Source organism: Stenotrophomonas sp. GL_111 (assembly GCF_057835245.1).
On record NZ_CM174421.1, the window covers coordinates 3885395 to 3942580 of the forward strand.

A 57186-nucleotide genomic window follows, 5' to 3' on the forward strand; every position below is an offset into this window, starting at 1 on the left:
CGCGGTATCGACGCACGGCTGCAGCGCGACTGCGGCAACTGAGCGGCGCGACGTTCTACACTGCGGCGATGAAACCGTGGCTGCTGCTGTTGATTCTTGCCTCCCCGCCGGTGCTCGCCGACGAGGCCGTGTTCTTTCGTTGCACGGCCGCCGATGGCGCGTTGACCATCCAGAGCGTGGCCTGCCCGCCGGGCAGCGAGCAACGCATCCAGCGCATTGCCACGCCCACCGCCAAGAGCGTCGCGATCACGCCCGAGCCGAATGCTGGCGCGCCCGCGGTGCCCCCCATCAACGACGCCTCGGCATTGCAGCCGATGACGCGCCCCGTATTGCAGGCCGGCACCGTCGATGACGAACCGACCTACCAGATCCTCGACAGCCAGGTGCTGCGCCGCGAGGCACAGGAGAAGGCGGCAACCGAGGGCCCGGCCAAACCGCCGCTGCCGGCGATCTACCAGTGTCAGTCCGCCGATGGCAGCCGCTTCCTGCACGAGCTGGAACCGGCGCCGCCACATTGCGTGCTGCTGCAGGTGTCCGGCCTGGGTGGCAACACCCCGCTCAATGCCGCCAGTTGTGAAGTGATCCGCGACGACTGTGCGCCGATTGCCGACGCGCAGCGCTGCGCCAGCTGGCAGCAGCGTTTCCGCGATGCGCGCGGACGCGAGCGCTTTGCCACGCCGGACAACCAGGCCGCTGCCGTGGCCGAGCGCGAACGCCTGCAGGCGCTGCTGGCCGGCAGTGACTGCGCGGTGCCGGAATGACCCCCCCGCGGCGCGCCGCGTGGCGTGCCGCTCAGAACCCGTAGCGCAGGAAACCGCCGTCCACCGCGATGCACTCGCCGGTGACGTAGCTGGACGCGGGCAGGCACAGGAAGCCCACCGCCGCGGCCACTTCCTCGGGCTCGCCAATACGGCGCATCGGGGTGCGGTCGATCACTTCCTCGTAGTAGTCCGGGTCGGACAACGGGCCGGAGGTGCGACGGGTGCGGATGTACCACGGTGCCACCGCGTTGACCCGGATACCGTCCTCGGCCCACTCCACCGCCAGGTTGCGGGTCATCTGGTGCATCGCCGCCTTGGTCATGCCGTACACCGCTCCGCTGCGCACGTGAGTGAGCCCGGACACGCTGCCGACGTTGACGATGGCCGAAGCCGCGTGGCGGGCCAGCAGCGGGTGCGCGTAGCGCGACAATTCAAAGGCCGAGAACAGGTTGGTTTCGAAGATGCCGCGCCATTCGTCTTCGGTGTACTCGGTGGCCGGCTTGGTGATGTTGCTGCCGGCGTTGTTGATCAGCAGGTGCAGCCCATCGCTGTGGTCCTCGACCCAATCGAGGATTTCGCGGCGGTCCTCGTCATCGGAGACATCCGCGGAAAGGCCGTGGATCTCGCGGTCGGGGAAGGCGTCGGCGAGTTCATCCCGGGCCATCTCCAGCGCGTCGGCATCGCGGCCGACGATCAACAGGTCCGCGCCGAAGCCCAGCAGTTCCCGCGCGATGGCCAGGCCGATGCCGGCACTGGCGCCGGTGATCAATGCGGTCTGTCCGTCCAGTCGCCAACGATGCGCGCTCACATGCTTCTCCTGCGTGGGGGCCATGGCCCCGTGGTACCTGCGGGCGGCACCTTGCCACGCGCTGTGCTCAGGATAACGCAGCGCCTCGGCGGTGGACGCCCACTGCTGCAGACGCCATCACACACCGGCCGTGACGGCGGTGCGACACTGCGCTTCCCTGGTGCAGCAGTGAGGTTGCCATGATCATCCGTGTTGTCCTGCCCCTGGCCGCGCTGCTGGTGCTGGCCGGCTGCAATCGCCCGGTGCCACCGGCGCCGGACAAACCGCCGGAGCCACAGGCCGGTGCGCTGCGCGATGCGATGCAGCAGCCGCTGGACAAGGCCAAGGCCGCGCGCGAGATGCTGGAAAAAGCGCCGGACACGCGTGCCGCCGATGACGCGGGAACCGGCGACGCCAAGACCCCCTGACCGACGCGGCAGTGCATCCACAAAAAAAGCCCGGCATTCGCCGGGCTTTTTCATGTCGCGTGTCGATCATGGATGACCACGACGCAGGGGCGTGGTCTACCGCATCAGAATCCGCAGAAGCAGTACGCCAGGGCCTTGACCGGGGCGCTGCTGCGCGGATCGCGCGCGGCGTCTTCGACGAAGCGCAGCTGGGTGTCCAGCTCCGGCATCGAACGCGCCAGCATCAACCGCGCCATACCCGATTCCCCCAGCATCCAGGCACCGGCACGGCTGCCGGCGAAGCCGCCGAGGAACTGTGCGAACGGCGTGGCGCCCTTCTCGATGTAGCGCACGCGGACCTTGTCCACGCCGCCCAGCTTGGCGCGGGTAGCGGCGTCGGCAACGGCGGCCTTGAGTCCACCGAACTCATCGACCAGGCCACGTTCCTTGGCCTGCGCACCGCTCCAGACACGGCCGCGGGCGACTTCGTCGACCGCTTCGACCGGCTTGTTGCGCGCGTCGGCGACCTTGCCGGTGAAATCGGCGTAGCCCTTGTTGATCACCGACTGGATCACCTGGCCCACGGCCGGGTCCATCGGACGGGTGATGTCGAACGCACCGGCGAACCGGGTGGTGCCCACGCCGTCGGTATGCACGCCGATCTTGTCCAGCGAGCGGGCCACGTTCGGGATCATGCCGAAGATGCCGATCGAACCGGTGATGGTCGACGGGTCGGCATAGATGCGGTCGGCATTCATGCTGATCCAGTAACCACCGGATGCGGCCAGATCGCCCATCGACACCACCACCGGCTTGCCGGCGGCCTTCAGCGCAACCACTTCGCGACGGATCTGCTCGGAGGCGAACACTTCGCCGCCGGGCGAATCCACGCGCAGCACCACGGCCTTCACGTCCTTGTCCTCGCGCGCCTCACGCAGCAGCGCCGAGGTCGATTCGCCACCGACGCGACCGGCCGGCAGGTCGCCACCGGCGATTTCGCCAGCCGCCACGATCACCGCCACCTGCGGACGCGAATCCACCGGCGAACGACGTGCGTCCAGCTGCGACAGGTAGGCATCCAGGTTGACGCTACGGAAGCCGCCGTCGGCGTCTTCGTCGGCCACGCCACGCTCGGTCAGCAGATCTTCCACTTCCTCGCGGGTCTTCAGGCCGTCCACCAGCTTCTGCTGCAGGGCGAACTTGGCCAGGTCGCCACCGGCCGCAGCCACGCCTTCGGGCAGCGTGTCGATGCCGGCGGCCAGCTGTGCGGCGTCGAGCTTGCGGGCCTTGGCAATATCGCCCAGGTAGCGCTGCCACACATCGTTCATCCAGAACAGGTCCGCTTCCTTGGCCTGCGCCGAGGCGGCGTCGAGCACGTACGGCTCGGCAGCGGACTTGTATTCGCCCACCTTGAACAGGTGCACGTCCACGCCCAGCTTGTCCTGCAGGCCGGTGCGGAAGTACTGGCGGTAACGGCCGAGGCCTTCCAGCACCACGCCGCCCATCGGGTCCAGATAGACCTCGTTGGCCTGCGCGGCCAGCAGGTACTGCGACTGGCTCATGTTTTCGCTGAAGGCAACCACCTGCTTGCCCGAGGCGCGCAGCGCCTGCAGGGCGGTGGCCACTTCGCGCATCGAGGCGAAACCGCTCGGCTGCAGCTTGTCCAGCTGCAGCACCACGCGTTCGATCTTCTTGTCATCGCGTGCGGCTTCGATGGCGCGGATCAGATCGCGCAGCTGGATCTCCTCGGCACCGTTGTCACCGATCGCCTTGGCCAGCGCGCGGCTGACCGGATCGGCGCTGAACTGCTCGACCAGGCGGCCTTCCGGCGCGATCACCAGAGTGGTGCGGTCCTGCAGCGACTTGCCGCTGCTGGCGCCCTTGCCCATGGCGACGACGAACAGCACCAGGATCAGGAACATCAGGCCGAAGAACAGCAGATTGAGGATCAGCCGGCGGGTAAAGTTCATCACATCCCACAGCCCGATGAAGAAGCTGGCGACGGGATTGCGACGCGCGGGTTGGTTCATGGGGAAAACTCCAGTTGGCTTCTTGCCGTGTTATCAGCATAGCCGGTGCCGGGCTGGCCGGCATCGGACACAAGTCAGGGGGTCGTCAGGCAGCGGTCGCCGAAACCGCCCCAGCGCGGCGGCTGCTGACACGCAGACGCCACGCCATCAGGATCGCCGCGGCGGTCAGGCCCAGGATCAGCCCCAGCCACATGCCCTGCGGGCCCATGCCCAGCCCCAGCCCCAGCCCGGCGCCGAGCGGCATGCCCAGGCCCCAGTACGAGAACATGGCGATGAACATCGGCACCCGGGTGTCCTTGAGCCCGCGCAGCGCGCCGGCCGACAGCACCTGGATGCCATCGGGGAACTGGAACGCCGCCGCGTACAGCAACAGCGTCGAGGCCAGCGCGGCCACCTTCAGGTCGGCCGTGTAGACCCCGACGATCGCATCGTGGCCCAGCAGCAGCACCAGCGCCGACAACGTCTGCGTGCCCAGGATGATCAGCAGCCCGGCAATCGCCGCGCGGCGTACGCCCAGCCCATTGCCGCTGCCGACCGCATGGCCGACCCGCACGGTGGTGGCTTCGGCCACGCCCATGGGGATCATGAAGCACAGCTGCGCCACGTTGATCGCGATCTGGTGGGAGGCCGCATCGGTGGCACCGAGGCGACCGATCAGCAGCGCGGTGACGATGAACAGCCCGCCCTCCATCAGCACGGTGATGCCGATCGGCAGGCCGGTCCGCAGCAGGTCCCAGATCGCCGACCAGCGCGGCGCCTCGAAGTGCGAGAACAGCTGCAGGTGGGCGAAACGCTTGGTCTTCCACAGGTAGCCGGCAAAGCACAGCGCCTGCACCCACATCATGATGGCCGAGGCGATGCCCAGCCCTTCGGCGCCCAGTTCCGGGAAACCAAGCTTGCCGTAGCAGAGGATGTAGCCCAGCGGCGCCAGCACCAGCAGGCCGCCGAAGCCCAGGATCATGGTCGGCAGCGTCCAGTGCATGCCCTCGCTGAGGTAGCGCATGCAGAAGTACAGGGTCAGCGCCGGGCCACCCCAGCGCACCGCATGCAGGAACGCGGTAGCGCCCGGCACGATGTCCGGGGCGATGCCGAACGCCGGCAGCAGCGGCGGCACCACCGTGAGGAAGGTGAACATGATCAGGCCCAGGCCCAGCGCCAGCCACAGGGCCTGGCGGAACAGCGGGCCGATCTCGCGCTCGCGGCCCGCGCCATGCAGCTGCGAGACCGAGGCGGTGAGCGAGATCAGGGTGCCGATCGGGATCAGCATCGGCAGCCACAGCAGGGCCGTACCGATGGTGACCGCGGCCAGCGTATCGGTGCCGTGGTGGCCGGCGATGACGTTGTCGACAAACGAAATCAGGCCCGTGGACACGTGGCCGAGAACCAGCGGCAGCGCGAGCAGACCGGTGGCGCGCACTTCCTGGGAGAGGCGCGGCGTGGAGGAAGCAAGGGACATGGGGATCACGGACGGCAACTACGGCAGCGCGCGGAGGGCACAGGCACCGGGTTGCGGCCCGCCATCTTACGCGCGCGGCGTGACAAAACCCACGATGGCGGGTAAATGCGACACCGCGTGGCGACCGATCACTCCAGGGGAGCGATCAATGCCCGACGTGCTGCTTCAACCACGCATCGCGCCCGCCCGGGGCCAGCGCCAGGAACTGTGCGCGGACCGTGTCACGTTCCTGCGGCGGCGTGCGCTGGGCGACCAGGGTCAGCTGGGCCAGCTGGTCGACGCTGAGCTGGCGCAGGATCGCCAGCGCCGGTTCGCGCTGCTCGGCCGGCAGATAGCCGAACAGCCCCTGTAGTTTCGGGAATGCCTGGCCCAGCTGCGGGCCGAGCAGCCAGCCATCGCGGAAGCGCTGGTCCTGCTGGGCGAAACGCTCGCGCAGGGCCTGCTGCTGGGCCGGCGGCAGCGCGGCGATGCGGCGTGCCGCCTCGGTGACGCGGGCGCGCTCGGCATCCGGCAGCGCCTGCCAGGCCGCATAGCGGCTGCGCAGCTCGCGCAGCTGGGCCGGGTCCAGCGCGGTCGGGATGGCCGGGGTGGTGGTCGGCGTCGGCGCGGGGGGCAGCGCCGGCAGCGGCAGCGCCACCTGGCCGGGGCTTGCCTGCGCTGACAACGCCAGGGCGAGGCCGAAGCCCAGACCGACCTTCAGGATCGACTTACTCATCAGCGGTGGTCTCCAGGCCGGCGGTGGCCGGTTCCGGGCGGCTGGGCTGCGGCTGCGATTCGTCCACCGGCACCGGCCCGCCCGCGGCGAACCAGGCATACAGGTCCGCATCGCGCGCCAGCGGCAGTGCCGGATCAGCCAGCATCGCCGCATCGCTGGCGGCATGTGCGGCGTCGGCCGACGCGGTGACCGGTAGGTCGTCGGCCGGCAGCGCCTCCACGGTGACCGGCCCGGCCTCGGCAACCGCGCCATCCGGGACGCTGGCTGCCGGATCCGGGCTGTTGCGGACGTGCTTCCACCATGCCGCACCGCCCAGCAGCACGCCGACGGTGACCACCACGATCAACAGGCCACGCCACGGCCAGCGACGGCCCTGCCGACGGCTGCGGGGACGCGCGCTGCGCGCCTCGGCGTTGTTCGGGGTGCGCCAGGAGGCCGCGTCGGACGCAGTGCCTGCGGGGGACGGTGCCGGCTGATGCAGGCGCTGCAGGCGCGCGGCGGGCAGGTCACGCAGGCGGCCCTGCACCTGTTCGGCCAGCTCGCGCCAGGCCGAGGCATCAGGATGCCCCTGAGTGTCACGCGGGCAGGCCTCGCCCAGCGCCTGCTGGTAGTCGGCCACCGGCATGTCCAGGATCTGCGCCGCCGCGGCTTCGTCCAACCCGCCGCCGATGCGCAGCAGCAGGGCCAGCCGGGCCGGCGCGGGCAGCGCCTGCAGGTGGGCCAGCTCGGGCGACCAGTGGCCGCCGCTGGGCAGGCGGATCGGGTTGCGGTGCGCCAGCAGGATCCAGAAGCGGTCCGGCCATTGCGCCATCGGCACGTCGCTGGCGATCCCGGCGAAGGCACGCATCACCGCCACCAGGGCCTGTTCGGCCACGGTCGGGTCGCCGCACTGCAGCTCGGCCACGACCAGCGCGCGGCGTTCGACGCCACGCAGGAAAGCAGACAGCGCGCCGGCTGCGGTAGAGGAAACGGGGGCGGTCGCAGCCGTCATAGCAACTCCATCAATTGACGGAAATGATAGCGATTGCGTCGGCGCACGGGCGTGCCGATGTAGGTCGCGTGTGAAGACCGTGCCCTGGCGTAGGGGCAACCGGGGCCGCAGGTTGTGCACAGCATCAAGAAAAACCCGCCTGGAACAGGGGGTAAGGGCGCTCCATGCTGTGTTTCAGCTTTGTTTCACAGTTATGTTGTTGTTTTTATTGATTATTGTTGTGTGGCGATTTTTTGACCAAGTTGATCGAGAGGTCGGAACTCCCTGACCCACAGCCCGGCAATCGACACTGGCACACAGACTTATCCACAGAAGATGTGGATAAGCCTGAATCTCCAATCAACACCGATATTTAGCTCCTATTTATGATTCAAGGATCCACGCAACTGCCGATGCCTACCCCGGTAAACCGGCTTGACCGGCCCGCTACACTGGCACGATGCCCAGCTCCAAACCGGCCCCGCCGCTGTCCCTCACCCCCGGCCCTGCGCCCGCGTTGAACGTGGCCACCGTGCAGGTTGCCCTGCCCGTGCCCCTGCCGCAGTGGTTCGACTACGCCCCGCCCGCCGGCGAGCCCGTTCACGCCGGCATGGTCGGGCGCCGGGTGCGGGTGCCGTTCGGTTCACGTGAGCTTGTCGGGGTGGTGGCCGCCATCGGCACCGTCGCCGACGGCGGCACCCTGCGCAGCGCGCTGGACTGGGTGGATGCCGCGCCGCTGCTGGAGGGCGAGCTATGGCGCTCGCTGCACTGGCTGGCCCGCTACACCCATGCCCCGCTCGGCGAGGTGGTCAGCACCGCCCTGCCCGCCCCGCTGCGCCGCGGCGAGCCGCTGCCCGATACCCACCGCTGGGGCTGGCAGCTGACCGCCGCCGGGCACGCACCCTCACCGCGGCTGCGCGACGGCACCCGCCCGCAACGGCTGGCCACGCTGCTGGCCGACGGCGTGCGCGACGAGGATCACCTCGATGCCGCCCTGGACGACTGGCGCAGCGCCGCGCGTGCGCTGGCCAAGCGCGGCCTGGTCGAGCGCGTCGCACTGCCGCACCAGGCCGCGGTGGCCACTACCGGCACCGGCCCGCAGCCGAACCCGGAACAGGCCGAGGCGATCCACGCGATCACCGCCGTCGACGGCTTCGCCACCTTCCTGCTCGACGGTGTCACCGGCAGTGGCAAGACCGAGGTCTATCTGCAGGCGATCTTGGCGTGCCTGGCACGCGGCAAGCAGGCGCTGGTGCTGGTGCCGGAAATCGGCCTGACCCCGCAGACCCTGTCGCGCTTCCGCAGCCGCCTCGGCATTCCCGTACATGTGCTGCATTCGGGCTTGAACGACAACGAGCGCGCACGGGTGTGGGCGGCCGCCGCGCGCGGCGAGGCGCAGGTGATCGTGGGCACACGCTCGGCGATCTTCACCCCGCTGCCGAACGCCGGGCTGATCGTGGTCGATGAAGAACACGACGGCAGTTACAAGCAGCAGGACGGCATCCGTTACCACGCGCGCGACTTCGCCCTGGTGCGGGCCAAAGCGTTGTCGGTGCCGGTGGTGCTGGGCAGTGCCACACCCTCGCTGGAATCGCTGCACAACGCGCGCGCCGGCCGCTACACCCACCTGCGCCTGAAGCAGCGCGCCGGCAACGCGCGGCCGCCGCGGGTACGCGTGCTGGACGTGCGCAAGCGCCCGCTGCGCGATGGGCTGTCACCAGAAGTTTTACAGGGCATCACCCAGCATCTGCAGGACGGCCACCAGGTACTGGTGTTCAAGAACCGCCGTGGTTACGCGCCGGTGCTGCTGTGCCATGACTGCGGCTGGACCGCGCCGTGCCAGCGCTGCGATGCGCCGATGACGGTGCATGCCGGTGGCCGTCGCCTGCAGTGCCACCACTGTGGTGCGCGCCAACCGGCGCCGATGGCCTGCCCCGACTGCGGCAGCCTGGCGCTGCAGCCGCAGGGGATCGGCACCGAGCGACTGGAAGAACACCTGGTGGAGGCGTTCCCGGACGTACCGGTGATCCGCATCGACCGCGGCACCACCAACCGGCGCGATGCACTGGAAACCCAGCTGGCCACGCTGGGCGACCGCGCCGGGATCCTGGTTGGCACGCAGATTCTGGCCAAGGGCCACGACCTGCCCAAGCTGACCCTGGTGGTGGTGGTCGGCATCGACGAAGGCCTGTTCTCGGCCGACTTCCGGGCCAGCGAGAAACTCGCCCAGCAGTTGATCCAGGTGGCCGGCCGCGCCGGGCGCGCCGCCAGTGCCGGCGAGGTCTGGCTGCAGACCCACCATCCCGGCCATCCGCTGCTGGAAACTCTGGTCAACGGCGGCTACCACGCCTTCGCCGAGGCCGAGCTGGAGCAGCGTGAAGCGGCCGGCTTCCCACCGTTCGCGCACCTGGCGCTGCTGCGCGCCGAAGCGCAGCAGGTGGAGCATGCCAATGCGATGTTGAGCGCGGTGCGCGCGCTGATTCCCGAGGCGGCGGCGGTGGAGCGCTATGGCCCGATGCCGGCACCGATGCCGCGTCGCGCCGGCTACCAGCGCACGCAGCTGCTGTTGTCGGCCCCCTCGCGACGGCCGCTGCACGGCGTGCTCGATCTGATCACGCCGCAGATTCCCGGGCTGCCGCAGGCGCGCAAGGTGCGCTGGTCGCTCGATGTCGATCCAACGGATCTGTACTGAGGCTGGCGCCTCAGCACAGCTCCGTTGGGTGTGCATTCCACCTCAACCCCGCGCCTTCGGCGCCCCCCTTCAACACGAAGGGGGCTGATCTCCAGGCAGAGGTCAGTTCACTGCGACACAGCGCCGTTGGGCGCGCACTTCAGGTCAATGCCGTCATCACCGCGCGCTGGTAGGCCGGGCGCTGTTTGAGGCGTTCGTACCAGGCGGCCAGGTGCGGCAGTTCGGGGCGCTGGATCGGCATTTCGAACCAGGCGTAGATGAAGGCCCCGAGCGGGATGTCGCCCATCGCGAAGACATCGCCGGACAGCCACGGCTGCTGTGCGAGGGCCGCATCGGCCATCGCCAGCAGTTCGCCCGAACGCACCAGCGCCGTGGCGATGCGTGCTTCATCGCGATCGGCCGGTGCGGTACGCAAGGTGCCCCAGAACAGATCGCGGAAGACACCGGCGAAGGCCGAGGTGGTCCAGTCCATCCACTTTTCCGACTGCGCGCGGGCCACCACGTCTTCGGGGTACAGCGTGCCCAGCGCATAGCGCGCCGCCAGGTAACGCACGATCGTATTGGACTCCCACAGCGGCAGGCCATGGTCTTCGATCACCGGGACCAGCCCGTTGGGATTCATCGCGCGATACTCCGCCGACTGGGTGCCACCAAAGGCCCCGCCGACCTGGATCGACTGGTACGGCACGCCAATTTCCTCGGCGCACCACAGCACCTTGCGCACGTTGCTGGAATTGTGTCGGCCCCAGATTTTCAGCATGGTCAGATTCCTGTTGCGGAAGAAGCGCGGTGCACCGGCCCGCGCGGTGCGGCTACGATACGCCCATCGACGTTGCGCGCGTCACCTTCGCACTCTCACTTGGCCGGCTTGGTCGCGCTCTTCTTCGGCAACGCACGCACGTAGGTCGACTTGCCGTCCTTCTTCATCTCAAACAGGCCGGTGGCCGCCAGCAGTTCGCTGAGTTTGGCGTAGCCATAATTGCGTGAGTCGAACGAGGCCTGGTTGCCGATCTGGCTGCCCACCGGGCCCAGGTGCGACCAGCCATCTTCGGCCTCGGCCGAGGCCACCGCGCGGCGCAGCATCTGCACCAGCCGGGTATCGTTGCGCAGCTCCGGGCCGCTCTTGCGCGGACGGGTTTCCTCGCTGTCCTGCTCCACCTCCGGGTCCGCCGCATGGCCCTGCCCCAGCGCTTCGAGGTAGGTGAACTTGGAGCAGGCGTTGACGAAGGGCTCAGGGGTTTTCTTCTCGCCGAAGCCATACACCTTGACCCCGTCGGTGAGCAGGCGCATCACCAGCGGCGTGAAATCCGCATCGCTGGAGACGATCGCGAAACCGTCCAGGTTGCGTGCGTACAGCATGTCCATCGCATCGATCACCATGGCCATGTCCGAGGCGTTCTTGCCGCGGCTGTAGGCGAACTGCTGGATCGGGCGGATCGCGTATTCGTGCAGCACCGATTCCCAGCCTTTCAGCCGCGGGCTCTTCCAGTTGCCGTAGGCGCGACGCACGTTGGCCACGCCATAGCGTGCCACTTCGGCGAGCACCACATCGATCTTGGAGGACGGTGCGTTGTCGGCATCGATCAGCAGCGCGATGCGCTTTTCCGGTTCGGACATTTCGATCTCCCGTGCAGGTTCTGGACAGGCCGCCGGGCAACTGTGACGGCCCCTGAACCCAGTATCGAACATCCACGTGAACACGATGCTTCACGTGCGACCATGTGTCGCGTCCACAACGATCCCATGGGGCCGGACGGCCGGCCCCTGCCAAGGAGTGAGTGCATGACCCGCGAGTCCGTGCCCCATCTGGTCATCATCGGCGGCGGTTTCGCCGGCCTGTGGGCCACCCGTGCACTGGCCGGCGCGCGCATGCGCATCACCCTGGTGGACCGCCGCAACCACCATCTGTTCCAGCCGCTGCTCTACCAGGTGGCCACGGCGGGATTGTCGGCGCCGGACATCGCCGCGCCGCTGCGGCATATCCTCGGCCACCAGCGCAATGTCGAAGTGCGCCTGGGCGAGGTGACCGCGATCGACAAGGCGGCCCGGCAGATCACCTTCGCCGACGGCAGCCCGCTCGGCTACGACACCCTGATGCTGTGCACCGGGGCCACCCATGCCTACTTCGGCCACGACGAATGGGCCGCCGATGCGCCCGGTCTGAAGACGCTGGACGATGCCATCGCCCTGCGCCGCAAGCTGCTGCTGGCCTTCGAGCGCGCCGAGGCCGAACCCGACCCGGAGCGCAAGGCGGCCTGGCTGAGTTTCGCGGTGGTCGGGGGCGGCCCCACCGGGGTGGAGCTGGCCGGCACCCTGGCCGAAATCGCCCGGCATACGCTGCGCAACGAGTTCCGCCACATCGACCCGGCCAGCGCCAAGGTGCGGCTGGTGGAAGCGGGCCCACGCGTGTTGTCGACCTTTCCGGAAGTGCTGTCGCTGAAGGCGCGCCGCCAGCTGGAGAAGCTGGGCGTGGAAGTGCTCACCGGTACCCCGGTCAGCCACATCGACAGCAACGGTTTCCAGCTCGGCGACCAGTTCGTGCCCGCGCGCACCGTGGTGTGGGCCGCCGGCGTGGCCGCCTCGCCGCTGGCGCGCACGCTGGAGGTGCCGCTGGACCGCGCCGGACGCGTCGTGGTGCAACCGGACCTCACCGTGGACGGGCATCCGGAGATCTTCGTGGCCGGCGATCTGGCCGCGCTGCAGCAGGCCGATGGCCGACCGGTGCCCGGTGTGGCACCGGCCGCCAAGCAGATGGGCAAGTACGTGGCCACCGTGCTGCAGGCACGCCTGGGCGGCAAGCCGGCACCGGGGCCGTTCAAGTACCAGGACTTCGGCAACCTGGCCACGATCGGACGCATGGCCGCCATCGTGCACCTGGGCCGGCTGCAGTTGTCCGGCGTGCTAGCCTGGTGGTTCTGGCTGGCCGCGCACGTGTTCTTCCTGATCGGCTTCCGCAACCGCCTGGTGGTGCTGCTCAACTGGGCGGTGGCGTATTGGAGCTACCAGCGCAGCGCGCGGATCATCTTCGGCGACGATCAGGAGGATCGGCGGCCGAAGCTGCCCCGCCAGGTCGATCCCTGACCTGTCGGCGCATGCCCGAGCCGCCTCACACGATCGCGTGCGGCACGAAGCGTGAAGTGTTCTGCGTGATCAGGCTGGCATCTTCGCGGATGCCGATGCCCGCGGCGGTATCGCCGATCACCCAGGACCCGACCAGCGGGTAGTTGCCGTCGAAGCACGGCAGCGGATGGTAGGCCTGCACGATGCAGGGGCCATCGTCGTAGGGACCGTCGGTCTGGATCAGCTCACCCTGCGGGGTGGCGATGCTGATGTTGGCCCCCTCGCGCGACAGCAGCGGCTTGCGTACCCAGCCCGGGGCCGGCGTTGCACCGGGCTCGGCGAAATGCGCCGGCAGCAGGTTCGGGTGGCCGTTGTGGCGTTCCCACAGCAGGGCCAGCACGCCCTTGTTGCTGAGCACTGCCTTCCACGCCGGCTCGATCAGCTGCAGCTGGCGCGAGGTCAGCGCAGGCCCGTAGCGCTCCTCCATCATGAACTCCAGCGGATAGAGCTTGAACAGTGTCTGGATCACGTTGTCCTGGTCATCGGTGAACCACCCGTCGCGCGACAGGCCGATGTCTTCGATCACCACCTCGCGGGTGGTGATGCCGGCCTGGTGCGCACAATCGCGCAAGTAGCGCACCGTGGCCCGGTCTTCTTCCGATTCGCGTACCGCGGCGCAGTGCAGGGTCGGGCCGATCAACTGCTGCTGGGCCAGGGTGGCCAGCGCCTCGATCAGTTTTTCCTGGATGCTGTTGTACTGGTCGGCATTGGCCGGCAGGCGCCCGGCGCGGACCTGGTCTTCCAGCCACAACCATTGGAAGTAGGCGCCCTCGTACAGCGAGGTCGGGGTGTCGTACTGCAGTTCCAGCAGCTTGGCCGGGCCGTGGCCGGCATAGCTCAGGTCCATGCGCGCGTACAGGTGCGGGTCGCGGCGGCGCCAGGAGTCGGCGATCCAGTCCCAGTACTGGGCGGGGATGTTGAGCCGGGTCAACAGAGCTTCCGAGGCCACCACCTCCGACACCAGGCCCAGTGCCATGTCGTGCAAGGCTTCGGTGGGCGCCTCCAGGTCCTGCTCGATCTGTTCGAGCGAGAACGCGTAGTACGCCGACTCGTCCCAGTAGCGTTCACCGTCAATGGTGTGGAAATGGAAGCCCAGGCCTTCGGCCTGTTCGCGCCAGTCGGGGCGCTCGTCGATCAGGATTCGCTTCACGGAATGCAGGCCTGCGGACAACGGAAAAACGCCCCGGCGGCTGCCGGGGACGTGTACATGACGGGCTCAGCCGCCGAAGCTGCTGCGTGAGCTGCTGCGCGAACTGCTGAAGCTGCTGCGCGCCGACGACGAGGAGCCAAACCCGGAGCGCGACACGCTGACCGCACGGGCCGGCACGGTGGCCTTGCCGACATCGCCGTACACCCGACCGGCGCGGTCGGTGGTGGCATCGCCATTGGGGCGGCGGTACTCACCGGTGCGGTAGTCGCGATACAGCGGGGAACTGCCGCCCACGGTGCGGTACACGCCACCGCCGGAACCGCTGCGGTTGCAGCCCTGCGCATCCGGGTAGCGCTGGCAGTCGGTGCGCCCGCGCGAGGCCCCATCGATCAGGTTGCTGGCCGCGTAGCCCAGCAGGAAGCCGGTCATGGGCGGGATCCAGTTCACCTGGCCCTGCTCGCTGCGCACTTCGGTGCAGGCGCCGAACTGATCGTTGCACTGGTTGCGGTCGGCAAACTGCGGCGCCACGCGCTGATGCTCGGCCACCGCCTTCTGGTAGCCGGCGTGGCACTGCTCCTTGGGCACGTCGGTCTGGAAATCGCATTGCGATTCGGTCTGCAGCACCAGCCCGGTGTTGGCCGGCTCTTCGCAGCCACTGAGCAGGAGCACGGCCGGTGCAGCGGCCACCATCAGGGTCAGGCGCAGGTGGGAGGAACGCTTCTTCATCGGCGGCTCCTTACGGGACCATCGCGGCGGAATTGACCAGGCCCACCGCAATGGCCACGCCCGCGGAGAACCAACCGGCCGCTTCATTGCCGGCATCGATCTGGTCCGGGCCACGGCGGGTGATGACCGCGCGCGAAATGCCGAAGGCCAGCAGCTGCATCACCGCGGCGATACCGCCCCAGATGGCCGCATCCAGCAGCGACACCGAATTGCTGATCACCGCGTTGAGCGGCAGCGCCAGGCCCACCATCGCACCGGCCATGCCGATGCCGGCGGCCTTGTTGCCCTGGCGGATCAGGGTGATTTCCTTGTGCGGAGTCACCAGCGTCACCACGGTGATGGCCAGCAGCAGGATCAGCAGGCCCACGCCGGCGAAGGCGCAGAACGCGAGGAAGGATTGTCCGTTGATGACGTACTGCATGTGAGTCCTTGCGGGTTGGGAGGGGTGGAACGCGGATCAGGTGATCTGAAAGTCTTCCACGGTGAGGTCCACGCCCACCGCATAGGTGATGCAGAACTCGGTGGGACCGCTGTCTTCGGCGGTGACCAGCAGGAACTCCTCGCGGTGCAGCTCGGCGACGTGGCGCTGGTACATCATGGCGTAGTGGGTCAGGTCGCCATCCTTGCGCGCCGGTGCGTAGCGGTAGAGGGTTTCATCGAACACCATCGGCGGAATGCGGCCGCTGGCAGTGGTGTTGATCTGCCGCTGCCAGCGTTTGCCGGCGTACTCGATCTCCGCCGCGCCAAGATGATCGTGGCCCAGGATGAAGTCCTGGAAGGCCTGTTTGTTGGGCGGGTTGACGGTCTCGGCGAAGCTGAAGCCCATCAGCCCATCCACATCGCCGCCGACGGTCTGCACCATCAGGTAGGCATCGTCGTCCACGTAGCAGCGGTGCTGCACGGTGCCGTCGCCCAGGTCGATCTGGCCGATGCAGGGAATGCCCTGGTAGCCCTCCGGCAACTCGCCCAGCATCGCGTCGGGGGCCACCTGGTACATGGTGCGGTCGAAGGTGATGCGTGCGCCGATGCGCAGGCCCAGCGGCAGCGGAAACGTCATGGCATCGCGCACCGGCATCGCAGGCCGCGCGGGTGATTTTCCAAACAGTTTGTCGAAGAAGCTCATGCAGTCGCCAGGGGGGTACGCGGCGTGGCAGCGGCGAACACACGCGCCGGTTCCAGGCGCTGGTGGCGCAGGTAATACAGCACATCACCGGCGCGCACGGGGGTGGATTCGGGTGGGTTGAGCATCGGCGTGCCGCCCTGGGGGCAATAGCCCAGCAGGTTGGCGCGCTGTTGCCGGAAGGCGTCGATCAAGGTGGCAAACACGTGCGGCGTGCCCTCGGGAACGGCCAGGCTGAAGTGGGTCATGCCCTGGTCGCCGGCGCACAGCATGTCCATGGTCAGCGCCGAGGTGCCGGGATCCTGCGCGGCACGCGCCATGATGTCGGCGGTGAGCGGGCGGGTGATCTCGATCGACGGATAGTGGGTGAGCACCAGCCGCGCCGGCGGGGCCGATTCGAAATAGGCCACCACCGGGCATGCCAGGGCCAGCGAACCGACCGCCAGGGTGGCAGCGATCGCCTGGTCATCGTTCGGGCAATACACCAGCACCCGCCCGGCGGTGCCCAGCGATGCGCGTGCATACACGCCGGGATCGGCATAGCTGGGCACGTCGATGTAGCGCACCAGGCCATGGTTGGGATACGGGTGTTCGGACAGACCGGCGGCGACGATCACGATGCCTTCGTCGTCGGTGGCGGTGTCGGTGAGCAGCAGCTCGACCAGCCGGTTGGATTCGGCCCCACGCCAGCCGACCAGGACGGCGTGGCCGGCCATGTCGTACGCCATCTTGCCCATGTGGTGCCTCTTCCAGAATGCCAGCAGGGCGCTGCTCGATTTGGCCAGGGTCGCGGCGAAGGTCGCCACTGCAAACGGCATCACGAACAGCGCGGTGATGAAGCGCCCGGCCGTGGAGCCCGGGGACAGGTCGCCAAAACCGATGGTGGTGGCGGTGGTGACGTAGAAATAGAGGAAGGACTGCCAGGCGGTGAGCTTGTCCTCACCGGCCAGCGCCAGCAGGCTCCAGCTGGCCAGCAGGTGCAGCACCAGCACGGCCATCAGCACCGGCCAGCTGATCCGTCGAATGTGTTGGCGGAACGTGCTGGCCAGGCGCTGGATCAGGAACATGGCAGTCCTCGGGGGTCAGCGCTGGTGATCGCTGGGGGTGATCACGCCGACCAGCACATCGCCATCGGCAACCGGCACGGTGCCCGGCAGCAGTGCCGACGGTGCGTGTGGCAGTGCCTTGGGCTGCTTGAAGCGCGCCAGTACCGCCGCGGCGCTGGAGGAATCCTCCAACAGGCCGGCGGCGGCCAGCTTGCGGTTCAGATCGCCGTCGCCGGCATCGGTTTCCAGTTCTTCGGCGGCCAGCATCTGCGCGCCCTGCTGGGCCTGGCGTGCCTTGATGCGTTCCAGCGAACCCAGCGCCGAGGACATCTTGCTGTTGGTGCCGGAGTGGCGCGCGGCAATCGCGGCCTGGGCACGCTGCACGGTGTCGGTTGCCTTGACCTGGTCGACCTGCGCGCGCATCTGCTTCAGGCGCGACTCGGTCTTGGAGATGGTCGCGCGCAGCGTGGTGATGCTCTGGTCCAGGTGCCCCTTGGATTCGCGCGCGGTGTTCTGCTCGGTTTCCAGCGGCGCCATCTTCTCGGCCACCTGCATCGCCAGCGCTTCGTCGCCCTTGCCCAGCGCACCTTCGATGTAGCGGCTGTACTCGGCGATCTTGCGGTCGCGCGCGCCGATCTCGTTCTCGCTCAGCTTGGACTGGCCCATCAGCTTGGCCAGGTCGACCTTGGAGCGGTCCAGCTGGGTGGCAGCGTCGCGGATCTCCTGGTCCAGGATGGTCAGCGCCTTGGCGTCGACGATCTTTTCGCCGGCCTCGTGCGCGGTGCCACGGAACAGGGTCACCAGCTTTCCAAAAATACTCATCGGGTCAGGTCTCAGTCGAAGTAGGGGCGCAGTGCTTCGACTGCGTCGATGGTGTTGGCGGCCAGCGCCTGGATTTCTTCGTTGATCGCATCGATGCCCGAGCGGGTGGAGAGCTCGCCGAAGACCACGTAGTTCTCCACGCCGTGCGCATCGGTGGTGATGCCCAGGTTGGACAGCGGGTTGATCGGGTTCAGGCGCATGCAGGCGGCGTTGAGACCGGCCACGTCCTTGACCTGGCTGGCGGGCACCAGAATGGTGGACACCACGATCTGCTCGCCCGAACTGGCGACGATGATGTCCAGGTCGCCGAACTCTTCCAGCTCGACCATGACCGCCGGGGTCAGGCCTTCGATCAGCTCCACGCGCACGCTGTTGTCGTCGGCGTAGTGCTGGGTCAGCTGTGCATGTATGTCGAAGATGCTCAAGGACATGGGAAACGATTTCCTGTGGTGATGGGGGCCGGTCGCGCTGCGGGGGCCCGGTGCGGGCACCGCGTCTGCGCACACGCCGCCGGCACGGGCCGGCAGCGCGCTGAAAATGAAAACGGATTGAGGCATCTGCTGCCATGCGGGCCGCGGCGCGAACATCGCGCGGGTCCTGCTGTCACGGTGGTCCCGTGCCCGTGTGTCGGGCCTGTCCTTGTCCCTGTCTCCTGGTATGCCCTTCGGGCGCGACCAAGCTTAGCGTTACCGCGATGCGCACGGAAGTGGGTCCACGGCGGCGTTTACTTCGGCTTGCTGTACCAGAGTGCGTTGACGATGATCCAGCGCTCGCCGAAGCGGCCCATGTGGAAGTAGTCCACGAACCACGGCGTCTCCAGCCGTACCGATGCGGCGTTGCCGGTCACGTCGAGCACCGTGCAACTGCGGTTCCACTGCGCCTTGGGCGTCTTCAACGCACCTTGCCGGGTCAGCGACACCAGCTCTTCCTTCGACATGCGGCGCAGGCCGAGGCGCTCGTCCGGGGTATCACCCAGGATCGCGCGCTTGGCCAGGTCTGGATGCAGCGAACGCGCCACGCGCGCCGGGTCGCCTTCCAGCTGGCCGTCGACGTAATCGAAACAGGTGGCTTCGATCGCCGCACGCGTGGTCGGGTCGATGGCGCCGGAAACACTGGCGGGCGTCGTCGCGGCGGTCAGGGCGAACAGCAGGGCAAGCGTGGTCATCGTGGGCTGTCGTCCAGAGCGTGAATCGGTAGATGAACCCATTGCCCGGTCGCCGGCAAGTGCCGGAACGGCGGGTGCACTCTCGATCAGGGCAGTTCCTCGAACAACCCCATTTCAACCAGGCCCAGCTGCATATACATGAACGCCGCGGCTTCATCGCTCATCGGCTGTGCCGGCGGCAGGCTGTCCAGCCAGGCCGTGATCGCCGCGTTGTGCGGATTCACTGCCTGGGCCAACGCATCTTTTTCCGCCTGGCTGACACGTTCCTGAAGTGCATCGCGGATCGCGTCATCACCGATGCCCCAGTCCTCGGCCAGAGGGACAAGCGTCCTCAGCGCGACCGGGACCTTGGCGGGATCGAGCTTTACCCGCGCCGTAGCGATGGCATCGGGCGCGTGCCGGACGGCAAACGTACCGGCACTGGCGATCTCGCCGTGGCGCAGTGCTGGCGGCCGCTCGACCGTGCAACCTGGCATCCCGATGATCAGCATCAACATCAACATCAGCCGCACGGGCGCAGGCGCGAGGGGTCGGGCAGCTCGCGCCAAGGTGAGCAAGCGTGGTTGGCCGTCGAACATGCGGGTTCCCTCCCGGTGTGATGGCCGAGTGTGGCCTACCGTGCGACGCCGAACCAGTCGCAGGCCTATTCCTCGACGGCCTGCAACCACGCCAGCTTGCGCCCGCGCGGCTGCCGTTTGAGCTGCCATTCGGCCTTCGAGGCTGCGGCGCGGTCCGGGTAGGCGCGCATCGCCAGCACCTTCAGCGGCGGGTTGGCACGGGTATAGCGCGCGCCTTTACCGGCCAGGTGGGCCTGGAAGCGTGCCGCCACATCGTTGCTGATTCCGGCGTAGTAGCTGCCGTTTCGGCATTCCAGCAGGTACAGGTACCAGAGAGTGGGTTCAGCGGGCATACCGGGATTATCCCCCGGCAGCAGCCCGGCGGCTGTTAGAATCCGCCCCGGATGCAGGAGAGAGGCGCCGCGCTGGCGCCCGCCGAAGGCGCAGGCTCCCATAATCGCTCAGGCCGGTGGCACGACACGCCACCAACCATGCATCCAGCACGCCGATCTGGAGAGAGGTCTTCAATGACCCGCCGAAGGGGCACGTGGCCTGGCCACTGAACTCTCAGGCAAAAGGACAGCGGGAGCGGCACCGGAGGACCACCCCACGACAGTGCTGCGGCGCTGGCGTGCCACGTGCGTGCTTCCGTTCCCGCCTTGCCGTGCCCGGAGCCCCCCCATGCTGCTCTCCCTGATCTACCTCATCGCCATTTCCGCCGAAGCCATGACCGGCGCGCTGTCCGCCGGGCGGCGGCGGATGGACCTGTTCGGCGTGGTCATCATCGCCTGCGTCACCGCGCTCGGCGGCGGCTCGCTGCGCGACATCGTGCTTGGGCACTATCCGCTGGGCTGGGTGAAGCACCCGGAGTACCTGGGCTTCACCATCTGCGCGGCGTTGATCGCCACCTGGGTGGCGCGCTGGATGCACCACTTCCGCCGCACCTTCCTGGTGCTGGACGGGCTGGGGCTGATCTGTTTCACCCTGATCGGCTGCGCGGTGGCGCGCGAGGCCGGCCACGCCGCGCCGATCGTGCTGATTTCGGGCATGTTGACCGGTGCCTTCGGCGGCGTGCTGCGCGACGTGCTGTGCAACGAGGTGCCGCTGATCTTCCAGAAGGAACTGTATGCGGTGATCACCCTGCTCACCGGTGCGGCCTACCTGGCCTTGCTCGAGCTGGGGGTGTCGCTCAATGCGGCCACGCTGTGGTGCCTGGGCGGTGGTTTCGCGTTCCGCCTGCTGGCCATCCACTTCAAATGGGAAATGCCCAAGTTCGTGTATCGCGACGAGGTGCATTGAACGCAACGTTCAATGCCGCGTAGCGTCTGCTCCATGACCAAGGGCATGTGAGCTTTGGCAACCGCGCGGGGTACCATGGCGACCCGCCCGCCCGGGCGGTATCCAGCCACGCTGCGGCATTCGACCAGCGGCCCCGCCAGACATCCCCACTTCGTCTCGCCTGCCCCCACGGGCCGGCACCCCATGGACGCGCCGATCAATGGATGGGTGCGCAGGATGCCCCATGTCTGCCCCACTGCCCCCGCCCTCGCCCTCGCGTACCCGCCGTCTGTCCAAACCGCTGTTGATCGTGGCCGTGCTGGCCGCTGCCGCTCTTGCTTGGCGCGTGCTGGCCCCCGGCCCCGCCGCCGAGGCCGCGCCGGCCGCCAACGCGACGCCGGTGCGGGTAGCCACGGTGGTGCGCGAAGACCTGGTGGTGCGGCTCAAGGCACTGGGCACCGTCACCCCGCTGCAGACGGTGAGCCTGCGCAGCCGCGTGGATGGCGAGCTGCTGCGGTTGAGCTTCAGCGAGGGCCAGCACGTCCAGGCCGGCGCCTTGATCGCCGAGATCGATCCGCGTCCCTTCCAGGTGCAGCTGGCGCGGGCGCTGGGCACCCAGCAGCAGAACCTGGCCGAACTGGAAAACGCGCAGCGCCAACTGCAGCGCTTCAGCGAGCTGCAGCGCCAGCACTTCGTCTCGGCGCAGGACCTGAGCGACCAGCAGAGCAAGGTGCGCCAGCTGCAGGGCCGCCGCCAGACCGACCAGGCCGCCGTGGACGAAGCGCGCCTGCAGCTGCAGTACACCCGCATCACCGCGCCGGTCGCCGGGCGCATGGGCCTGCGCAATGTCGATGTCGGCAACCTGGTGCGCAGTGGCGATACCGAGCCGCTGGCCACGATCACCCAGACCACCCCGATCAGCGTGCTGTTCACCGTACCCGAGCCGGACCTGCCGGCCGTGGTCACCGCCGCGCGCGCGAACCCGCAGCTGACCGTGGAAGCGTGGGATCGCGAAGAACGGCAGGCACTGGGCGATGGCGTGCTGTCCAGCCTGGACAACCGCATCGATACCGCCACCGGCACGCTGAAGCTGCGTGCGCAGTTCGACAACGCCGATGAAGCGCTGTTCCCCAACCAGTTCGTCAACATCCGCCTGCAGGTGAGCAGCAGCGATGCGGTGGTGATTCCCAACGCAGCGGTGCAGTTCGGCAGCAAGGGCAGCTATGTGTACGTGATCGCGGCCGATGCGACCTCGCACCTGCGCAACGTGGTGCTGGGCCCGGCCGATGGCGAGCGGGTGTCGGTACGCGATGGCCTCACGCCGGGTGAGCGGGTGGTGGTGGAAGGCATCGATGGCCTGCGCGATGGCGCCAAGGTCGAGGTGGTGGCCGACAGCGACAAGGCGCAGGACCCGCCGCGGACCGGCGCATGAACCTCTCGCGCCCCTTCATCGAACGCCCGGTGGCCACCACGCTGCTGATGGTGGCGCTGCTGCTGTCCGGCGTGATGGCCTACCGGCTGCTGCCGGTGGCCGCGCTGCCGCAGGTGGACTACCCGATCATCCAGATCACCACGCTGTATCCGGGCGCCAGCCCGGGGGTGACCACCAGTGCGGTGACCGCGCCGCTGGAGCGCCAGCTCGGGCAGATTCCCGGGCTCAAGCAGATGTCCTCGACCAGCTCCGGCGGCGCCTCGGTGATCACCCTGCAGTTCAACCTGGAGGTGGCGCTGGGCGTGGCCGAACAGGAGGTGCAGGCCGCGATCAATGCCGCAGGCAGCTTCCTGCCCGATGACCTGCCGGTGCCGCCGGTGTACCGCAAGGTCAATCCCGCCGATACCCCGATCCTCACTTTGGCCGTCACCTCGCAGGGGCTGTCGTTGCCGCAGGTGCACGACCTGGTGGATACGCGCATGGCGCAGCGCCTGTCACAGCTGCCCGGCGTGGGCCTGGTCAGCCTGGCCGGTGGCCAGCGCCCGGCCGTGCGCATCCAGGTCAACCCGAGCGCACTGGCCGCCAACGGTTTGAGCATGGCACGCATCCGCGAGGCGATCGGCGCGGCCAACGTCAACCTGCCCAAGGGCAGCTTCGACGGCCCGACCCGCGCGATCATGCTCGATGCCAACGACCAGATGCGCTCGGTGGCCGAGTACCGCGCGCTGATCCTGACCTGGAAGGACGGCGCACCGCTGCGGCTGGGCGATGTGGCCAGCATCGAAGATGGTGCCGAGAACCGTCAGCTCGCCGCGTGGTCGGGTACCACCCCGGCAGTGCTGATCAACATCCAGCGCCAGCCCGGCGCCAACGTGATCGCCGTGGTCGACCAGGTCCGTGCGCTGCTGCCGCAGCTGCAGGCCTCCCTGCCCAAGGGCGTGGACGTGGCGGTACTGAGTGACCGCACCGAGTCGATCCGCGCCTCCATCCGCGGCGTGCAGCACGAACTGCTGATCGCCATCGCGCTGGTGGTGATGGTCACCTTCGTGTTCCTGCGCAATATTCCGGCCACGCTCATTCCCAGCATCGCCGTGCCGCTGTCGCTGGTGGGCACCTTCGGGGTGATGCTGCTGGCTGGCTTCTCGCTCAACAACCTCACCCTGATGGCGCTGACCATCGCCACCGGCTTCGTGGTCGACGACGCGATCGTGATGCTGGAGAACATCGCCCGCCACCTGGAGCGTGGCGCCACGCCGATGCAGGCCGCATTGAAGGGCGCCAGGCAGATCGGCTTTACCCTGATCTCGCTGACCCTGTCGCTGATCGCGGTGCTGATCCCGCTGCTGTTCATGGCCGATGTGGTCGGCAAGCTGTTCCACGAATTTGCGATCACGCTGGCGGTGGCGATCGGCATCTCCCTGCTGGTCTCGCTGACGCTGACACCGATGATGTGCGCGCGCCTGCTCAAGGCGGGGCATGCAACCCGTCGCGATGCCGACGGCCAGGCATCGGCGCAGCAGGGTGACCCGTTCGACCGCGTGGTGGCGGTCTACGACCGCCAGCTGCACTGGGTGCTGCAGCGCCAGCCGCTGATGCTTGCCGCCACCGTGGCTACGCTGCTGCTCACCGCCGCGCTGTACGTGTGGGTGCCCAAGGGCTTCTTCCCGGTGCAGGATGCCGGCCTGATCCAGGGCATCAGCGAAGCACCTCAGTCGATTTCATTCCAGGCCATGGCGCAGCGCCAACAGGCATTGGCCGATGCGCTGCTGGGCGATGAGGATGTCGCCAGCCTGTCCTCGTTCATCGGCGTGGACGGCAACAACGCCACCCTCAACAGCGGCCGCCTGCTGATCGAACTCAAGCCGCACGCACAGCGCGATGCCAATGCACAGGTGATCATCGCCCGCCTGCAGCAACGCGTGGCGCATGTGCCCGGCATCAAGCTGTACCTGCAGCCGGTGCAGGAGCTGGGCATCGAAGACCGGATCAGCCGCACCCAGTATCAGTTCACCCTGACCAGCCCGGACAGCGACCAGCTGGCGCAGTGGACCCCCAGGCTGCTGGCGCACCTGCAGCAGTCCGCCGCACTGGCCGATGTCGCCAGCGACCTGCAGGACCAGGGCCTGCAGGCGCACGTGCTGATCAACCGGGTCGCCGCGGCGCGGCTGGGCATCACCGTGCAGGCGGTGGCCGATGCGTTGTACGACGCCTTCGGCCAGCGCCAGATCTCCACCATCTTCACCCAGGCCAACCAGTACCGCGTGGTGCTGGAAGCACGCCCGGATGCGGCCTTCGGGCCGGAGGCGATCGCGCGCCTGCACGTGGCCGGCCCGGATGGTCGCCAGGTGCCGCTGAGCGGTATCGCGCGCATCGAGCAGGGCCCGGCCCACCTGTTGATCAACCATGTGGGCCAGTTCCCGGCGGTGATGTTCTCGTTCAACCTCGCCGCGGATGCATCGCTGGGCGAAGCGGTGGATGCCATCGAAGGCGCGCGTGCGGCGATCGGCTTGCCGACCGGCGTGGAGCTGCGCCTGCAGGGGGCGGCGGACGCCTTCCGCGCCTCGCTGTCGAGCACGCTGTGGCTGGTGCTGGCCGCGGTGGTGGTGATGTATCTGGTGCTGGGCGTGCTGTATGAGAGCTTCATCCACCCCATCACCATTCTCTCCACGCTGCCCTCGGCCACCGTGGGTGCGCTGCTGGCGCTGCTGCTGAGCGGGCGCAGCCTGGACCTGATCGCCGTGATCGGCATCGTGTTGCTGATCGGGCTGGTGAAGAAGAACGCGATCATGATGATCGACTTCGCGCTGGAGGCCGAGCGCGAGTCCGGCATGGCCCCGCGCCAGGCGATCCACCAGGCCGCGCTGCTGCGGTTCCGGCCGATCCTGATGACCACCCTGGCCGCGCTGTTCGGCGCGATCCCGCTGATGTTCGCCAGTGGTTCCGGTGCAGAGCTGCGCCAGCCGCTGGGCGTGGTGATGGTGGGCGGGCTGATCGTCAGCCAGGTGCTCACCCTGTTCACCACGCCGGTGATCTATCTGTTCTTCGACCGCTTCCGCAGCCGTCCGGCCCCGCAGGCGGATGACGTGGCCGAGGCGCACGCGTGAGCCCGCTGTCGCGGGCGATCGGCTGGTTCGTGCAGCATCCGGTGGCCACGCTGCTGCTGGCGGTGGCGGTCACCCTGGCCGGCCTGCTGGGGCTGCGCATGCTGCCGGTGGCACCGCTGCCGCAGGTGGACTACCCGGCCATCAATGTCAGCGCCAGCCTGCCCGGGGCCAGCCCCGAATCGATGGCCGCCAACGTGGCCACGCCGCTGGAACGGGCGCTGGGCACCCTGCCCGGGCTGAGCCGGATCGACTCGGCCAGCACCCAGGGGTCGACCCAGATCGAACTGAAGTTCGAACTCGGGCGCGACGTGGACAGCGCCGCGCGCGACGTGCAGGCCGCGATCAATGCCGCGCGTGCGCAGCTGCCCAGCGGCATGCCTGGCATGCCCCAGTACAACAAGGTCAATCCATCGCAGGCACCGATCCTGGCATTGGCGCTGAGCTCGGACAGTCTTTCCCCGGGGCAGATCTACGACGTTGCCTCCACCGTGATCGCGCAGAAACTGGCGCAGATTCCTGGTGTGGGTGAGGTGCAGGTGGGCGGCAGTTCGTTGCCGGCGGTGCGCGTCTCGCTCGACCCCAATGCCCTGAACCAGTACCGCATCGCGCTGGACGATGTTGCCGCGGCAATCCGCAATGCCAACGCGCTCAAGCCGCTGGGCAACGTGGCCAGCGCATCGCAGCAGTGGCAACTGGAAGCCAGTCTGCAGCTGCGCAGTGCGGCCGAGTACGCCGGGTTGATCATCGCCCTGCGCGACGGCCGCCCGGTGCATCTGCGCGATGTCGCCACGGTCAGCGAAGGCGTCGAAGACCGCTACGCCAGCGGCTTCCACAACCAGCGCGCGGCGGTCCTGCTGATCGTCAGCCGCCAGCCTGATGCCAACATCATTCAGACCGTCGATGCGATCAACGCGCAGATGGACACGCTGCAGGCGCTGCTGCCGGCCAGCATCGACATGCAGCTGGTGATGGACCGCTCGCCGGTGATCCGCGCCACCCTGCGCGAGGCCGAGCTGACCCTGCTGCTGGCCATCGCCCTGGTGGTGCTGGTGGTGCTGGCCTTCCTTGGCCACTGGCGCGCCGCGCTGGTACCCACGCTGGCCATTCCGGTCTCGCTGCTGGGCGCGCTGGCGGTGATCGCGCTGCTCGGCTTCTCGCTCAACACGTTGTCGCTGATGGCGCTGATCGTGGCCGCGGTGCTGGTGGTGGACGATGCCATCGTGGTGCTGGAGAACATCGCCCGCCATCGCGAGAACGGCGCATCGCCGATGGACGCGGCACTGCGCGGTGCCGGTGAGGTTGGCGCCACGCTGCTGTCGATGAACATCGCGCTGGCGGTGGTGTTCGTCTCGATCCTGTTCCTGGACGACTTCGTGGAGAAGCTGTTCCGCGAGTTCTCGCTGACCCTGGTCGCGGCGATGGGCGTATCGCTGCTGGTCTCGCTGAGCCTGACCCCGATGCTGTGCGCGCGCCTGCTCGGGCAACCCCGGCCCGGCCCGGGCAACCGCCTGCAGCGCACCGGCAATGCCTTGTTCGCACGTCTGCGCGATGCCTATGTGGGCAGCCTGCGGCGGATGCTGCACTGGCTGGCGGTGCCGTTGCTGCTGTTCGTCGCCGTGATCGGCCTGAACGTATGGCTGTTCCAGCAGGTGCCCAAGGGCATCGTGCCCAAGCAGGACACCGCGCAGCTGCGCGGCTTCGCGCGTGGTGATGACGGGCTGTCGTTCCAGGTGATGCAACCCAAGATCGATGCCTACCGCCAGCTGCTGCTGGCCGACCCGGCGATCAGCGACATCATCGGCTTCATCGGTGGACGCAGCGGGGTCAACAACGCCTTCATCATGATCAAGATGAAGCCGCTGGCCGAGCGCCGGGTGTCCAGCCAGCAGGTGATCGACCGGCTGCGCGCGAACCTGCCGAAGATTCCCGGTGGCGGGTTGTTCCTGTGGGTGGACCAGGACATCAAGCTGGAGGGCAGCGGCGACAGTGGCCAGTACGAATTCCAGCTGCTCTCCGGCGAGCTGGAACCGCTGCGCCAGTGGGCGCCCAAGGTGGCCGACGCGCTGCGCGGGCTGCCTGAGCTGGTGGATGTGGAATCCAAGGGTGACGAAGGCATGCGCCAGGTGGTGCTGGACATCGACCGCGATGCCGCCGCCCGGCTGGGCGTGGACATGCGCATGATCGCCTCGGTGCTCAACAACGCCTTCAGCCAGCGCCAGGTGGCCACCCTGTACGACACGCTCAACCAGTACCGCGTGGTGATGGAACTGGACCCGCGCTACACCCAGGACCCATCCACGCTGGAGCAGATCCACGTGATCGGCAAGGACGGTCAGCGCCTGCCGCTGTCCTCGATTGCCAGCTGGAAATACGGCATGGCCCCGGACCGCATTTACCACAGCCAGCAGTTCGCCTCGGTCTGGATCGAGTTCGCGCTGGCACCGGGGGTCACCCTGGACCAGGCGGTGAAGGCCGTGGACGGCGCGATGGCCAAGATCATGCTGCCCACCCACGTGCAGGCACGCCTGAGTGGTGAGGCCGGCGGCTTCGAGAAGCTGCGCGGGCGCCAGCTGTGGCTGATCTTCGGCGCGATGGTGGCGGTGTACCTGGTGCTGGGCGTGTTGTACGAGAGCTTCGTGCAGCCACTCGCGATCCTCTCCACCCTGCCCTCGGCCGGCATCGGCGCGCTGCTGGCGCTGATGGCGTTCGGCAATGAGTTGAACCTGATCTCGCTGCTGGGGTTGTTCCTGCTGGTGGGCGTGGTGATGAAGAACACCATCCTGATGATCGACTTCGCGCTGTCGGCCGAACGCGAGCGCGGGTTGTCGTCATATGACGCCATCTGCGAAGCGGCACGGCTGCGCTTCCGGCCGATCCTGATGACCAGCGTGGCGGCCTTGCTGGGCACGTTGCCGCTGATGCTGGCCACCGGTGAGGGCTGGGAAATGCGCCAGCCGCTGGGGATCGCGATTGTGGGTGGGTTGCTGGTCAGCCAGTGGTTGACGCTGTATACGACGCCGGCGATCTATCTGGCGCTGGCGCGACTGCGGCGGGCGGGCTGAACGATCGGCGGCAGGGTTTGGACGTTCGGCATTGTGCTCACGGGTCCTGCCGCACCCTCACAAGCAGTGGCGTTCCCTGCCCCTGCTGGAGGGAATCACGGTCGACGTGGAAGATCCATTCATCCCAGTCACCGAAGAGCCGAAAATAGCCTTCCAGATCCGCGACACTCCCGCTCCCGTATCGGCATTGATCATCTTCAGGCCAGTCCGCAACGAAGAACACGAACGTTTCATGGCCCGCGGCGTCGCCCACGTGCACGAGTGCCTTCAGTGTTTCAACAACGTGCCTGCTGACGTGCCCGAAGCCGGTCGCACCGCCCTCCACGTCCATTGGAAGCCTGCCGACCCAGCACCAGTTGAATCGACCGGCAAGGCGCTGCAAACCAGGGCGCAGTTCCTCCCAGAATCGATCCACGCCGTGTTCGATGGATGGGGCGCTGGTTTCGATGCGACCTGCACATCCACAGGCCTGATCGGAGGAATGCGCGAATGCGATGCCGATTTGATACATGCCGGATGTCCTTCGCCTCACCTCTGCCGGGCACTGCAGGAGCAGCGCTGGATTGCCTACGGCCAATACTCAGCCGCATGCGGACTCGCCACGCTCAACAGGACACGTCAGCGCTCCCAAGGAGCAGCTGTACGCAGTAGACGTCGAAGCGGCGCGTTCTGCACACGCGGTGCGGTCAGCAATGCCTTGAAGCGCTTCATTTCAGATCGATTCAAAACGAAGTGCACGGCGTCCGCCAGCACCTCCGTCGCATGCGCGCAAACGGCATCCGGATCGAGTTTGCGCCGGTTCAGGCCGCTACCCTCTATAGGGTCGATCAGTGCCTGTCTGGCCGCTGATGCGCGGGCACTGATGATCCTGCTGGCGGTGCGATGCATGATGAACACTCCCCACAACGATCCATTCTCACGACCGGGAAGCTGAGGAGTTACGCATCCCGACCCCGGATCTCGATGACAGTCGGAGCATACACGCCAGACGCCTCTGAGTTTGGTGGCAGCATGGCGTTCTGCAACAGCCATCCCGAGTTTGGATTCACGTCAAAGATGCGTGCCAAGGGCGTGATCGATGCGCCCGGCGAGTGCCGGGCGCACCTACCGCTCAGGCCGCCTTGCTCACCCGAGCCGCGCGCCGCGCGCGCACCGCTTCAGCCAGGCTCTCCAGCACCGCCAGCGAGCTGTCCCAGCCAATGCAGCCATCGGTGAGGCTCTGGCCGTAGACCAGCGGCTGGCCTTCGACCAGATCCTGGCGACCCGCGACCAGATGGCTTTCCACCATCACCCCGACGATGCGCTCTTCGCCATTGGCCAGCTGCGCGTTGATGTCGGCGATGACCTTGGGCTGGTTCTCCGGGTTCTTGCTGCTGTTGGCGTGGCTGGCATCGATCATGATGCGCGCGGCCAGGTGCGACTTTGCCAGGGTCTGGCTGGTCGCCTCCACATGGGTGGCATCGTAGTTGGGGGTCTTGCCGCCGCGCAGGATCACGTGGCAATCCGGATTGCCGGCCGTGGCGACGATGGCGGTGCCGCCTTCCTTGGTGACCGACAGGAAATGGTGCGGATTGGACGCCGCACCGATCGCATCGGCGGCGATCTTGATGTTGCCGTCGGTGCCGTTCTTGAAGCCGACCGGGCACGACAGACCCGAGGCGAGCTCGCGATGCACCTGGCTCTCAGTGGTGCGCGCGCCGATCGCGCCCCAGGCCACCAGGTCGGCGATGTACTGCGGCGAGATCACATCGAGGAACTCCACGCCCGCCGGCAGGCCCAGCTTGTTGATGTCGCGCAGCAGCCCACGCGCCACGCGCAGGCCCTTGTTGATGTTGAAGCTGCCATCCAGGTCCGGGTCGTTGATCAGGCCCTTCCAGCCCACCGTGGTGCGCGGCTTCTCGAAGTACACGCGCATGACGATTTCCAGCTCGTCGGCGTAGGCATCGCGCAGCGGCTTGAGGCGCTGGGCGTATTCGATGGCGGCCACCGGGTCGTGGATCGAGCAGGGCCCGATCACCACCGCCAGACGGTCATCGCGGCCGTGCAGGATCTCGTGCAGGGCCGCGCGCGAGGCACTGACCGTGTCGGAGGCTTCATCATCACAGGGCAGCATGGCCAGCAGCTGGGCCGGCGGGGTCAACGGTTCGATCTTGCGGATGCGCAGGTCATCGGTGTGCGGGGGCATGGGGGAAACTCCTTGGAAGTGGGGGTCCCCAGCGCGGCGGCAACAAAAAAGCCGCCAGGTGCGCTGGCGGCTTTCGGGAATGCGTCTGAACTTTCTTCAGGGTGAACGCATGCCTTCCTCCGCCGGTGGCTTCGGAAAGTAATACCAAAAGTAGGAACTGGCGGGGCGTGCGTTCATTGGGGAGTATTGATAGCACAGCTTTTGTGCGGCGCAAAATGTTTCATCCGCAACGGTGCGTACGATTCAGCCACCCCGGTGGTGCCGCGCCATGCTCGGCATGCCCTCCCCCTTGTCGGATGGACATTAGGTAAGGGCTGACCCTCCTCCTGCTTTCACTGCTCACACTCCAACAACGGCGCAGGCAACGCAGGCTATGCCCGTGCTACGAAATCCGGGTGTGGCCCGTATCGTCGAGGGGACTGCCGCCGTGCCCCAATCGCTCCGTATAGGCATCGGAAGGATAAGGCGCCAGCACAGCATCGCCATTGGCATCCTCGGCATGGAACTGATCGATCAGGCCAGTGGCGAACCAGCCTGCCAGGCCCGGCGCGCGCCAGTCGGGTGCGAAGCGCGGACAGCGCAGTTGGCCGCCCACCGAGAGATCGTTCTGGAACAACGCGATCACATCGGCTTGAACATCGCCCGCAACGCCTATCTCCTGGCCGGTCTCAACCAAGGACTTCACAGTAAGGCTTCCTCCTACCAGCAGCCCACAGTCGTTGCCGGACCCCGCATGGACATGCTCTGCCTTGAGATCTCCGGCTACGACAAGCCATCCTTCGCAGATCAGGTTGTGGGTGCTCAGGTTGCCTAGAACGAGGACGCTGCCGTAGTCGAACAAGTGCGCAAGCTCAAGCGTTCCGTCAATTGCAAGGTCGCCCTCAATGATCAGGCAATCGATGTTTGGATCAAGCCTCCAATCCCCTTCAAGCTGCATTCCAGGCATGCATAGCACCGTCGGAGACGCCGCCCCTGTTGCCCTCGTCGAATCGGCATGCAGCGCCTTCTTGTTGCGGGCAGCTTCTTCGGCGCTGATATGACCAGCCTTCGCCAAGTCATCGTACATATCCCCTACAACGTCCAAGGCATCGGCATCGCTTGAAGCATCCTCGAAGTCTTCGATGGGTGCGAGCGCACGAAGAAGCAGGCCACTGACCCGGGCAGACGTTGAAGCAAGAACTTCACGCGCACGCACAGTGTCAAGCGCACTGACAACACAGTCACTGGGGAGGTCGCCGGCAAGTATCTGCATGGATGTCTGCTCCAAATGGCGATCATCCTACGGACAATGCGTGAAGAGCCATGCAACTAGTTTGAAATATGCCCCCGCACCTACACCTTCGGCAGCGCCGCCAGCTCAGCCAGGTGCGCCTGCAGACCACCCGCCGCACCTACAACGTGGCTGGTGGTGAAGTACTCGTGCCAGCCAGTTGAAGCGATCGCCGCCAACAGCCCATCGGCATCCTCGCGCGCGTTGCATTGCCAGATGGCGTAGAACTGCTCGGCGCGGGCATGCGGAACGTCCTGTTCGATGGGCCCCATCGCCAGCGGTTTGATCGCGGCCGGATCGACGTGCTGCATGCCGGCGCCGATCCTGGCGAAGAACGCCGCGCGCGACAGCCCGTCCAGTGCGGTCCAGGCGGGGGTGGCGGTGTAGAGCTCGATCAACATGTGCGACATGGGAAACCTCGGGTCAGAGCGAGCGCAGAGCGCGCTTGCGGATATAGGTGTTGGCGGGATGGTCGGCATGCTGTTGCTGCCAGTCGCTGCACAGCGCGCGCACCCATTCCGGCTGGCTCTTGCCGGCATCATTCAACCAGTTGCCCACCGAGTCCTGCACGTAGCGCGACGGGTCGCGGCACAGCGCGTCCAGCAGCGCACGCGCGTGTTCGGGTTCCTGCTTGAACAGCGCCACATGCCCGGCCCACACGCCACGCGGGCGCAGTGCTTCGCAGGCGAAGCGACGCAGGTTGAGCGAGGCGTCCGTGCTCCATGCCTGCAGGTGCTGCAGCGCGCGCAGGGGCTCGGCCACGATATGCGGGCGCACCGCCAACCAGGCCCACTCGCGGACGCCGAAGTGGCTGTCATCGGCCAGCTGGCGCAGCGCGTCGAGCTTGTGCTCCAGCGACAGCACCGGATCGCTGCCGATCAGGTAGCAGGCCCAGCCACGTACCGTGTCGCTGCGATGCGCCGACCAGCGTGCGACGTCGCCGCAGACATGCGCGCGCAGCAGTGTGGCCGCGCCCTGCATGCGCACGGTGATACCGCTGCTGGCCGCCTTGCGCATGGTGGTGATCGCCGCGGCCGGCAGGTCCGGCGCGACGTGGCTGAGCAGCTTGGCGAAGTCCACTGCGAGAAGCTCGGACAGCTGCGTGGCCTCGGCCTCACCGCGATCAAGCTGACCGCGACGCTCGCGCGACAGTGGCAGCCTGGTCATGCCGCCGCCCTCCCGGCATCGGTGCGCGACCAGACCCGGCACAACAGCCGGCTGAGCAGGTCGCGCTCCGGCGCACTGATGTCGGCGAACAGCGTGCGGATCCATTGGGTATGCATCTCGAACAGGTCCGTGGCCTGGCGCACGCCGTCACGGGTGAGCTGCACGCTTATCCGACGACGGTCCTGCGGGTCACTGAAGCGGCGCACGAGGCCATCGCGCTCCAGGCCATCCAGCAGGCCCGAGACGGTGGCGCGGGTCACCCCCGCGCGTTCGGCCAACTGATGCGGCGACAACGCCTCGTCGGCGCCGTGCAGCAGGAACAGCAGCACGAAGCGCGCCTCGCTTAGTCCGAGCGGGGCCAGCCGGTTGGCACAGTCCTGGTCGATCGCGCTGGCCAGCGACAGCAGCTGGAAGCACTGCGCCATGCCGTCGTCCTCGGCCTGGCCACGGCGCTGCAGCTCGGCAAGGAAAGCCTGGTGTTTGCGTTCGAGCATGAGAGCACCGGCGAAATTATTAGGCGCCTAATCATATCGCCACCCAGACCCAGGCGAAAGGCTTGGGGCATTCAGCCTTCTGCCGCGAGCGGCCACTGCAGCCGTGCGACCAGGCCGCCACCGGGCCGATCCAGCAGCAGAAGTTGGCCGCCATGTTGGCGCACCGCTGCCTCGGCCATGGCCAAACCCAGCCCGGTGCCGCCGGTGCCGCGGTTGCGCGAGCCCTCCATGCGCTGGAACGGCTTGATCAGGCGTTCTTTCTCGGCCTGGGGGATACCAGGGCCGCGATCGGCGATGTCGATCATCGCCTGACCATGCTGGACCGACAACGCTATTTCTACGGCCCCACCATAGCGCGCGGCGTTGTCGATCAGATTGTCCAGCGCACGCCGCAGCAGCAGCGCGTCGACCGCGCCCCATGCCTCCAAAGGCGCCTGTACCGCTATCTCAATTCCCCGGGCCTGCGCATGCTCCGTGCATTCGCGGACCAGTTCGCCCAGGGCGGTGTGCAGCCTCTGCGCGGTATGCAGCTCGCCGCGCGCGTAGTCCAGTACCTGATCAATCATCGTGGTCATGCGCTGGATATCATCAATCATCCTGGCCGCCTGCTCTGCGGGTGCACTGTCGGCACGCAGGCGCAACCCGGTCAGCGGTGTGCGCAGATCATGCGCAACGGCCGCCAGCATCCGCGTGACTTCGCCGGTCTGTGCATGTAACCGATGGCGTGCCTGGTTCATCGCCTCGGCCAGTACCTGCACTTCACGGGGACCCTGCACCGGCAGCGGTGCGCTCGACTGCAATGACAGGTTCGCACTGGCTTGGGCAAGTCGGCGCAACGGTCGAGTCAGGCGCAGTGACAGCCAGGCCGCCAGTGGTGCGAGGAGGAATGCCCCGCCCGACAGCGCCAGCAGCACCTGTCGGCGCCACTGGGCCAGTTCACTGTAGTCGGCGCCCACCACCTGCCAGTCTCCACCGACGTCCTGTACTGCCAACTCGAATGCCGGCCAGAGCAGACCCGGCAGCAGCGCCTCTTCACCCAACGCCTCGTGTCCCGAATCGCCCCTCAGCAGCTGTCCCTGGCGGATCACCTGCACCTGCACCGCGCGGCTGTCCACAGGACGCCGCCAGACTGTTCGCACCCGATGCCTGGGCAGCTGAAGGTGCTCTGCAGCTACCGCGCTCAACCACACTACGTCGGGGCCCTCTGGCACCTTTGCCTGCCTCACGCGGCGCAGTCCAAGTTGCACGGGATCTTGATCACCGTCCAGCGCCTGGATGGCGGCCGCCAGACTCATCTGTGGTGCTGACGGGCTCGGCAGCGCCCACACCACGGCAAAGCTCACCGCCTGGGCAACCAGCAGCGTTGCCAGCGTCAGCAGTGCGATTCCTGAGGCGGTATGCCAAGGCCGGCTCATCCGCGCGTGACGACGGCGGAGAATCGGTAGCCATGGCCGCGCAGCGTCTGGATGAGCGTTTCACCGGCATGGGCAGCCTGCCCCAGTTTGCGACGCAGCCGGCTGACAGCCAGGTCAACGGCGCGATCGAACGGTTCACTGTCATCGCCATGGGTGAGCTGCATCAGCCGGTCACGACCCAGTACCCGGCCTGGGCGCTCCGCCAGCGCACACAGCAGCGTGAACTCGCCGCTGGTCAAGACCACTTCCGAGGCATCGGGGGCCAGCAGCCGACGCTGTTCCATGTTCAACTGCCAACCGTCGAAACGCAGTGTCGCCACTGGCCTGCGCTGTGCCGCCTTATGCGCTCGCCGCAACAGTGCGCGGACCCGCGCCAGCAGTTCACGCGGGTCGAACGGCTTGGACAGGTAGTCGTCGGCGCCCATCTCCAGACCGATGACTCGATCCGGAGCACTCCCCATGGCACTCAGCATCAGGATCGGTGTGCCCAACGGCTGGAGCCGTACGCATACCGACAATCCGTCTTCGCCTGGCATCATCCAGTCCAGCACGATGAGGCTGGGCGCGCGCTGCGCCAGCAGTGCGTCCAGGGCGATGGCATCGGCGGCAACACGTACCGAGTAGCCGTGCTGCCTCAGACAGTCGGCAATGGCATCACGGATGCTGGTGTCGTCATCGACCACCAGAATGTCGGGGATATCTTCCATGCACGGATTATGCCCAGCGTTTGTATCTGTGCTGTATCAGCCGTACTGGCAGCAGGACATCGCCACGATACACAGCCGCGTTGAAATGGCGTCCCCTGTAGGAGATCTGCCGATGCGTAACGCACTTCTGTTGAGCCTGACCTGTCTTGTCGCATTTCCCACCCATGCCGCCGTGGCCACACATGCGATTCCAACGTGGATGCGCGATGGTCATCCCACCGTTGCCGTGCAGCTGGGCCAAAGCGTGGAACCGCTGCACTTTGTGATCGACAGTGCAGCTGGCGCGACAGTCATTGATCAGGCGGCTGCGCGACGTGCGAGTCTGGAAGATGTGGAAGCCGAGGACGTCGTCGTTGAGGGTGCCACTGATCGCAGTACGATCCTGCGACGGACCCGGAGCACGCAGTGGCGACTGGGTACGTTGTTGTTCACCGCCGCTGCCATGGAAACCGACCTGAGCGGGTTGGCAAGCGCTGACGGCAACCGCATCGATGGCATCCTCGGCAATGACATCACCGACGCGTACGACACTACCTTCAACATCTCAGCGCAGCAGGTCCTGCTTCAGCCGCCGGGCACGATCCCGCGCGACGAGATGTGCACGACCAACGCATTGCCAGCGCGCGATGCCACGCTGCGCCGCTTCGCCTTCGTACAGATGCAACTGGGCAAGTCCGCAGTCACCGCGATAGCCGTGATCGATACCGGCGCAGCGCAGACGGTGCTCAACGATGCCGCAGCGCGCGCACTGGGCCTGCGTACCGATGGTACCGATACCCGCCTGCGGGTCCGCGAGAAAGGTACCCGTGGACTAGGCGGCACCGTCATGCCTACCTGGCTCTACACATTGCCAGAGCTCCATGCCGGTAAATGGCGACACGCACCGCTGGAGGTCCGCATCAGTGCGCTGCCCGTATTTGCCTCGCTGGGCCTGGACAAGCAGCCCGCGCTCATCCTTGGTGCCGATGCAATGCGGGATTCCAGGATCCAGATCAGCGCAGGCGCAGGGTGGATCTGCCTGCGACGGTAAGCTGCGCTATTGACGCCCGTCCACAAAAAAACCCCGCCTTGCGGCGGGGTTCTTCGTCGTACTGTGGCGCGTGGGTACCGGCCGGGGGCCGGCACCTACCGGACCGATGCGTGCCGACCGAAGGCCGGCTGCGGCATCAGAAGTCCATGCCGCCCATGCCACCCATGCCGCCCATACCGCCGCCAGCGGCGCCAGCGCCGTCATCCTTCTTCGGCGACTCGGCCACCATCGCTTCGGTGGTGATCATCAGGCCGGCGATCGAGGCAGCGTTCTGCAGTGCCGAACGGGTCACCTTGGTCGGGTCCAGGATGCCGAATTCCAGCATGTCGCCGAATTCGCCGGTGGCCGCGTTGTAGCCGTAGCTGCCGGTGCCTTCCTTGACCTTGTTGACGATCACGGACGGCTCTTCGCCTGCATTGGCGACGATTTCGCGCAGCGGGGCTTCCATCGCGCGCAGGGCGATCTGGATGCCGTGGTTCTGGTCTTCGTTGGCACCCTTCAGGCCGGCCAGCGCGGTGACCGCACGGACCAGGGCAACACCGCCGCCCGGGACCACGCCTTCTTCAACGGCTGCACGGGTAGCGTGCAGGGCGTCGTCGACGCGATCCTTCTTTTCCTTCATTTCGATTTCGGTCGACGCACCGACCTTGATCACGGCAACGCCGCCGGCCAGCTTGGCCACGCGTTCCTGCAGCTTCTCGCGGTCGTAATCGGACGAGGTGTCTTCGATCTGGGTCTTGATCTGGGTGACACGCGCTTCGATGTTGGCCTTCTCGCCGGCGCCATCGATGATCGTGGTGTTTTCCTTGGAAACCTGCACCTTCTTGGCGCGGCCCAGGTCCTTGATCGTAGCCTTTTCCAGCGACAGGCCGATTTCTTCGGAGATCACGGTGCCGCCGGTCAGCACGGCCATGTCTTCCAGCATCGCCTTGCGACGGTCGCCGAAGCCCGGTGCCTTGACGGCCACGACCTTGACGATGCCACGGATGGTGTTGACCACCAGGGTGGCCAGCGCTTCGCCTTCGATGTCTTCGGCGATGATCAGCAGCGGCTTGCCGGCCTTGGCGACGCCTTCCAGCACGGGCAGCAGGTCGCGCACGTTGGAGATCTTCTTGTCGTGCAGCAGCACGTACGGATCGTCCAGGTCAGCGGTCTGCGACTGCTGGTTGTTGATGAAGTAGGGGGACAGGTAGCCGCGGTCGAACTGCATGCCTTCGACGACGTCCAGCTCGTTTTCCAGGCCCGAGCCTTCTTCAACGGTGATCACGCCTTCCTTGGTCACGCGGCGCATCGCTTCGGCAATGATGTTGCCGATCGACTCGTCCGAGTTGGCCGAGATCGTGCCGACCTGGGCAATCGCCTTGTCGTCGGTGGTCGGCTTGGAGATGTTCTTCAGCTCGGCAACGGCGGCCACGACGGCCTTGTCGATACCGCGCTTGAGGTCCATCGGGTTCATGCCGGCAGCGACGGCCTTGGCGCCTTCGCGGATCAGGGCCTGGGCCAGCACGGTGGCGGTGGTGGTGCCGTCGCCGGCGTCGTCGTTGGTGCGGGAAGCGACTTCCTTCACCATCTGCGCGCCCATGTTCTCGAACTTGTCAGCCAGTTCGATTTCCTTGGCGACGGACACGCCATCCTTGGTGATGGTCGGGGCGCCGAAGCTCTTTTCGAGCACGACGTTGCGGCCCTTCGGGCCCAGGGTGGCCTTGACGGCATTGGCGAGAATGTTGACGCCGCGCACCATGCGCGAACGAGCGTCTTCACCGAAACGAATATCCTTGGCAGCCATTGCGATTACCTTTTTGGTAGAGCCGGACCATGCCCGACTGCATTGAACGGGGGAAGCGAAAGCGCCGGGGCAGGCCCGGCAGCGTCAAACTCAGCCGATGACGGCGAGGATGTCGTCTTCGCGCAGGACCTTGTACTCGACGCCTTCGGCCTTGTAGCTGCTGCCGGCGTACTGGCCGTAGATGACCTTGTCACCGACCTTCAGCGACGGCGCGCGGACGCTGCCGTTGTCCAGCGGCTTGCCCGGGCCCACGGCCACGACTTCACCCTTGGTCGACTTTTCCTTGGCGGAATCCGGAATCAGGATGCCGCCGGACGAGATTTCATCGGCTTCGATCGGCTTGACCACGACGCGGTCGTGAAGCGGCTTGATGCTCATGTGAGACCCTTTAAGTTATTGATTGGTCAGAAAAAGTCTGGCGATGTTAGCACTCGCACCAGGCGACTGCCAGCAACGCTTACGAAAAAACCCGACGCTGCGGGACACAGCAGAGATGAGGCTGGCGGCATCCCTTTCAAGGGCTGCGGGTCAAATTTTTGGTTCTTCTTCCATTGGAGGGGTGTCCCGCTCCCAGGGCAACAGCAGCGGGCTGCGCGGTTCCATGGGCTGGCGGCCTTCCGCGAAGAGCACTGCTGGCTTCGTTCCGGGTGTGAGGCGAGCGTTGGGGCCCCCTTGGTGGGTGGCAGGCGCCTTGGCAAATGTCCCCCGGCGCCGGCCTGCGGCCGTCACCTCCTCCTTTACTTTGCCCAGTCGCCTGCCACCCACCAAGGGGGCAAGGCTTCGGAACGCACTTGTAAAACCGAGCGCCAGCAAAGAGGCGCCCGTGTACGTGGTACGCGGGCCCCGATGCCCTTGCGGGCGAAGTAAAGGAGGAGGGGACGGCCGCAGGCCGGCGCCGGAGGACATTCGCCTGCAAGGGCATCGGGGCCCGCGCCCCAGCCACCCACCGCGGGGCCTGCCACGGAACAATGCCCCGTGGGCTTTTCCGCAGAGGGAAAGAAGCGCCGTTTTCTTGACGCACGTCTCAGTGTCAGAGGTCGATTCCGACATATCGATAGAGGTGTCATCTGGATTGGGTAGATTCGGCCGGCGACACCCAATCACAAGGAGTAGTAGATGAGGTTGCTCACCCCGCTGTCCCTGGGTTGCCTGATGGCACTGGCTGCCGGCACCGCCCAGGCGGATGTATTCATCAATGAACTGCATTACGACGACTCGACCCCCGCCGGCGATGTCGGCGAGGCGATCGAGGTGGTGGCCACCGCCGGTGAGGACCTCAGCAGCTACCGGCTGTACCTGTACAACGGCAGCAATCCCTCGGCCGCGGCCGTGTACGCCAACAACCCGGTCCCGGCCGGCACTGCGGCGAGCTGCGGCAAAGCCACCCTCGCCACCGTCACCTACCCCACCAACGGCCTCCAGAACGGTGCCAATGACGGCATCGCGCTGGTCGATGGCAGCGGCAAGGTGGTCCAGTTCATCAGCTATGAAGGCACCATCACCGCGGCCGGCGGTCCCGCTGCGGGGCTGACCAGCCAGAACATCCCGGTCAGCGAGAGCAACAGCACCGCCCCGGGTACCTCCCTGCAGCTCACCGGCAGCGGCAGCCAGTACAGCCACTTCACCTGGGCCGAGTCCGCCGCGCAGACCTTCGGCGCCTGCAACACCGGCCAGACCTTCAGCGGCGGTGGCGGCACCGGCCCGAACACGCCGCCGTCGGTACGCCTGACCACCCCGGAACAGGGCGCCAGCACCTTCCCGGCGGCCGCCGACCTCAACGTGACCTTCAGCGAGACGGTGACCCTGGCCAGCGGCGCCTTCGTGCTCAGCTGCGGCCAGTCCGGCACGGTACCGCTGACCCATGCCAGCAGCGGCAGCACCTTCTCTCTGTCCACCAACACCGCGCTGATCGCCGGCGAAGCCTGCCGTTTCGATATCCGTGCCAGCCGCATCAGCGATGCACAAGGCGCCCACCCGGCGGCCGATACGCGCATCGCCTTCACCGTGGCCACCGGCGGCACCGGGCCGGGCCCCGATCCGGATCCGGGCAGCTACTACTCGCGGGTCAACACCACCTCCCCCAGCCAGCTGCGCTGCTCGCTGCATGAAACCATCAAGGGCCATACCGCGTATCCGTACAGCGGCTCGGGGACCAGCACCTGGACCATCCTGGAGATCGCCGACGAAGATCCCAACAACAGCGGCAAGATCCTGGATGCCTACCGCAACCACAGCTACACCAAGGTCAGCGGCCGCGCGGGTACCGGCAGCGGCTTGACCTACAACCGCGAGCACACCTGGCCGAACTCGCTGGGTTTTGCCAGCACCACCGGTGACAAGGGCCTGCCGTATGCGCCCTATACCGACACCCACATGCTGTACCTGACCGATGCACAGTGGAACGCGGACCGCGGCAACAAGCCGTTCGCCAAATGCGACAGCAACTGCGGCGAGCGTGCCACCGAAGCCAACAACGGCGTTGGCGGCGGCAGCGGCGGTTACCCGGGCAATTCCAACTGGGTGCGTACCCCCGACGGCAATGGCGGTTCGTTCGAGGTGTGGGGCAAGCGCAAGGGCGACATGGCGCGTGCGGTGATGTACATGGCCATCCGCTATGAAGGGGGCAAAGACGCCAAGACCGGCCAGTCCGAACCGGACCTGGAACTCACCGACGACCGCAGCAAGATCGTCAAGACCTCGGCCTCGCCGGCCTACATGGGCCTGCTCTCGACCCTGATCGACTGGCACCTGTCCGATCCGCCGGATGCCGCCGAACGTGCCCGCAACGAAGTGGTGTTCAGCTTCCAGGGCAACCGCAACCCGTTCATCGACCACCCCGAATGGGCCACGCCGGGCCTGTTCACCTCGGCCAAGCCGGCCACCTGCCAGCTGGCCAACTGAGCCTCGCCGACCGGCGCCCATGCGGCGCCGGTCGGACCAATCGGCTCGCACGGTCCTATACTCGGCGGTCATGTCGATCGCCGATCCCGTATTCATTCTTTTCACCACCTGCCCCGACGCGGCCTGCGCCACGCGGCTGGCCCATGCGCTGGTGGAAGAACGCCTGGCGGCGTGTGTGACCCGCCTGGACGGGGCGCACTCGACGTACCGCTGGCACGGTGAAATCAGCGAGGACCACGAGGTCCAACTGCTGATCAAGACCACCGGCAGCCGCCTGGACGCCGCCATCGCGCGCGTGCAGGCCCTGCATCCGTATGAACTCCCCGAGTGCATTGCGGTCGAAACCCGCGCCGGCCTGCCGGCGTACCTGGACTGGATTCGGGCGCAGACCCGTGAGGAAACTGATTGATGACGCTGCTTCGTCGTATTGCCGCGCTATGCGCGCTGTTCGTGGTTTCCCTGCCGGCCCTGGCGGTCAGCGAGAAAGACCTGTTGCCGGTGGACGAGGCATTCGGCCTGAGTGCGCAGGCGCGGGACCGCGACCGGATCGAGATCCGCTGGAACATCGCCCCCGGCTACTACCTGTATCGGCACCGCACCACGGTCAAGCCCGATGCCGGCTTCGCCGCCGAGGCCTTGCAGATGCCGGCCGGCAAGAAGCACCACGACGACTTCTTCGGTGAAGTGGAAACCTACCGCGAACGCCTGATCGCCGTGCTGCCGGGCAAGGCCGCCGATGGCACCGACACGGTCACGCTGGAAGTGCGCTACCAGGGCTGTGCCGATGCCGGGGTGTGCTACCCGCCGCAGAAGCGCAGCGTGCAGGTCAAGCTGCCTGCGGGCGCTGCTGGCAACACGGCCATGGCGGCGTTGAACAGCGCGCCGGCCGCCGCCACCGGCTCGCCGTTCAACAACCCGCTGGCCGGCAACAGCGGCGGCGGCCTGCGCCTGCCCGGCGCGGCGGCGGCCCAGGCCCTGCCGCTGCCGTCCGAGCGCGCGTTCGGTTTCGATGCCATCGTCGGCGACGGCAACACCGTGTTGCTGCGTTTCAGCCCGGCGCCGGGCTACTACCTGTATCGCGACCGCACCTCGTTGAAGCTGGAAGGTGCCAGCGGCATCCACGCCGACAAGCTGCAGTGGCCGGCGGCCAAGTCGCACCGCGATGAACATTTCGGCGATGTGGCGGTGTACTTCGACCAGGTCGATGTGAAGCTGCCGCTGCGCCGCAGCCGCGCCGAGGCCGACGATGCCACCCTGGTCATCACCTTCCAGGGCTGCCAGACCGATGGCATCTGCTACCCGCCGATGACCCGCCGGGTGAAGCTGTCGCTGCCGGCCGGCAAGGTCAATGCCAGTGGCGATGAGGCCGCAGCCAAGAGCGAGGTGATCACGCCGCTGCCGAACCGCGACAAACGCGCCCAGGCGCGTGAGCGCGACAACGCCGGCATCGCCACCGAGCCGCTGCTGATCCGCCCGAACGCGTCCGATGCCAACGCCGCCGGCGTGGCCAGCAGCAGCCCCGATGCCAGCGCCGAAAATGCAGGGCGCACGCCGCCACCGGCCGCGACCGCCCCGGCGGCGGGCAACCTGCTGATGCTGCTGCTGTTCGCGGTGGCCGGCGGCCTGATCCTCAATCTGATGCCGTGCGTGCTGCCGATCCTGTCGCTGAAGGTGCTGGGCGTGGCGCAGAGTGGTGAAAGCCGCCAGCGCGCGCGCAGCCATGCGCTGTGGTACACCGCCGGCGTGCTGGTGGCGTTCGCCGCGATCGGTGCCCTGGTGCTTGCACTGCGTGCGGCTGGCCAGGCGGCGGGTTGGGGCTTCCAGCTGCAGCATCCGTGGTTCATCGCCGCGCTGGTGTATCTGATGTTCGCGGTGGGTCTGAGCCTGTCCGGCGTGTTCACCCTGGGCGGCAGCCTGGGCGGTGTGGGCCAGACACTGGCCGCGCGCAGTGGCCCGGTCGGCGATTTCTTCACCGGCGTGCTGGCCTGCGTGGTGGCCAGCCCGTGCGTGGCGCCGTTCATGGGCCCGGCATTGGCGTACGCGTTTGCCGCACCGGGGCCGCTGGCGATGCTGGTGTTCCTGGCACTGGGCCTGGGCCTGGCGCTGCCGTTCCTGCTGATCGGCTTCGTGCCCTCGCTGGCCAAGCGCCTGCCGCGCCCGGGGGCGTGGATGGAAACGCTCAAGCACGTGCTGGCGTTCCCGATGTACGCCACCGCGATCTGGCTGCTGTGGGTGCTGGGCAAGCAGCGCGGCGTGGATGCGATGACGTTGGTGCTCGGCGGCCTGGTGGTACTGGCGCTGGCCCTGTGGTGGTTCGAACGCAGCCGCTGGCGCAGCCAGCGCGTGGGCGGCCTGCTGGCCACGCTGCTGCTGCTCGCCGCGCTGGTGCCGGTGTGGGGCGTGACCCGGCTGGATCCGCCGGCCAAGGCCGCCGCTGCCGCCAGCGACAACGTGGTGGCGTATTCGCCGCAGATGCTCGACCGCCTGCGCCAGGACAAGCGCGTGGTGTTCGTCAACATGACCGCCGACTGGTGCGTGACCTGCAAGGCCAACGAGCGCGCCGTGCTCGGCACCGATGCATTCCACGACACCCTGCGCCGTACCAACGCGGTGTACATGCGCGGTGACTACACCGATGTGGACCCGGAAATCACCGCGTTCCTGGATGAGCACAAGGCGGTGGGCGTACCGCTGTACGTGGTGTACGGCCCGGGTGCACCGCCCACCGTGCTGCCCGCCGTGCTGACCCAGGCGCTGGTGGAAGAAGCCCTGCTGCGTACCGCGCGATGAGTGCACGGCCACCACGCCGGACCCGGGTGGTGGCCGCCTTCGCGGCGCTGGTCGGCATCGGCACCGGAGCCTGGTTCTTCAACCACTCCCTGCCCGAACCGCCACCGCTGCCGGCGCCGCGTGCGGCAGTAGCCAGTGCCGGCATCGGCGATGCGCTGCCGGCGATCACCCTGCCCGACCTTGATGGCCACCCCCAGGACCTGGCCCGCTTCCAGGGCCGCCCGCTGTTGATCAACGTCTGGGCCAGCTGGTGCGGGCCGTGCGTGGAGGAAATGCCCGCGTTGGCGGCCTTCGCCGCGGCGCAGCCGGCCGACGGCGTGCAGGTGCTGGGACTGGCGCTGGATACGCCCGATGGCGTGCGTGATTTCCTGCAGCGCGTACCGGTGGCCTACCCCATCGTGCTGGACACTCCCGGCCCAACCGATGCCAGCGTGCGACTGGGCAACACCCAGGGCCTGCTGCCGTACACGGTGCTGGTGGATGCGCAGGGCCGCATCGTCAAACAGAAACTGGGGCCATTCAAACACGGTGAGATCGAGGGCTGGGCGCACGCGCCCTGAGCGCCACCCCGGCGACCGGGCCGCCGCGGCTTGACCCCTGCCCGCCCGCACCCAACAATGACGAGATCCATTCTCATCCGTGCTGTGGCCGTCCGCCGCCGCCACTGCCGCCGAATCCCCCCGCATGTTGAAGTCCATCCTGTTCCAGCTGCACTGGCTGCTGGGTATCACCGCTGGCACCGTGCTGGCGGTGATGGGCCTGAGCGGGGCCACGCTGGCCTTCGAAGACGAAATCCTGCGCGCGGCCAATCCCGGGTTCGCGCAGATCGCACAGCAGCACGCCGATGGCGCGCAGGCGCTGGAACTGACCACGTTGGTGCCGCGGCTGCAGCAGGGCCAATCGCGCCCGATGCAACGGCTGCGCGTGGACGCCACCGGGCTGCGGTTGTCGGAGGCACGCTTCGCCGGTGGTCGAGAGCACTGGCGCTACTTCGATCCGTACACCGGCCAGACGTTGGGCCACCTGCGCGGGCAGGCGTTCTTCATCTTCGTCGAAGACCTGCACCGGCACCTGGCCAGCGGTGAGCGCGGCGGCCTGATCACGGGCAGCTGCGCGATCGTGCTGGTGTTCTTCTGCCTGTCCGGGTTGTACCTGCGCTGGCCGCGCACGTGGTGGCACTGGCGCACCTGGCTGGCGGTGGAGTGGCGCCGCAGTGGCCGCAGTTTCCTGTGGAGCCTGCACTCGGTGGTGGGTACCTGGGTGCTGCTGGTCTACCTGATGATCGCCCTGACCGGGCTGTGGTGGTCCTTCGACTGGTACCGCGAGGGCGTGACCCGCCTGCTCGGCGGCACGCCCAGCGCCCAGAACACCGCCAAGGCCGGGCCCGGCGCGCTGGACCTGCAGCGGGTACAAACCACGCTGTACGCACTGGAGGGCGTGCGCCAAGGCTACATGGACCTGCGCTTCCCGGCCGCGCCGGGCAAACCGCTGACCGGCCGCGTGCGCGGCACCTCCACCGCGCACGACCGCGCCCAGGACATCGTGCAGATCGATCCGGCCAGCGGCGCATTGCTGAAGTACGAGCCCTACGCAGGCAAGGACGTGGCCGGCAAGGCGCTGGTCAGCGTGTTCGCGCTGCACTCGGGCAGCCTGTTCGGCCTGCCCGGGCGGGTGGTGGTGATGCTGTCGAGCCTGTGCATGCTGGTGTTCTTCATCACCGGTTGGATGTTGTACCTGGACCGCCGCCGCAAGCAACGCGAGGTACGTGCGTCGCGGTTGCCAGGGGTCGGCACCACCCGCACCGATCAGGTGCCCTGGCTGGTCGGTTTCGCCAGCCAGAGTGGCTTCGCCGAACAGTTGGCCTGGCGCGCCGCTGCACAGTTGCAGGCGGCCGGGCTGGCCGTGCAGGTGCGGCCGTTGGGCCAGCTGGATGCCGCCCGCCTGCAACAGGCCGACAAGGCATTGTTCGTGATCAGCACCTTCGGTGACGGTGAAGCGCCCGATGCCGCGCGTGTGCTCGAGCGCAGGCTGCTGCAGCAGCACGTGGGGCTGGCCGGACTGCAGTACGCCGTGCTTGGGCTGGGTGACCGCGAATACGCGCGCTTCTGCGGGTTCTCGCGCCAGGTGGATGGCTGGCTGCAGGCGCAAGGCGCGCAGCCCTTGTTCCCCACCGTGGAGGTGGACCGCGAAGACCCTGCGATGCTGGCGCGCTGGCAGCAGCAGCTCGGCATCCTCAGTGGGATCGAAGATACCGCCCCGCTGCCGGTGCAGGCCGCCCTGCAACCGTGGCGCCTGCTGGGTCGCCGCGTGCTCAATGCGGGCAGCGCCGCCGGTGCGATCTGGCAGGTGGACCTGGCCGCACCGGCGCCGGTGGCGTGGCAGGCCGGCGATATCCTGGAAGTGGCACCGCGCCATGCCTCCGCCTACGTGCATGACGTGTTGGCGCGGCACGCGCTGGACCCGGCCACGTGGGTGGAGATGGGCGGCCAGCGCCTCACGCTGGGCGAGGCCGCCAGCACCCGCGTACTGCCCGACGCAGCCGCCGTGATACCGGCGCGCGACGCCAGTGCATGGCTGGCCGGCTTGCCGCAGCTACCGCACCGCGAGTACTCCATTGCCTCGGTGCCTGCCGATGACCGCCTGCAGCTGGTGATCCGCCTGACCGCGCTGCCCGATGGCCGCCACGGCGTAGGTTCGGGCTGGCTGTGCGTGCATGCCGGCAGCGACGATGTCATCCACGCGCGGGTGCGCCGTAATGCCGGCTTCCATCGCTTCCCCGAACACGCACCGATGCTGCTGATCGGCAACGGCACCGGCATCGCCGGGCTGCGCAGTCTGTTGCGCGAGGCGGCGCTGCAGGGCGATCGCGGCCACTGGTTGATCTTCGGCGAGCGCACCCGGGCGCACGACCATCTCTACCGCGACGAGATCGCCACGTGGCAGCGCGAGGGTCACCTGTCGCGCGTAGATCTGGCGTTCTCGCGTGATCCCGACGGTGGCGGCTACGTGCAGCATCGTCTGCGCGCCGCGCCGCAGGCTCTGCAGGCCTGGGTGGCGATGGGCGGCAGCATCTACGTGTGCGGGTCGCTGCACGGCATGGCCGATGGCGTGGACGCGGTGCTGCGCGAGGTGCTGGGCGAAGACGCGGTCGACGCCCTGCTCGGCGACGGCCGCTACCGCCGCGACGTGTACTGAGCGACGCGGTTCATTCGAACCAGCGCCGCAGATAGCCCGCCGTCGCGCCAGTTTCGGCGCGGCTGACCTGCGCCGGGGTACCACTGGCGACGATATGCCCACCCGCGTCGCCCGCGCCCGGGCCGACATCGATCACCCAGTCGGCATCGGCGACCACGCGCAGATCGTGCTCGACCACCACCACGCTGTTGCCGGCGTCGACCAGCCCGTGCAGCTGCGCCATCAGCTTGTCCACATCGGCCGGGTGCAGCCCGGTGGTCGGCTCATCGAGCACGTACAGCGTGGTGCCGTGCTGGCTGCGCTGCAGTTCGCTGGCCAGCTTGATCCGCTGTGCCTCGCCGCCCGACAATTCGGTGGCCGGCTGGCCCAGCCGCAGGTAACCCAGCCCGATATCACGCAGCAGTTGCAGCGGCCGCTGCACCGCTGCTTCGTCGGCGAAGAACGGCAACGCTTGCTCCACCGTCATGGCCAGCACCTGGGCGATGTTGCGGCCGTTCCATTCCACTTCCAGGGTCTTGGCGTTGTAGCGCTGGCCATGGCAGGTCGGGCACGGCGCGTACACGCTGGGCATGAACAGCAGTTCCACATGCACGAAGCCCTCGCCCTCGCAGGTATCGCAGCGGCCCTGCGCCACGTTGAACGAGAAGCGCCCTGCACTGTAGCGGCGCGTCCTGGCGGTGGGCGTGGCGGCGAACAGGCGGCGCACGTGGTCGAACAGACCGGTGTAGGTGGCCAGGTTGGAGCGCGGGGTACGCCCGATCGGCTTCTGGTCGACATTGACCAGCCGTGTGATCGCACCGGCCGCCAGCCGCAGCCGTCCACGCGTGCGCGCGATGGGGCCGGGCTGCGGCAACTCGCTGTCGCTGTCCTCCACCACCGGCGCGTGGCCCAGTTGCTCACCCACCAGTTCCACCAGCGCCTGGCTGACCAGGCTGGACTTGCCCGAACCGGATACGCCGGTGACGGCGGTGAACGATCCCAGCGGGAAACGCGCATCCAGCCCGTGCAGGTTGTTGCGATGCACGCCCTGCAGCTGCAGCCAGCCACTAGGCGTGCGTGGCGCGCGCCGCTGGCCACGTGTGGCGTCGAACAGATACGGCGCGGTGGCCGAGGCCTTGATCGCACGCAGCCCCTGCGGCGGGCCGCTGTATAGCACCTGCCCGCCGTGCTGGCCGGCACCGGGGCCGACATCCACCAGCCAGTCGGCGCGGCGCAGCATCTCCAGATCGTGTTCGACCACGAACAACGTGTTGCCCGCGTTCTTGAGCTGGTCCAAGGCGCGGTACAACGCCTCACCGTCGGCCGGGTGCAGGCCCGCCGTGGGTTCGTCCAGCACATACACCACACCGAACAGGCTGGAGCGGATCTGGGTGGCCAGGCGCAACCGCTGCAGCTCGCCCGGCGACAGGGTCGGCGTGCTGCGATCCATCGACAGGTAGCCCAACCCCAATGCTTCCAGCGTGGCGATGCGCTCGACCAGGTCCTGCGCGATGCGCTGCGCGGCCAGTCGTTTTTCTTCGGACAGTTCCGGCGTGCGCCGCACATCACTGCTGCCGGCATGCACGTGGCCACCGGCCGCTACCCGCGCCTGGTCGGCCTTGCGGCCGGCCGCACGGCTGCGCGTGGTGCCTGTGGCAACAGTATCGAAGCGCCCCTCGGCGGCCGGGCGCAGCACCTCGGCCATCGCCGCCAGCGACAGCTGCGACAACGCGCCGATATCCAGCCCGGCAAAGCGCACCGACAAGGCTTCACGCTTGAGCCGTTTGCCGTCGCACAGCGGGCACGCGGTGCCGATCATGAAGCGCGCCACGCGCTTCTTCATCATCGCGCTCTGGGTGCTGGCAAAGGTATGCAGCACATAGCGACGTGCGCCGCTGAAGGTGCCCATGTAGCTGGGCTCCTGCTTGCGGCGCAGCGCGGTGCGGGTTTCGGCCGGGGTGAAACCGGCATATACCGGCACCACCGGCTGTTCCTCTGTGAACAGGATCCAGTCGCGTTGTTTCTTCGGCAGATCGCGCCAGGGGATGTCCACGTCATAGCCCAGCGTGACCAGAATGTCGCGCTGGTTCTGCCCGTGCCAGGCCGGCGGCCACGCCGCCACGGCGCGTTCGCGGATGCTCAGCGACGGGTCCGGCACCATCGTCTTCTCGGTCACCTCGTACACATACCCCAGCCCGTGACAGTTCGGACAGGCGCCCTGTGGCGTGTTCGGTGAGAAGTCCTCCGCGTACAGCATCGGTTGTTTGGCCGGATAGCTGCCTGCGCGCGAGTACAGCATGCGCAGCAGGCTGGACAGCGTGGTCACGCTGCCCACGCTGGAACGCACGCTGGCGGTACCGCGCTGCTGTTGCAGCGCCACCGCCGGTGGCAGGCCGTCGATCGCATCCACATCGGGCACGCCCACCTGGTCGATCAGGCGCCGCGCATACGGCGACAGTGATTCCAGATAGCGTCGCTGCGCCTCGGCATACAACGTGCCGAAGGCCAGTGAGGATTTGCCGGAGCCGGAGATGCCGGAGAACACCACCAGCGCGTCACGCGGAATATCCACGTCGACGTTCTTGAGGTTGTGCTCGCGCGCGCCGCGGACGCGCACGAAGGCGTCGGCAGGATGGGGCTTTTTTTGAATAGGCATGGCGGCAGGATAGAGCCGCCCTGCGCACGCGGCCAGTGAAGGCGCGTGCGCAGGGCAGTGCCGCCGCGCTTACGCCACGGCCATACCGGCACGGCGCGGCACTGCCGCGTGTTCCCAGGCAAAAGCCGCCACCGCCTCGGACAGATGCTGTGCCTGGCGTTGCATCGCCTGCGCCGAGGCCGAGGCTTCCTCCACCAACGCGGCGTTCTGCTGGGTGCTGCCGTCCATCTGCAGCAGCGTCTTGCCCACCTGCTCGATGCCGGCACTCTGCTGCTGCGACGCGGCCGAGATCCCCGCCATGATCGCGGTCACCTGCTGCACGCTGCCGACGATCTGGCTCATGGTCGCACCGGCCGCATCGACCTGGCGGGTGCCGGTGGCCACGGTCTCCACCGAAGCCTCGATCAAGCCCTTGATCTGGCGCGCGGCATCGGCGCTGCGCTGGGCCAGCAACCGCACCTCGCTGGCCACCACCGCGAAACTGCGGCCCTGCTCGCCCGCGCGCGCGGCTTCCACGGCCGCGTTCAGCGCCAGGATATTGGTCTGGAAGGCGATGCCGTCGATGACCCCGGTGATGTCGCCGATCCGGCGCGAAGACTGCGCGATGTCGCGCATGCTGGCCACTACCTGCGCCACCGTGGCACCGCCCTGCTGGGCGATCTCGGCCGCATCGATCGCCAACTGGTTGGCCTGCTGCGCCGACGCGGCGTTCTGGCGCACGGTGGCGGTCAGCTCCTCCATCGACGAGGCGGTTTCTTCCAGGTGCGCGGCCTGGCGCTCGGTGCGCTCGGCCAGGTCCTGGTTGCCGCCGACGATCTCACCGGCGGCACCGTTGATCGCGGTGGATGCGTGCTGGATGCGCGCCACGATGTCGCTAAGCTGCTGCACGGTGGCATTGGCATCGTCGCGCATCTGCGCGAACACCCCTTCAAAATCACCCTGCATGCGCACCCGAAGATCGCCCTGGGCCAATGCCGAGAGCAGGGCCTGCAGGCCGGACAGGTTGCCCTGGAAGGTATCCAGCAGCCGGTTGACGCTCACCGCCAGGGTGCGTACGAAGCCCTGCTTGTCGGCCACCGCGATGCGCCCGTGCAACTGGCCGTGGCTGGCTGCATCGACCAGCGCAGCCACTTCGGTTTCCACCGTGGTTTCCAGTGCCCGGCTGCGCCATTCCACCGCCGCACCGAGCAGCTGGCCAGCATCGAGAATCGGATTGACCACCAGCTGGTAGCGCGTGCCGGCATGTTCAATCTCGTGCTCGGCCGTACGGCCCTGGGCCAGCGTCGCACCGATGCGCACGAACACCGGGTGCAGCGCCTGCGCGGGTTGCCCACGCCACTGCGCGTCTTCCAGCCCCAGCTCGGCCTGCAAAGCACGGTTGAGGAAGCCAACGCGGCCTTCGGCATCGAGCACCATCAGCCCGGTCTGCGCGCTGTCCAGCGCCTGCCGGGCGCGGGTGTTGTCACGTGCCACCGCGCGCTCGGCCTCGATGCGTTCACGCAGGCGCTGCTGCATGTGTACCAGCCGCTGGGCCAGTTGGCCGATTTCATCGTGCGGGTTGTGTACGGTCAGCTGCGTGTCCAGCCGGTCCTCGGCGATGTCCTCGGCGAAGCGCAGGGTGTCGGCGATCGGGCGGCGCACCGCGCGCAGCACCAGCAGCAAGGTGGCGATCAGCACCAGTGCTACCCCACCCAGGGTCAGCGCAAACAGCACGCTCATGGTGCGGGCCTGTGCCTGTTGGCGGCCACGCGCGTTTTCCAGTGCCGCCGCCTGGGCACGCGCCAGCTGCTGCAGGGCCGGCGTAATCTGCGCGGCGGTCTCGGCCAGTGACTGTGCCTCCACATCCAACCCGACCCGGGCCGCGGTGTAGGCCAGCAATGCGCTCTGGTAGGTATCCATGTGCGCACGCAGGGTGTCCTGCAGCGCCATCGGCAGCCCGGCAGCGGACAGCGCCAGATCGAACGGCAACTTGGCCTCACTGGCGCGGTCGGTATGCGCCGCATCGCCGCTGAGCAGCAGCAAAGCCTCCTGTCGGCGCATGCCCTGCACCTGGGCCTGCAGCGGCGCCCCTGCATCGGCCTCCACCGCGCTGGCCAGCGCCTGGCCACTGCTGTCCAGCTGCGCGCGCAGCCCGGCGTCGCCCCGGCCCATTTCATCGGCACGTGCGTTCAAGGCGGCGATACCGTCGGCAAACTCACTGGTGCGGGCCGCCAGCGCACGCAGCGCCGCGGCACTGCCGGGATCGTGATGGCCACGCTGCAACTGTGCCAGCGAGGCCTGCAGGTGCTGCTGCGCCTGCTGCAGGGCGTTGCGGTCGGCATCGTCGAAGCTGATGGCGTAGCGGGTCTGCAGGCGCCGCGCATCGGCGACCTGGGTCGCCAGTGTTGCGGCCAGGGCGGCCTGCTGCTGATGGTCGGCGAAGGTGGCGGCGGCACGTTCGCTGTTGTGCCGGGTCCAGGCGTAGACCAGGGCCACGGTGACCAGGCCAAGTCCGCACACCACCAGGCTGGCCTTGAGTTTGCGTGCGACACTGAGCCGCTGCAGCGTTGCTACGCCCGCGTGGACGGCCTGCAGGGAAAGAAACCGCGCGCGCAGGGCGGCGGGCGAGGGAAACGGGCGGCGGGGGACGACCGGCATTGCGTACTCCAGGCGGAATGACGCATCGGTATCGGCCGCTCGACGCGGGACTTTAGCCCCGATATGTCCTCCGGCCGTACGCATCGCCCGGGTGCGCCCGTTGTAACTGGCGCAGACGACGGGACGATGACGATGTGCCACGGATCGCCATGCCGTACCCGCAGCGCTGGCGCGAACACCAAGGCTCACCCATCATTGCCGTTCATCAGCCTTCTCTCCTCCCATCACCGCATGCGCTTTGATTTCTTCGGCTTCCAGGTGGATCCCACCACCCCGCTGGTACGTGTATTGATCGCCGCGTTCGTCGTCGGCTTCATCCTGCTGTTCCTTGTCACCTCCAACCGCAGGGAAGCGAAGCTGCAACAGCGCATCGCCCAGATCGCCGGTACCGATCTGCTCACGGGCATCCGACCGGAGTGGAAACGCAGGCCACAAGATCGCGATCTCTTCCCCGGCAACCTGTGGGCGCAGGGATATCGGCTTTCCGACAGCATGGCGCGCGCACTGATGGACAGCTGCGAGGCGCGCGGCGGGCAACGCATGGCCCCCGACGAGATCGCCATGCGCTACCCGGACCTGGAGAAGCGCATTCTGGTCGACAGCCCCAGTTGCGTGCACAGCCAGGAATCGCCGAAACGGGCCGTGTCGATGCTCAACGACACCCGCTTGACGGTGCACCTCTACGGGCTCTGAGCGCGACGCAGTGTTGCGGATACGACACCCGGACCGGCTTGACCTCAACCACGGTTGAGCTGCCACAGTGGCGTCGGTTCCCCTGGCCTGCCCGCTCATGACAACACTCGACCACACCGCTTACCTGGCCCGGCTGGGGCTGGACGCGCCCCCGGCCCCCTCGCTGGCGTCGCTGGCCCAGCTGCAGCAGGCGCACAACGCGACGTTTCCCTTCGAGACCCTGACCACGCTGCTGCGCGATGCGGTGGCCATCGACCTGCCCAGTGTCCAGCACAAGCTGCTGCAAGAGGGGCGGGGCGGCTACTGCTACGAGCTCAACGGGCTGTTTCTGGCGCTGCTGCAGCAGCTCGGATTCCAGGCGCGTGCACTGGCCGCGCGGGTGCTGATGGACGCCACAAGTACGGCACCCACGGCGCGCACCCATATGCTCTCGCTGGTCACCCTCGAGGGCATCGACTACATCGCCGACGTCGGTTTCGGCGGCAATACGCCGACCGGCCCGCTGCGGCTGGACCAGGACACCGCGCAGACCACCCCGCACGAGCGCTACCGGATCGAACACCGCGAGGGTCAGTACCTGCTGTTGATCGAGGTCGCCGGGCAGTGGCGGCCGCTGTACCGCTTCGACCTGCAGGTGCAGGCACCGATCGATCATGAGGTGGGCAACTGGTACGTGTGCACCCACCCACATTCCACGTTCCCCGGCCAGCTGCGGGTGGCCCTGGCCGGGCCGGGCTGGCGGCGCACGCTCGGCAACGGCAGCTACGCGGTGCATCGCCGTGGCGAGCCCAGCACACGGCGGGCGCTGGTCGATGTCGATGACGTGTTGCAGGTACTGCGTGCCGACTTCGGCATCAGCGTACCCGCCCACCCACGCCTGCGTGACGCGCTCGCCGCGTGGCTGCGTGGCGCGGCGTAAGGCATTGCAGGTGGGAGCGCGGTCGGCCAGGCTGCGGTGGTTACCCGCCGCAGCCTGAACCGGATCCGCAGCGGATCAGCGCGCGCTCTTCTTCTCGTTCTTTTCCGCCTTCTTTTCCTTGGCGGTCTTGGCAGGCTTCTTCTTCTGCTCTTTCTGCTTGTCCATACCCTTGGCCATGGTGGTGCTCCTGTTGGTGGTTGCGCAGGAGCATGGCACATCTGGCGGCCTTCGCTGCATCCGCGGCCAGCCCTGTCCGCCCATGCCCTTGGTCACCCTTGCCTGGCGCACTTGAACCCGCCCCCCGGCCATGCCCAGAGTAGGCCCTGCCCCGGCCGTCGGCCGGACCCTCATCGCTGCACAAGGACCCCGATGAAGCCCTTCCGCGCCACTGCCCTGCTGCTCCTGGCCACCGCTGTCACGTTCCCGACCGCAGCCGCCGCGCCCGACAACGGTCACGACGCCCTCACCGCCACCATCACCGATCTGGACAGCGTGGTGTTCGATGCCTACAACCGCTGCGACATGGACACCTTTGGCCGCTATTTCTCACCCACGGTCGAGTTCTACCACGACACCGGCGGTGCCACCTTCGACCGCGCCACGGTGCTGGCCAACACGCAGAAGTACATCTGCAACAAGGTCCGCCGCGAGTTGGTGCCAGGCACCTTGAAGGTCTATCCCATCAAGGACTTCGGCGCCATCGAAGAAGGCGAGCACCGCTTCTGCGAGCTGGCCAGCGGCAAGTGCGAGGGCAGCGCCCGGTTTGTCATGGTCTGGCGCCTGCAGGACGGTCAGTGGCAGATGACCCGGGTGCTGAGCTACGGGCACCGCACCCTGACTGCGGCCGAGCAGGCGCAGCTGGAGCGCGCGCCGGCCCGGTGAGACACGGCGTGGCACCGTGTCTCACGCGTGCGGTCAGCGCAGGCGCAACGCGTCCTGGCTCTGGATGAACACCGGCGGCGGCACGTCCAGCACCGCATCGCGCACCGCACGGCCAGCCAGGAAGTCGGCGATGGTGCTGGCAACGGCGGCATTGCCCAGCCACATCTCGTTGTCATGGCTGGCCCCACGGATCAGCACCGCACGGCTGTTGCTGAAACCGGGTTGCAGCGCCTGCGCGTTGGCTGGCGGGGTGCGCCCATCCAGCGTGCCGCTGATCAACAGCACCGGCACATCGCTATGCAGCGGGCTGCGGAATTTCTCCCCCAGATCGGCGATACCCAGGCCATCGCCGAGCGCCGGGAACGGGAAGTTCAGCGCGTCACCCAGCAGGCTGATGCGCCCCTGGGCCTCGGCCAGCGCCCGGCGCTGCGGGCTCTGCCCGGAGGCCACGTCCATCGCCAGCCCCATCGCGTTGTACCCGCCGTACTCACTGCGCATCAGCAGCACGATATCGGCCAGCGGGCCGTAGTCGCCACGCTCGGCCTGACGCAGCGCGAACGGCAGCCACTGCTGGGTGGTGCGGCGCCCCAGCGAGGCGGCGATCACCAGCTGCACGTCGAACGCGCCGAACGTCACCTGGCGGCCGTCATGCATGCGGCTGCTGGCCTGACGTGGCTGCTCGCGCAGCGACTGCAGCACCCGCGCAGCCGATCCCGCCAGATCCTTGAAGCCGGCGCCTTCGGCCACCACGCTCAGTTCGGCCAGCAGCGCATCGGCACTCAGCGGCAGCTTCAAGGTATCGTCGGGGCCCTCACTGCCCATCAGCACCACGCGCTCCAGGCCGGCACCGTGCAGCCGCATGCTGGCCATGGCCAGGTGCGTGCCGTAACTCATGCCCCACAGGCTCACCTTCGGCACAACCAGCGCACGGCGCAGGTCCTCGATGTCCGCAGCACTTTCCACCGTGGTGTAGCTGCCCAGGTCGACACCGGCCTGCCGCCAGTGCGCCACGCAGCGCTGCGCGGTGTCGCGCAGGGCGGCCAACGCCGTCTCCCGCTGCAACGGCTGGGCATCGTCGAAGCGGTGCGTGTGCGGGCAGGCCGGCGGCGGTTCGGAAAGCCCGGTGCCGCGTTGGTCGAGCAGCAGCACGTCGGTCTCACGCCGGACCTGGTCGAACACCGGCCAACGCGGCCCGCGCCCGGTGCCGATACCCGAACCGCCGGGACCACCGGCCAGGTAGACCACCGGTGCGCGCTTGCGATCGCCGCCGGTCGCCGGCAGCCGCACCACCCGCAGGCGCATGCGCGGCCCGTTCGGTTCGGCATGCCTGCGCGGGACCTCCAGGGTGGCCATTTCGGCGGCAATGGTGCCGTGGGACTGGGTGTCGTAGGCGTAAGGCGTGAACACCAGCGGCGTGTGCTTGTCCGCGGCCAGTGCCGGTGCCGCCGCGGTGAACGCCAGGCACAGTGCGGCCAGCGTAGTACGGCGCAGTGCAGGCCGGGCGGGCGCAGCGGGACGGCGAAGACGGGCAAACAACATCGAGAGGCTGGACATGGCGGACTCCGGGTGGGAAGAACGATGGGCCGCCCGTGACTGCGAGCGGTGCATGCGACACAGCGCCAGCATCCCTGCTCGCACGGTCATCCACGCCCGCGCGTCTGCCGAACAGCTCCAGGCGGGGGCCCAGCGTCTCCGCGCAACCGATAGGATGAGCGCATGCAGATTCCCCGTACCCTGACCGCGCTCATCGTCCTGTTGCTGGTGGTCGCCGCGTGGCTGGCCACGGCCGCACCACCCTCCGGAATGCAGTACCTGGAAGCCACTGAGATGGCACCAGCGACGTTGCCGGACACGGCAGGGGCACCGACGACCCTGCCGGACAACGTGGACTGGCAACCGGTGGATCAACGCACGCTGGCAGGCTGGCGCGGCCCCTACTGGCTGCGCTGGCAGGTGCCGGCCGCGGGCGCGCATGCCTCGGCCAGCCGCGCGCTGCGCCTGTCGCTGCGCGCCGCCAGCCAGCCCTACTGGAACGGGCAGCCCTTGCCCGGCAACGGCACCGTGGGCCGCAGCGCGGCGC

50 protein-coding genes and 2 riboswitches (2 of these 52 only partly in view) are annotated in these 57186 nt (G+C 67.7%); of the genes, 19 read left to right on the plus strand and 31 right to left on the minus strand.

Features of this window, described 5'->3' with window-relative positions:
* Window positions 1-42, plus strand: the final stretch of a protein-coding gene (locus AC3IPM_RS17235; protein WP_489301467.1) for a DUF4124 domain-containing protein. It extends 762 nt beyond the left edge of the window; only the last 42 of its 804 coding nucleotides appear in the window; its start codon lies beyond the left edge, outside the window; the stop codon is at window positions 40-42.
* A 26-nt stretch (window positions 43-68) separates the two neighbouring features.
* Window positions 69-761, plus strand: coding sequence for a hypothetical protein (locus AC3IPM_RS17240; RefSeq protein ID WP_489301468.1), 693 nt, complete (start codon window positions 69-71; stop codon window positions 759-761).
* A gap of 31 nt (window positions 762-792) precedes the next feature.
* Here AC3IPM_RS17240 and AC3IPM_RS17245 read toward each other — a convergent pair whose 3' ends face one another.
* Window positions 793-1569: an SDR family oxidoreductase gene (locus AC3IPM_RS17245; protein WP_489301469.1), complete on the minus strand. Its 777-nt coding sequence runs from the start codon at window positions 1567-1569 to the stop codon at window positions 793-795.
* A gap of 179 nt (window positions 1570-1748) precedes the next feature.
* Here AC3IPM_RS17245 and AC3IPM_RS17250 point away from each other — a divergent pair, with 179 nt between their 5' ends.
* Complete coding sequence (locus AC3IPM_RS17250; protein ID WP_489301470.1) at window positions 1749-1976, plus strand: hypothetical protein; 228 nt, start codon at window positions 1749-1751, stop codon at window positions 1974-1976.
* Window positions 1977-2080: 104 nt separating this feature from the next.
* On the opposite strand, the gene sppA is transcribed toward AC3IPM_RS17250, so the two are convergent.
* The 4 genes from sppA to AC3IPM_RS17270 form a co-directional block, all read right to left on the minus strand.
* Entirely contained in the window at window positions 2081-3985 is a 1905-nt protein-coding gene (sppA, locus tag AC3IPM_RS17255; RefSeq protein ID WP_489301471.1) for a signal peptide peptidase SppA, read from the minus strand.
* An 85-nt stretch (window positions 3986-4070) separates the two neighbouring features.
* A complete protein-coding gene (locus AC3IPM_RS17260) occupies window positions 4071-5441 on the minus strand; it encodes an MATE family efflux transporter (protein WP_489301472.1) in 1371 nt (456 codons plus the stop codon).
* Window positions 5442-5586: 145 nt separating this feature from the next.
* Complete coding sequence (locus tag AC3IPM_RS17265) at window positions 5587-6156, minus strand: DUF3106 domain-containing protein (RefSeq protein ID WP_489301473.1); 570 nt, start codon at window positions 6154-6156, stop codon at window positions 5587-5589.
* Complete coding sequence (locus AC3IPM_RS17270; RefSeq protein WP_489301474.1) at window positions 6149-7147, minus strand: hypothetical protein; 999 nt, start codon at window positions 7145-7147, stop codon at window positions 6149-6151. The genes AC3IPM_RS17265 and AC3IPM_RS17270 overlap by 8 nt, the downstream gene beginning before the upstream one ends.
* Window positions 7148-7586: 439 nt before the next feature.
* Between AC3IPM_RS17270 and AC3IPM_RS17275 the strand changes: the two genes are divergently transcribed.
* Window positions 7587-9818, plus strand: a complete 2232-nt coding sequence (locus tag AC3IPM_RS17275) for a primosomal protein N' (RefSeq protein WP_489301475.1) — start codon at window positions 7587-7589, stop codon at window positions 9816-9818.
* A 139-nt stretch (window positions 9819-9957) separates the two neighbouring features.
* Here the strand turns inward: AC3IPM_RS17275 and AC3IPM_RS17280 are convergent, their stop codons facing one another.
* Window positions 9958-10578: a glutathione S-transferase family protein gene (locus AC3IPM_RS17280; RefSeq protein ID WP_489301476.1), complete on the minus strand. Its 621-nt coding sequence runs from the start codon at window positions 10576-10578 to the stop codon at window positions 9958-9960.
* A 95-nt stretch (window positions 10579-10673) separates the two neighbouring features.
* Entirely contained in the window at window positions 10674-11435 is a 762-nt protein-coding gene (locus AC3IPM_RS17285; RefSeq protein ID WP_489301477.1) for an NYN domain-containing protein, read from the minus strand.
* 165 nt (window positions 11436-11600) lie between these two features.
* Between AC3IPM_RS17285 and AC3IPM_RS17290 the strand changes: the two genes are divergently transcribed.
* Window positions 11601-12899, plus strand: a complete 1299-nt coding sequence (locus tag AC3IPM_RS17290) for an NAD(P)/FAD-dependent oxidoreductase (protein ID WP_489301478.1) — start codon at window positions 11601-11603, stop codon at window positions 12897-12899.
* A 25-nt stretch (window positions 12900-12924) separates the two neighbouring features.
* Here AC3IPM_RS17290 and AC3IPM_RS17295 read toward each other — a convergent pair whose 3' ends face one another.
* The 10 genes from AC3IPM_RS17295 to AC3IPM_RS17340 form a co-directional block, all read right to left on the minus strand.
* A complete protein-coding gene (locus AC3IPM_RS17295; protein ID WP_489301479.1) occupies window positions 12925-14088 on the minus strand; it encodes a glutathionylspermidine synthase family protein in 1164 nt (387 codons plus the stop codon).
* 66 nt (window positions 14089-14154) lie between these two features.
* Window positions 14155-14814 carry a DUF1190 domain-containing protein gene (locus tag AC3IPM_RS17300; protein ID WP_489301480.1) on the minus strand — a complete coding sequence of 220 codons (660 nt, stop codon included), beginning with the start codon at window positions 14812-14814 and terminating at the stop codon, window positions 14155-14157.
* A gap of 10 nt (window positions 14815-14824) precedes the next feature.
* The gene (locus AC3IPM_RS17305; RefSeq protein ID WP_489301481.1) at window positions 14825-15235 is read right to left on the minus strand and encodes a DUF350 domain-containing protein; all 411 of its coding nucleotides are present in this window, start codon (window positions 15233-15235) and stop codon (window positions 14825-14827) included.
* Between the two features lie 36 nt (window positions 15236-15271).
* Window positions 15272-15937: a DUF2491 family protein gene (locus AC3IPM_RS17310; RefSeq protein ID WP_489301482.1), complete on the minus strand. Its 666-nt coding sequence runs from the start codon at window positions 15935-15937 to the stop codon at window positions 15272-15274.
* Entirely contained in the window at window positions 15934-17001 is a 1068-nt protein-coding gene (locus AC3IPM_RS17315; RefSeq protein WP_489301483.1) for a potassium channel family protein, read from the minus strand. The genes AC3IPM_RS17310 and AC3IPM_RS17315 overlap by 4 nt, the downstream gene beginning before the upstream one ends.
* 15 nt (window positions 17002-17016) lie before the next feature.
* Window positions 17017-17802 carry a PspA/IM30 family protein gene (locus tag AC3IPM_RS17320; RefSeq protein ID WP_489301484.1) on the minus strand — a complete coding sequence of 262 codons (786 nt, stop codon included), beginning with the start codon at window positions 17800-17802 and terminating at the stop codon, window positions 17017-17019.
* Window positions 17803-17813: 11 nt separating this feature from the next.
* Window positions 17814-18233 (minus strand): DUF2170 family protein, encoded by a 420-nt coding sequence (locus tag AC3IPM_RS17325; protein ID WP_489301485.1) that lies wholly within the window; start codon window positions 18231-18233, stop codon window positions 17814-17816.
* 293 nt (window positions 18234-18526) lie between these two features.
* Window positions 18527-18967: a nuclear transport factor 2 family protein gene (locus AC3IPM_RS17330; protein WP_489301486.1), complete on the minus strand. Its 441-nt coding sequence runs from the start codon at window positions 18965-18967 to the stop codon at window positions 18527-18529.
* 86 nt (window positions 18968-19053) lie between these two features.
* Complete coding sequence (locus tag AC3IPM_RS17335) at window positions 19054-19545, minus strand: hypothetical protein (protein ID WP_489301487.1); 492 nt, start codon at window positions 19543-19545, stop codon at window positions 19054-19056.
* Window positions 19546-19610: 65 nt separating this feature from the next.
* Window positions 19611-19898 carry a GIY-YIG nuclease family protein gene (locus tag AC3IPM_RS17340; protein WP_489304195.1) on the minus strand — a complete coding sequence of 96 codons (288 nt, stop codon included), beginning with the start codon at window positions 19896-19898 and terminating at the stop codon, window positions 19611-19613.
* Between the two features lie 30 nt (window positions 19899-19928).
* Window positions 19929-20003, plus strand: a riboswitch (glycine riboswitch).
* Between the two features lie 21 nt (window positions 20004-20024).
* Window positions 20025-20115: riboswitch (glycine riboswitch) on the plus strand.
* Window positions 20116-20205: 90 nt separating this feature from the next.
* On the opposite strand from AC3IPM_RS17340, the gene AC3IPM_RS17345 reads away from it, so the two are divergent.
* The 4 genes from AC3IPM_RS17345 to AC3IPM_RS17360 all read left to right on the plus strand — a co-directional run bounded on the left by AC3IPM_RS17345 (window position 20206) and on the right by AC3IPM_RS17360 (window position 28400).
* Window positions 20206-20823: a trimeric intracellular cation channel family protein gene (locus tag AC3IPM_RS17345; protein WP_489301488.1), complete on the plus strand. Its 618-nt coding sequence runs from the start codon at window positions 20206-20208 to the stop codon at window positions 20821-20823.
* A gap of 223 nt (window positions 20824-21046) precedes the next feature.
* A complete protein-coding gene (locus AC3IPM_RS17350) occupies window positions 21047-22234 on the plus strand; it encodes an MdtA/MuxA family multidrug efflux RND transporter periplasmic adaptor subunit (RefSeq protein ID WP_489301489.1) in 1188 nt (395 codons plus the stop codon).
* Window positions 22231-25338, plus strand: a complete 3108-nt coding sequence (locus AC3IPM_RS17355; RefSeq protein ID WP_489301490.1) for an MdtB/MuxB family multidrug efflux RND transporter permease subunit — start codon at window positions 22231-22233, stop codon at window positions 25336-25338. Before AC3IPM_RS17350 ends, AC3IPM_RS17355 begins: the two co-directional genes overlap by 4 nt.
* A complete protein-coding gene (locus AC3IPM_RS17360) occupies window positions 25335-28400 on the plus strand; it encodes an efflux RND transporter permease subunit (RefSeq protein ID WP_489301491.1) in 3066 nt (1021 codons plus the stop codon). The genes AC3IPM_RS17355 and AC3IPM_RS17360 overlap by 4 nt, the downstream gene beginning before the upstream one ends.
* 37 nt (window positions 28401-28437) lie before the next feature.
* Here AC3IPM_RS17360 and AC3IPM_RS17365 read toward each other — a convergent pair whose 3' ends face one another.
* From AC3IPM_RS17365 to AC3IPM_RS17405, 9 genes are all read right to left on the minus strand, one after another.
* Window positions 28438-28911 carry a hypothetical protein gene (locus AC3IPM_RS17365; RefSeq protein ID WP_489301492.1) on the minus strand — a complete coding sequence of 158 codons (474 nt, stop codon included), beginning with the start codon at window positions 28909-28911 and terminating at the stop codon, window positions 28438-28440.
* A gap of 107 nt (window positions 28912-29018) precedes the next feature.
* On the minus strand, window positions 29019-29288 hold the full coding sequence (locus AC3IPM_RS17370; protein ID WP_489301493.1) for a type II toxin -antitoxin system TacA 1-like antitoxin: 270 nt from the start codon (window positions 29286-29288) through the stop codon (window positions 29019-29021).
* Between the two features lie 223 nt (window positions 29289-29511).
* On the minus strand, window positions 29512-30585 hold the full coding sequence (gene aroG, locus AC3IPM_RS17375) for a 3-deoxy-7-phosphoheptulonate synthase AroG (protein ID WP_489301494.1): 1074 nt from the start codon (window positions 30583-30585) through the stop codon (window positions 29512-29514).
* 382 nt (window positions 30586-30967) lie between these two features.
* A complete protein-coding gene (locus tag AC3IPM_RS17380; RefSeq protein ID WP_489301495.1) occupies window positions 30968-31837 on the minus strand; it encodes a hypothetical protein in 870 nt (289 codons plus the stop codon).
* An 80-nt stretch (window positions 31838-31917) separates the two neighbouring features.
* Window positions 31918-32265 carry a DUF6616 family protein gene (locus tag AC3IPM_RS17385; RefSeq protein WP_489301496.1) on the minus strand — a complete coding sequence of 116 codons (348 nt, stop codon included), beginning with the start codon at window positions 32263-32265 and terminating at the stop codon, window positions 31918-31920.
* 13 nt (window positions 32266-32278) lie between these two features.
* Complete coding sequence (locus tag AC3IPM_RS17390) at window positions 32279-33022, minus strand: DNA alkylation repair protein (RefSeq protein WP_489301497.1); 744 nt, start codon at window positions 33020-33022, stop codon at window positions 32279-32281.
* On the minus strand, window positions 33019-33516 hold the full coding sequence (locus AC3IPM_RS17395) for a MarR family winged helix-turn-helix transcriptional regulator (protein WP_489301498.1): 498 nt from the start codon (window positions 33514-33516) through the stop codon (window positions 33019-33021). Before AC3IPM_RS17395 ends, AC3IPM_RS17390 begins: the two co-directional genes overlap by 4 nt.
* Before the next feature lie 71 nt (window positions 33517-33587).
* Entirely contained in the window at window positions 33588-34931 is a 1344-nt protein-coding gene (locus AC3IPM_RS17400) for a sensor histidine kinase (RefSeq protein ID WP_489301499.1), read from the minus strand.
* The gene (locus AC3IPM_RS17405) at window positions 34928-35638 is read right to left on the minus strand and encodes a response regulator (RefSeq protein ID WP_489301500.1); all 711 of its coding nucleotides are present in this window, start codon (window positions 35636-35638) and stop codon (window positions 34928-34930) included. Before AC3IPM_RS17405 ends, AC3IPM_RS17400 begins: the two co-directional genes overlap by 4 nt.
* A 28-nt stretch (window positions 35639-35666) precedes the next feature.
* Here AC3IPM_RS17405 and AC3IPM_RS17410 point away from each other — a divergent pair, with 28 nt between their 5' ends.
* Window positions 35667-36668, plus strand: a complete 1002-nt coding sequence (locus AC3IPM_RS17410; protein WP_489301501.1) for an aspartyl protease family protein — start codon at window positions 35667-35669, stop codon at window positions 36666-36668.
* A 136-nt stretch (window positions 36669-36804) separates the two neighbouring features.
* On the opposite strand, the gene groL is transcribed toward AC3IPM_RS17410, so the two are convergent.
* Together groL and AC3IPM_RS17420 are read right to left on the minus strand one after the other, a co-directional pair.
* Entirely contained in the window at window positions 36805-38454 is a 1650-nt protein-coding gene (groL, locus tag AC3IPM_RS17415; protein ID WP_489301502.1) for a chaperonin GroEL, read from the minus strand.
* A gap of 90 nt (window positions 38455-38544) precedes the next feature.
* Complete coding sequence (locus AC3IPM_RS17420) at window positions 38545-38832, minus strand: co-chaperone GroES (protein WP_489301503.1); 288 nt, start codon at window positions 38830-38832, stop codon at window positions 38545-38547.
* Window positions 38833-39570: 738 nt separating this feature from the next.
* Between AC3IPM_RS17420 and AC3IPM_RS17425 the strand changes: the two genes are divergently transcribed.
* The 5 genes from AC3IPM_RS17425 (at window position 39571) to AC3IPM_RS17445 (ending at window position 47340) form a co-directional block, all read left to right on the plus strand.
* A complete protein-coding gene (locus AC3IPM_RS17425; protein WP_489301504.1) occupies window positions 39571-41355 on the plus strand; it encodes an endonuclease in 1785 nt (594 codons plus the stop codon).
* A gap of 70 nt (window positions 41356-41425) precedes the next feature.
* Window positions 41426-41764 carry a divalent-cation tolerance protein CutA gene (gene cutA / locus AC3IPM_RS17430; RefSeq protein ID WP_489301505.1) on the plus strand — a complete coding sequence of 113 codons (339 nt, stop codon included), beginning with the start codon at window positions 41426-41428 and terminating at the stop codon, window positions 41762-41764.
* Window positions 41764-44145 (plus strand): protein-disulfide reductase DsbD family protein, encoded by a 2382-nt coding sequence (locus AC3IPM_RS17435; RefSeq protein WP_489301506.1) that lies wholly within the window; start codon window positions 41764-41766, stop codon window positions 44143-44145. Before cutA ends, AC3IPM_RS17435 begins: the two co-directional genes overlap by 1 nt.
* The gene (locus AC3IPM_RS17440; RefSeq protein WP_489301507.1) at window positions 44142-44705 is read left to right on the plus strand and encodes a TlpA family protein disulfide reductase; all 564 of its coding nucleotides are present in this window, start codon (window positions 44142-44144) and stop codon (window positions 44703-44705) included. Before AC3IPM_RS17435 ends, AC3IPM_RS17440 begins: the two co-directional genes overlap by 4 nt.
* 124 nt (window positions 44706-44829) lie before the next feature.
* Entirely contained in the window at window positions 44830-47340 is a 2511-nt protein-coding gene (locus AC3IPM_RS17445; RefSeq protein WP_489301508.1) for a PepSY domain-containing protein, read from the plus strand.
* Window positions 47341-47350: 10 nt separating this feature from the next.
* Here AC3IPM_RS17445 and AC3IPM_RS17450 read toward each other — a convergent pair whose 3' ends face one another.
* Together AC3IPM_RS17450 and AC3IPM_RS17455 are read right to left on the minus strand one after the other, a co-directional pair.
* On the minus strand, window positions 47351-49975 hold the full coding sequence (locus tag AC3IPM_RS17450; RefSeq protein WP_489301509.1) for an excinuclease ABC subunit UvrA: 2625 nt from the start codon (window positions 49973-49975) through the stop codon (window positions 47351-47353).
* A 69-nt stretch (window positions 49976-50044) separates the two neighbouring features.
* Window positions 50045-52612 (minus strand): methyl-accepting chemotaxis protein, encoded by a 2568-nt coding sequence (locus AC3IPM_RS17455; RefSeq protein ID WP_489301510.1) that lies wholly within the window; start codon window positions 52610-52612, stop codon window positions 50045-50047.
* A 195-nt stretch (window positions 52613-52807) separates the two neighbouring features.
* Between AC3IPM_RS17455 and AC3IPM_RS17460 the strand changes: the two genes are divergently transcribed.
* The 3 genes from AC3IPM_RS17460 (at window position 52808) to AC3IPM_RS17470 (ending at window position 55106) form a co-directional block, all read left to right on the plus strand.
* Window positions 52808-53305: a LapA family protein gene (locus AC3IPM_RS17460; protein WP_489301511.1), complete on the plus strand. Its 498-nt coding sequence runs from the start codon at window positions 52808-52810 to the stop codon at window positions 53303-53305.
* Window positions 53306-53402: 97 nt separating this feature from the next.
* Complete coding sequence (locus AC3IPM_RS17465) at window positions 53403-54224, plus strand: arylamine N-acetyltransferase family protein (RefSeq protein ID WP_489301512.1); 822 nt, start codon at window positions 53403-53405, stop codon at window positions 54222-54224.
* Between the two features lie 369 nt (window positions 54225-54593).
* On the plus strand, window positions 54594-55106 hold the full coding sequence (locus AC3IPM_RS17470) for a nuclear transport factor 2 family protein (protein ID WP_489301513.1): 513 nt from the start codon (window positions 54594-54596) through the stop codon (window positions 55104-55106).
* A 33-nt stretch (window positions 55107-55139) separates the two neighbouring features.
* On the opposite strand, the gene AC3IPM_RS17475 is transcribed toward AC3IPM_RS17470, so the two are convergent.
* Window positions 55140-56660, minus strand: a complete 1521-nt coding sequence (locus AC3IPM_RS17475) for an alpha/beta hydrolase (protein ID WP_489301514.1) — start codon at window positions 56658-56660, stop codon at window positions 55140-55142.
* A gap of 162 nt (window positions 56661-56822) precedes the next feature.
* On the opposite strand from AC3IPM_RS17475, the gene AC3IPM_RS17480 reads away from it, so the two are divergent.
* Window positions 56823-57186, plus strand: partial view of a histidine kinase gene (locus AC3IPM_RS17480; RefSeq protein WP_489301515.1) — the 5' portion only. The gene runs 1346 nt beyond the window's last position; the window shows 364 of its 1710 coding nt (coding positions 1-364); it begins with the start codon at window positions 56823-56825; the stop codon falls past the right edge of the window.

Bases quoted from the DNA above. Each gene is read 5' to 3' on its own strand.
- AC3IPM_RS17420 (WP_489301503.1), bottom strand. From the start codon at position 38,832: ATGAGCATCAAGCCGCTTCACGACCGCGTCGTGGTCAAGCCGATCGAA.
- AC3IPM_RS17345 (WP_489301488.1), top strand. From the start codon at position 20,206: ATGCTGCTCTCCCTGATCTACCTCATCGCCATTTCCGCCGAAGCCATG.
- AC3IPM_RS17325 (WP_489301485.1), bottom strand. From the start codon at position 18,233: ATGTCCTTGAGCATCTTCGACATACATGCACAGCTGACCCAGCACTAC.
- AC3IPM_RS17455 (WP_489301510.1), bottom strand. From the start codon at position 52,612: ATGCCGGTCGTCCCCCGCCGCCCGTTTCCCTCGCCCGCCGCCCTGCGC.
- AC3IPM_RS17470 (WP_489301513.1), top strand. From the start codon at position 54,594: ATGAAGCCCTTCCGCGCCACTGCCCTGCTGCTCCTGGCCACCGCTGTC.
- AC3IPM_RS17405 (WP_489301500.1), bottom strand. From the start codon at position 35,638: ATGGAAGATATCCCCGACATTCTGGTGGTCGATGACGACACCAGCATC.
- aroG (WP_489301494.1), bottom strand. From the start codon at position 30,585: ATGCCCCCGCACACCGATGACCTGCGCATCCGCAAGATCGAACCGTTG.
- AC3IPM_RS17305 (WP_489301481.1), bottom strand. From the start codon at position 15,235: ATGCAGTACGTCATCAACGGACAATCCTTCCTCGCGTTCTGCGCCTTC.
- AC3IPM_RS17330 (WP_489301486.1), bottom strand. From the start codon at position 18,967: ATGACCACGCTTGCCCTGCTGTTCGCCCTGACCGCCGCGACGACGCCC.
- AC3IPM_RS17355 (WP_489301490.1), top strand. From the start codon at position 22,231: ATGAACCTCTCGCGCCCCTTCATCGAACGCCCGGTGGCCACCACGCTG.
- AC3IPM_RS17390 (WP_489301497.1), bottom strand. From the start codon at position 33,022: ATGACCAGGCTGCCACTGTCGCGCGAGCGTCGCGGTCAGCTTGATCGC.
- AC3IPM_RS17380 (WP_489301495.1), bottom strand. From the start codon at position 31,837: ATGCAGATACTTGCCGGCGACCTCCCCAGTGACTGTGTTGTCAGTGCG.
- AC3IPM_RS17450 (WP_489301509.1), bottom strand. From the start codon at position 49,975: ATGCCTATTCAAAAAAAGCCCCATCCTGCCGACGCCTTCGTGCGCGTC.
- AC3IPM_RS17275 (WP_489301475.1), top strand. From the start codon at position 7,587: ATGCCCAGCTCCAAACCGGCCCCGCCGCTGTCCCTCACCCCCGGCCCT.
- AC3IPM_RS17280 (WP_489301476.1), bottom strand. From the start codon at position 10,578: ATGCTGAAAATCTGGGGCCGACACAATTCCAGCAACGTGCGCAAGGTG.
- AC3IPM_RS17320 (WP_489301484.1), bottom strand. From the start codon at position 17,802: ATGAGTATTTTTGGAAAGCTGGTGACCCTGTTCCGTGGCACCGCGCAC.
- AC3IPM_RS17370 (WP_489301493.1), bottom strand. From the start codon at position 29,288: ATGCATCGCACCGCCAGCAGGATCATCAGTGCCCGCGCATCAGCGGCC.
- AC3IPM_RS17290 (WP_489301478.1), top strand. From the start codon at position 11,601: ATGACCCGCGAGTCCGTGCCCCATCTGGTCATCATCGGCGGCGGTTTC.
- AC3IPM_RS17285 (WP_489301477.1), bottom strand. From the start codon at position 11,435: ATGTCCGAACCGGAAAAGCGCATCGCGCTGCTGATCGATGCCGACAAC.
- AC3IPM_RS17475 (WP_489301514.1), bottom strand. From the start codon at position 56,660: ATGTCCAGCCTCTCGATGTTGTTTGCCCGTCTTCGCCGTCCCGCTGCG.
- AC3IPM_RS17260 (WP_489301472.1), bottom strand. From the start codon at position 5,441: ATGTCCCTTGCTTCCTCCACGCCGCGCCTCTCCCAGGAAGTGCGCGCC.
- groL (WP_489301502.1), bottom strand. From the start codon at position 38,454: ATGGCTGCCAAGGATATTCGTTTCGGTGAAGACGCTCGTTCGCGCATG.
- AC3IPM_RS17350 (WP_489301489.1), top strand. From the start codon at position 21,047: ATGTCTGCCCCACTGCCCCCGCCCTCGCCCTCGCGTACCCGCCGTCTG.
- cutA (WP_489301505.1), top strand. From the start codon at position 41,426: ATGTCGATCGCCGATCCCGTATTCATTCTTTTCACCACCTGCCCCGAC.
- AC3IPM_RS17395 (WP_489301498.1), bottom strand. From the start codon at position 33,516: ATGCTCGAACGCAAACACCAGGCTTTCCTTGCCGAGCTGCAGCGCCGT.
- AC3IPM_RS17365 (WP_489301492.1), bottom strand. From the start codon at position 28,911: ATGTATCAAATCGGCATCGCATTCGCGCATTCCTCCGATCAGGCCTGT.
- sppA (WP_489301471.1), bottom strand. From the start codon at position 3,985: ATGAACCAACCCGCGCGTCGCAATCCCGTCGCCAGCTTCTTCATCGGG.
- AC3IPM_RS17425 (WP_489301504.1), top strand. From the start codon at position 39,571: ATGAGGTTGCTCACCCCGCTGTCCCTGGGTTGCCTGATGGCACTGGCT.
- AC3IPM_RS17400 (WP_489301499.1), bottom strand. From the start codon at position 34,931: ATGAGCCGGCCTTGGCATACCGCCTCAGGAATCGCACTGCTGACGCTG.
- AC3IPM_RS17440 (WP_489301507.1), top strand. From the start codon at position 44,142: ATGAGTGCACGGCCACCACGCCGGACCCGGGTGGTGGCCGCCTTCGCG.
- AC3IPM_RS17435 (WP_489301506.1), top strand. From the start codon at position 41,764: ATGACGCTGCTTCGTCGTATTGCCGCGCTATGCGCGCTGTTCGTGGTT.
- AC3IPM_RS17270 (WP_489301474.1), bottom strand. From the start codon at position 7,147: ATGACGGCTGCGACCGCCCCCGTTTCCTCTACCGCAGCCGGCGCGCTG.
- AC3IPM_RS17465 (WP_489301512.1), top strand. From the start codon at position 53,403: ATGACAACACTCGACCACACCGCTTACCTGGCCCGGCTGGGGCTGGAC.
- AC3IPM_RS17300 (WP_489301480.1), bottom strand. From the start codon at position 14,814: ATGAAGAAGCGTTCCTCCCACCTGCGCCTGACCCTGATGGTGGCCGCT.
- AC3IPM_RS17240 (WP_489301468.1), top strand. From the start codon at position 69: ATGAAACCGTGGCTGCTGCTGTTGATTCTTGCCTCCCCGCCGGTGCTC.
- AC3IPM_RS17385 (WP_489301496.1), bottom strand. From the start codon at position 32,265: ATGTCGCACATGTTGATCGAGCTCTACACCGCCACCCCCGCCTGGACC.
- AC3IPM_RS17315 (WP_489301483.1), bottom strand. From the start codon at position 17,001: ATGTTCCTGATCCAGCGCCTGGCCAGCACGTTCCGCCAACACATTCGA.
- AC3IPM_RS17310 (WP_489301482.1), bottom strand. From the start codon at position 15,937: ATGAGCTTCTTCGACAAACTGTTTGGAAAATCACCCGCGCGGCCTGCG.
- AC3IPM_RS17335 (WP_489301487.1), bottom strand. From the start codon at position 19,545: ATGTTCGACGGCCAACCACGCTTGCTCACCTTGGCGCGAGCTGCCCGA.
- AC3IPM_RS17250 (WP_489301470.1), top strand. From the start codon at position 1,749: ATGATCATCCGTGTTGTCCTGCCCCTGGCCGCGCTGCTGGTGCTGGCC.
- AC3IPM_RS17445 (WP_489301508.1), top strand. From the start codon at position 44,830: ATGTTGAAGTCCATCCTGTTCCAGCTGCACTGGCTGCTGGGTATCACC.
- AC3IPM_RS17265 (WP_489301473.1), bottom strand. From the start codon at position 6,156: ATGAGTAAGTCGATCCTGAAGGTCGGTCTGGGCTTCGGCCTCGCCCTG.